Source organism: Bacteriovorax sp. Seq25_V (assembly GCF_000447795.1).
Lineage (GTDB): Bacteria > Bdellovibrionota > Bacteriovoracia > Bacteriovoracales > Bacteriovoracaceae > Halobacteriovorax_A.
Map to the genome: position 1 here is coordinate 1 of NZ_AUNI01000019.1, position 57,671 is coordinate 57,671.

General features: G+C 37.0%; 53 protein-coding genes (1 of these 53 running past the window's edge). 32 read left to right on the forward strand and 21 right to left on the reverse strand.

The window, feature by feature from the left end:
• Window positions 1-381 precede the first annotated feature (381 nt).
• Window positions 382-831 carry a cache domain-containing protein gene (locus tag M900_RS11425; protein WP_021275255.1) on the reverse strand — a complete coding sequence of 150 codons (450 nt, stop codon included), beginning with the start codon at window positions 829-831 and terminating at the stop codon, window positions 382-384.
• A 139-nt stretch (window positions 832-970) separates the two neighbouring features.
• Window positions 971-2,068: a porin gene (locus M900_RS11430; RefSeq protein WP_021275137.1), complete on the reverse strand. Its 1,098-nt coding sequence runs from the start codon at window positions 2,066-2,068 to the stop codon at window positions 971-973.
• Window positions 2,069-2,189: 121 nt separating this feature from the next.
• On the opposite strand from M900_RS11430, the gene rimM reads away from it, so the two are divergent.
• The 7 genes from rimM (at window position 2,190) to M900_RS11465 (ending at window position 5,995) form a co-directional block, all read left to right on the forward strand.
• The gene (gene rimM, locus M900_RS17245; protein WP_198296008.1) at window positions 2,190-2,717 is read left to right on the forward strand and encodes a ribosome maturation factor RimM; all 528 of its coding nucleotides are present in this window, start codon (window positions 2,190-2,192) and stop codon (window positions 2,715-2,717) included.
• The gene (gene trmD / locus M900_RS11440; protein WP_052600813.1) at window positions 2,718-3,452 is read left to right on the forward strand and encodes a tRNA (guanosine(37)-N1)-methyltransferase TrmD; all 735 of its coding nucleotides are present in this window, start codon (window positions 2,718-2,720) and stop codon (window positions 3,450-3,452) included.
• On the forward strand, window positions 3,452-4,033 hold the full coding sequence (locus M900_RS11445) for an RNA methyltransferase (protein ID WP_021275062.1): 582 nt from the start codon (window positions 3,452-3,454) through the stop codon (window positions 4,031-4,033). The genes trmD and M900_RS11445 overlap by 1 nt, the downstream gene beginning before the upstream one ends.
• A 65-nt stretch (window positions 4,034-4,098) precedes the next feature.
• A complete protein-coding gene (gene rplS / locus M900_RS11450) occupies window positions 4,099-4,461 on the forward strand; it encodes a 50S ribosomal protein L19 (RefSeq protein WP_021275173.1) in 363 nt (120 codons plus the stop codon).
• A 76-nt stretch (window positions 4,462-4,537) separates the two neighbouring features.
• Window positions 4,538-5,224 carry a ribonuclease HII gene (locus M900_RS11455; RefSeq protein WP_021275277.1) on the forward strand — a complete coding sequence of 229 codons (687 nt, stop codon included), beginning with the start codon at window positions 4,538-4,540 and terminating at the stop codon, window positions 5,222-5,224.
• A complete protein-coding gene (locus M900_RS11460) occupies window positions 5,205-5,513 on the forward strand; it encodes a hypothetical protein (protein ID WP_021275205.1) in 309 nt (102 codons plus the stop codon). The genes M900_RS11455 and M900_RS11460 overlap by 20 nt, the downstream gene beginning before the upstream one ends.
• A 35-nt stretch (window positions 5,514-5,548) precedes the next feature.
• Complete coding sequence (locus tag M900_RS11465) at window positions 5,549-5,995, forward strand: hypothetical protein (RefSeq protein WP_021275074.1); 447 nt, start codon at window positions 5,549-5,551, stop codon at window positions 5,993-5,995.
• Here the strand turns inward: M900_RS11465 and M900_RS11470 are convergent.
• Window positions 5,992-6,372: an STAS domain-containing protein gene (locus tag M900_RS11470; RefSeq protein ID WP_021275187.1), complete on the reverse strand. Its 381-nt coding sequence runs from the start codon at window positions 6,370-6,372 to the stop codon at window positions 5,992-5,994. The genes M900_RS11465 and M900_RS11470 overlap by 4 nt on opposite strands.
• 125 nt (window positions 6,373-6,497) lie before the next feature.
• On the opposite strand from M900_RS11470, the gene rsmI reads away from it, so the two are divergent.
• The 3 genes from rsmI to M900_RS11485 all read left to right on the forward strand — a co-directional run bounded on the left by rsmI (window position 6,498) and on the right by M900_RS11485 (window position 9,290).
• Window positions 6,498-7,301 (forward strand): 16S rRNA (cytidine(1402)-2'-O)-methyltransferase, encoded by an 804-nt coding sequence (rsmI, locus tag M900_RS11475; RefSeq protein ID WP_021275197.1) that lies wholly within the window; start codon window positions 6,498-6,500, stop codon window positions 7,299-7,301.
• A gap of 63 nt (window positions 7,302-7,364) precedes the next feature.
• Entirely contained in the window at window positions 7,365-8,492 is a 1,128-nt protein-coding gene (locus M900_RS11480; protein ID WP_052600814.1) for an HD domain-containing phosphohydrolase, read from the forward strand.
• 33 nt (window positions 8,493-8,525) lie between these two features.
• A complete protein-coding gene (locus tag M900_RS11485) occupies window positions 8,526-9,290 on the forward strand; it encodes an MBL fold metallo-hydrolase (RefSeq protein ID WP_021275184.1) in 765 nt (254 codons plus the stop codon).
• Window positions 9,291-9,292: 2 nt separating this feature from the next.
• On the opposite strand, the gene M900_RS11490 is transcribed toward M900_RS11485, so the two are convergent.
• Both M900_RS11490 and M900_RS11495 read right to left on the reverse strand, forming a co-directional pair.
• Window positions 9,293-12,646, reverse strand: coding sequence for a hypothetical protein (locus tag M900_RS11490; RefSeq protein WP_021275145.1), 3,354 nt, complete (start codon window positions 12,644-12,646; stop codon window positions 9,293-9,295).
• Complete coding sequence (locus M900_RS11495; RefSeq protein WP_021275177.1) at window positions 12,646-13,176, reverse strand: hypothetical protein; 531 nt, start codon at window positions 13,174-13,176, stop codon at window positions 12,646-12,648. Before M900_RS11495 ends, M900_RS11490 begins: the two co-directional genes overlap by 1 nt.
• Before the next feature lie 158 nt (window positions 13,177-13,334).
• On the opposite strand from M900_RS11495, the gene M900_RS11500 reads away from it, so the two are divergent.
• Genes M900_RS11500 through M900_RS17250 form a run of 6 tightly spaced genes read left to right on the forward strand, consistent with a single transcriptional unit; the run spans window position 13,335 to window position 19,541 of the window.
• On the forward strand, window positions 13,335-14,561 hold the full coding sequence (locus tag M900_RS11500) for a hypothetical protein (RefSeq protein ID WP_021275050.1): 1,227 nt from the start codon (window positions 13,335-13,337) through the stop codon (window positions 14,559-14,561).
• Entirely contained in the window at window positions 14,476-16,884 is a 2,409-nt protein-coding gene (locus M900_RS11505) for an LPS-assembly protein LptD (protein WP_034732552.1), read from the forward strand. The genes M900_RS11500 and M900_RS11505 overlap by 86 nt, the downstream gene beginning before the upstream one ends.
• Window positions 16,884-17,459, forward strand: a complete 576-nt coding sequence (locus M900_RS11510; protein ID WP_021275042.1) for an aminodeoxychorismate/anthranilate synthase component II — start codon at window positions 16,884-16,886, stop codon at window positions 17,457-17,459. Before M900_RS11505 ends, M900_RS11510 begins: the two co-directional genes overlap by 1 nt.
• Entirely contained in the window at window positions 17,425-18,063 is a 639-nt protein-coding gene (locus M900_RS11515) for a hypothetical protein (RefSeq protein ID WP_021275196.1), read from the forward strand. Before M900_RS11510 ends, M900_RS11515 begins: the two co-directional genes overlap by 35 nt.
• Window positions 18,064-18,090: 27 nt before the next feature.
• A complete protein-coding gene (gene surE, locus M900_RS11520; protein ID WP_021275094.1) occupies window positions 18,091-18,840 on the forward strand; it encodes a 5'/3'-nucleotidase SurE in 750 nt (249 codons plus the stop codon).
• Window positions 18,841-18,878: 38 nt separating this feature from the next.
• The gene (locus tag M900_RS17250; protein WP_021275097.1) at window positions 18,879-19,541 is read left to right on the forward strand and encodes a M23 family metallopeptidase; all 663 of its coding nucleotides are present in this window, start codon (window positions 18,879-18,881) and stop codon (window positions 19,539-19,541) included.
• On the opposite strand, the gene M900_RS11530 is transcribed toward M900_RS17250, so the two are convergent.
• The 11 genes from M900_RS11530 to thrS form a co-directional block, all read right to left on the reverse strand.
• Window positions 19,538-20,128 carry an exonuclease domain-containing protein gene (locus tag M900_RS11530; RefSeq protein WP_021275081.1) on the reverse strand — a complete coding sequence of 197 codons (591 nt, stop codon included), beginning with the start codon at window positions 20,126-20,128 and terminating at the stop codon, window positions 19,538-19,540. The two genes, M900_RS17250 and M900_RS11530, sit on opposite strands and share 4 nt — an antisense overlap.
• A gap of 10 nt (window positions 20,129-20,138) precedes the next feature.
• Window positions 20,139-20,384, reverse strand: coding sequence for a hypothetical protein (locus tag M900_RS11535; protein WP_021275180.1), 246 nt, complete (start codon window positions 20,382-20,384; stop codon window positions 20,139-20,141).
• Window positions 20,375-21,562 carry a hypothetical protein gene (locus M900_RS11540; RefSeq protein ID WP_021275092.1) on the reverse strand — a complete coding sequence of 396 codons (1,188 nt, stop codon included), beginning with the start codon at window positions 21,560-21,562 and terminating at the stop codon, window positions 20,375-20,377. Before M900_RS11540 ends, M900_RS11535 begins: the two co-directional genes overlap by 10 nt.
• Window position 21,563: 1 nt before the next feature.
• Window positions 21,564-21,890: a hypothetical protein gene (locus M900_RS11545; RefSeq protein ID WP_021275182.1), complete on the reverse strand. Its 327-nt coding sequence runs from the start codon at window positions 21,888-21,890 to the stop codon at window positions 21,564-21,566.
• Between the two features lie 177 nt (window positions 21,891-22,067).
• Window positions 22,068-22,691, reverse strand: coding sequence for a 3-oxoacid CoA-transferase subunit B (locus M900_RS11550; RefSeq protein ID WP_021275144.1), 624 nt, complete (start codon window positions 22,689-22,691; stop codon window positions 22,068-22,070).
• 9 nt (window positions 22,692-22,700) lie between these two features.
• A complete protein-coding gene (locus M900_RS11555; RefSeq protein WP_034732554.1) occupies window positions 22,701-23,396 on the reverse strand; it encodes a CoA transferase subunit A in 696 nt (231 codons plus the stop codon).
• A gap of 4 nt (window positions 23,397-23,400) precedes the next feature.
• Window positions 23,401-24,579, reverse strand: coding sequence for an aspartate aminotransferase family protein (locus tag M900_RS11560; protein WP_021275186.1), 1,179 nt, complete (start codon window positions 24,577-24,579; stop codon window positions 23,401-23,403).
• Window positions 24,576-25,637: an acyl-CoA--6-aminopenicillanic acid acyltransferase gene (locus M900_RS11565; protein WP_021275054.1), complete on the reverse strand. Its 1,062-nt coding sequence runs from the start codon at window positions 25,635-25,637 to the stop codon at window positions 24,576-24,578. Before M900_RS11565 ends, M900_RS11560 begins: the two co-directional genes overlap by 4 nt.
• Window positions 25,638-25,643: 6 nt before the next feature.
• Window positions 25,644-28,598, reverse strand: coding sequence for an aminotransferase class III-fold pyridoxal phosphate-dependent enzyme (locus M900_RS11570; RefSeq protein ID WP_021275161.1), 2,955 nt, complete (start codon window positions 28,596-28,598; stop codon window positions 25,644-25,646).
• Between the two features lie 9 nt (window positions 28,599-28,607).
• A complete protein-coding gene (locus M900_RS11575) occupies window positions 28,608-29,597 on the reverse strand; it encodes a D-alanine--D-alanine ligase (RefSeq protein WP_021275262.1) in 990 nt (329 codons plus the stop codon).
• 65 nt (window positions 29,598-29,662) lie between these two features.
• Window positions 29,663-31,408: a threonine--tRNA ligase gene (thrS, locus tag M900_RS11580; RefSeq protein ID WP_021275208.1), complete on the reverse strand. Its 1,746-nt coding sequence runs from the start codon at window positions 31,406-31,408 to the stop codon at window positions 29,663-29,665.
• Between the two features lie 151 nt (window positions 31,409-31,559).
• On the opposite strand from thrS, the gene M900_RS11585 reads away from it, so the two are divergent.
• From M900_RS11585 to M900_RS11635, 11 genes are all read left to right on the forward strand, one after another.
• The gene (locus tag M900_RS11585) at window positions 31,560-32,009 is read left to right on the forward strand and encodes a hypothetical protein (protein WP_021275112.1); all 450 of its coding nucleotides are present in this window, start codon (window positions 31,560-31,562) and stop codon (window positions 32,007-32,009) included.
• On the forward strand, window positions 31,991-32,740 hold the full coding sequence (locus M900_RS11590) for a hypothetical protein (RefSeq protein ID WP_034732555.1): 750 nt from the start codon (window positions 31,991-31,993) through the stop codon (window positions 32,738-32,740). The genes M900_RS11585 and M900_RS11590 overlap by 19 nt, the downstream gene beginning before the upstream one ends.
• 183 nt (window positions 32,741-32,923) lie before the next feature.
• Window positions 32,924-34,198 carry a winged helix-turn-helix domain-containing protein gene (locus M900_RS17255; protein WP_021275273.1) on the forward strand — a complete coding sequence of 425 codons (1,275 nt, stop codon included), beginning with the start codon at window positions 32,924-32,926 and terminating at the stop codon, window positions 34,196-34,198.
• 12 nt (window positions 34,199-34,210) lie between these two features.
• Window positions 34,211-34,711 carry a hypothetical protein gene (locus M900_RS11600; RefSeq protein WP_021275153.1) on the forward strand — a complete coding sequence of 167 codons (501 nt, stop codon included), beginning with the start codon at window positions 34,211-34,213 and terminating at the stop codon, window positions 34,709-34,711.
• The gene (locus tag M900_RS17260) at window positions 34,711-35,172 is read left to right on the forward strand and encodes an N-acetyltransferase (protein ID WP_021275158.1); all 462 of its coding nucleotides are present in this window, start codon (window positions 34,711-34,713) and stop codon (window positions 35,170-35,172) included. The genes M900_RS11600 and M900_RS17260 overlap by 1 nt, the downstream gene beginning before the upstream one ends.
• Before the next feature lie 182 nt (window positions 35,173-35,354).
• The gene (gene rimP / locus M900_RS11610) at window positions 35,355-35,867 is read left to right on the forward strand and encodes a ribosome maturation factor RimP (protein WP_021275148.1); all 513 of its coding nucleotides are present in this window, start codon (window positions 35,355-35,357) and stop codon (window positions 35,865-35,867) included.
• Between the two features lie 18 nt (window positions 35,868-35,885).
• The gene (gene nusA, locus M900_RS11615; protein WP_021275261.1) at window positions 35,886-37,298 is read left to right on the forward strand and encodes a transcription termination factor NusA; all 1,413 of its coding nucleotides are present in this window, start codon (window positions 35,886-35,888) and stop codon (window positions 37,296-37,298) included.
• Window positions 37,299-37,337: 39 nt separating this feature from the next.
• On the forward strand, window positions 37,338-40,121 hold the full coding sequence (infB, locus tag M900_RS11620) for a translation initiation factor IF-2 (protein WP_021275181.1): 2,784 nt from the start codon (window positions 37,338-37,340) through the stop codon (window positions 40,119-40,121).
• Between the two features lie 12 nt (window positions 40,122-40,133).
• Window positions 40,134-40,490: a 30S ribosome-binding factor RbfA gene (gene rbfA, locus M900_RS11625; RefSeq protein WP_021275083.1), complete on the forward strand. Its 357-nt coding sequence runs from the start codon at window positions 40,134-40,136 to the stop codon at window positions 40,488-40,490.
• A gap of 44 nt (window positions 40,491-40,534) precedes the next feature.
• Complete coding sequence (gene truB, locus M900_RS11630; RefSeq protein ID WP_198296009.1) at window positions 40,535-41,476, forward strand: tRNA pseudouridine(55) synthase TruB; 942 nt, start codon at window positions 40,535-40,537, stop codon at window positions 41,474-41,476.
• Window positions 41,477-41,527: 51 nt separating this feature from the next.
• Window positions 41,528-42,373: a ferredoxin gene (locus tag M900_RS11635; RefSeq protein WP_021275155.1), complete on the forward strand. Its 846-nt coding sequence runs from the start codon at window positions 41,528-41,530 to the stop codon at window positions 42,371-42,373.
• Window positions 42,374-42,609: 236 nt separating this feature from the next.
• Here M900_RS11635 and M900_RS17745 read toward each other — a convergent pair whose 3' ends face one another.
• From M900_RS17745 to M900_RS11650, 4 genes are all read right to left on the reverse strand, one after another.
• A complete protein-coding gene (locus tag M900_RS17745; protein ID WP_157680646.1) occupies window positions 42,610-42,774 on the reverse strand; it encodes a hypothetical protein in 165 nt (54 codons plus the stop codon).
• A 322-nt stretch (window positions 42,775-43,096) separates the two neighbouring features.
• Window positions 43,097-47,047 (reverse strand): zinc-dependent metalloprotease, encoded by a 3,951-nt coding sequence (locus tag M900_RS11640; RefSeq protein WP_021275221.1) that lies wholly within the window; start codon window positions 47,045-47,047, stop codon window positions 43,097-43,099.
• Window positions 47,048-47,069: 22 nt separating this feature from the next.
• The gene (locus M900_RS11645) at window positions 47,070-47,897 is read right to left on the reverse strand and encodes a hypothetical protein (RefSeq protein ID WP_034732559.1); all 828 of its coding nucleotides are present in this window, start codon (window positions 47,895-47,897) and stop codon (window positions 47,070-47,072) included.
• A gap of 172 nt (window positions 47,898-48,069) precedes the next feature.
• Window positions 48,070-48,750, reverse strand: coding sequence for a M14 family zinc carboxypeptidase (locus M900_RS11650; protein WP_021275185.1), 681 nt, complete (start codon window positions 48,748-48,750; stop codon window positions 48,070-48,072).
• Between the two features lie 276 nt (window positions 48,751-49,026).
• On the opposite strand from M900_RS11650, the gene M900_RS11655 reads away from it, so the two are divergent.
• The 3 genes from M900_RS11655 to M900_RS11665 all read left to right on the forward strand — a co-directional run bounded on the left by M900_RS11655 (window position 49,027) and on the right by M900_RS11665 (window position 51,833).
• Complete coding sequence (locus M900_RS11655) at window positions 49,027-49,527, forward strand: ribonuclease H (RefSeq protein ID WP_034732651.1); 501 nt, start codon at window positions 49,027-49,029, stop codon at window positions 49,525-49,527.
• A 100-nt stretch (window positions 49,528-49,627) separates the two neighbouring features.
• The gene (locus M900_RS11660; RefSeq protein WP_021275212.1) at window positions 49,628-50,302 is read left to right on the forward strand and encodes an FKBP-type peptidyl-prolyl cis-trans isomerase; all 675 of its coding nucleotides are present in this window, start codon (window positions 49,628-49,630) and stop codon (window positions 50,300-50,302) included.
• Between the two features lie 115 nt (window positions 50,303-50,417).
• The gene (locus M900_RS11665) at window positions 50,418-51,833 is read left to right on the forward strand and encodes a L,D-transpeptidase (protein ID WP_021275265.1); all 1,416 of its coding nucleotides are present in this window, start codon (window positions 50,418-50,420) and stop codon (window positions 51,831-51,833) included.
• Window positions 51,834-51,869: 36 nt separating this feature from the next.
• On the opposite strand, the gene M900_RS11670 is transcribed toward M900_RS11665, so the two are convergent.
• Window positions 51,870-52,799 carry an outer membrane protein beta-barrel domain protein gene (locus M900_RS11670; RefSeq protein WP_021275275.1) on the reverse strand — a complete coding sequence of 310 codons (930 nt, stop codon included), beginning with the start codon at window positions 52,797-52,799 and terminating at the stop codon, window positions 51,870-51,872.
• Between the two features lie 127 nt (window positions 52,800-52,926).
• On the opposite strand from M900_RS11670, the gene M900_RS11675 reads away from it, so the two are divergent.
• Together M900_RS11675 and M900_RS11680 are read left to right on the forward strand one after the other, a co-directional pair.
• Window positions 52,927-55,236 (forward strand): tail fiber domain-containing protein, encoded by a 2,310-nt coding sequence (locus M900_RS11675; protein ID WP_021275110.1) that lies wholly within the window; start codon window positions 52,927-52,929, stop codon window positions 55,234-55,236.
• 166 nt (window positions 55,237-55,402) lie between these two features.
• On the forward strand, window positions 55,403-57,671 hold the beginning of the coding sequence (locus tag M900_RS11680; protein ID WP_034732564.1) for a hypothetical protein. The gene runs 2,729 nt beyond the window's last position; 2,269 of the gene's 4,998 nt are visible here — the first part of the coding sequence; its start codon is at window positions 55,403-55,405; the stop codon falls past the right edge of the window.

The following is a 57,671-nucleotide window of genomic DNA, read 5'->3' on the forward strand; positions in this document are numbered from 1 at the left end:
TTTTTCGAAAATAATGATCTTTTAAGCCGTTACATTTAAATTGGGATAGGGGTCATAATTACTTTATAGTTGTATCGCGATGGATAAAATTGTTTCTGGCGGCTTGAATATTAAGACAATAAATATTTAATATGGCAGAGAAGTTTTTAAGGTTGTGCCCATTTAAATGGAGCAGTTTATACTCATTTTACAGATTCCTTTTTGTGCAGGCTGGGTTCTTTTCGGTCTTGAGTAAGAGGCACTGTTCTCAAGTCAAATTACTAAAGTGAGTACGATTTAATTTTCTGTATATAAGGAGAATGATCGAAAATGTTTTAATTTATACGATTGCGGAAAGGGTTACTAGGTGGAGTACCCTTGAGGCTAAGGGTACTTTTAATTTTATTCTTTTTCTTCGAAGTAGATTCCTGAACCGATCCAATATTCTTCATTGATCTTTTCAGCATAACCAAGTTTTCTTTTTACTGTTTTTGTTTCGGGGTGGTCCCAGTAGTATTTTACGAAGCCATTACCTTCTTTTATTTCACGAATAAAGTCCTTTATTAGTTCAGTTCCTTTAACATCTTTAAAATTGAGTAGATCTTTTCCTATGAGTGCTTTTTTTGCTCCATGGCATAAAACAACACCTTTATAGTTGTATGCAAAAATGTAAAATTCTCCTCTTTTAAACTTTGATCCATCGTTAAATTCATCACAAGCTTTTTTAAATCCATTGCTCTTAGCGAAAGCTGCAGCCTCTTTGACAAAACTTACAAGTTCGAGTTTTTTTGCTCTTTGAGCTAGAATAGGTGTTGCCGTCATTATTAGTAAAATACATAATATTTTTTTCATTGTGTCCCACTGTTTTTTAGTTGATAGTTATCAATTTTTAAAAGTTTTTATCTATGCATGTTGTTTCCGTATGTGGAAATTTATTGAAAAAAAACCCTCTATTTCTAGAGGGTCTTTTTTTATTAAGAAAAAATCAAAACTAGAACTTTAACTGAATACCCGCTGCAATCAAAGTTGCATCGTTACCATTGTTCTTCTTGTCATCAGAAGTTGCTCCAGTTGTTTCGTTTTCAATCTCAAGTTTAGCATATGTTAGGTTAAGATCGATATTTTTTGTACACTGGTGCTTGTAACCAACAGCCATTTGAGTTGTTTTGTATTTGCTGTCTTTAGTGTTATCAAAGTTTTTGTCTTCTCTTGTTTGGTATGTAAGAGCAATATTGTGCTTGTCCATTGAATAACTAGCTGCTACGAAAGTTCTTTCGATTTCATAAGAGAATGTGTTACCAACGTTTTTTGTTTCAGAGCTTGAAAGAGCTGCATTGAACTTGAAAGCGTTTTTTGTTAGACCAAGACCATAAAGCATTTCTTTGTTGTCTTTAGTTCCTGTTTGTGACCATGAACCCATACCAGCATAAAGATTTAAGTCAAGTCCAGAGATAGCTCTTTTGTATGAAAGTAAATGTTCTGTGTGGTTCTCTGTGTTTGTTTCTCTTTCGTTTTTTCCGTCTTTGTCTTGAGAGATCGTGTAAGTGAATCCCATCAACTCAGGAGTCGTGTAAGTTGCACCATCAACTCTTCCTCTGTAAGTAAAGCCAATACCTTGAGTACCAAGGTTTGTTTTAAGAGAGCTTGCTTGAGCAACATACTGAGCCATGTCTGCCCCTTGGTGACCTGCAATGTTTGATGCCATTGGGTCAGCTCCTAGGCCTACTACTGAGAATGGGTTGTAAGTTTGTCCGATTAGTAGGGTTCCGTAGCTGTGTTTTAAAGATACTTCTGCGTTTCTTAGGGCTACAGAATCATTTGTAGAGTCTAGTCCAAGTTCTAGTTTGTAAGATGCTGTGATTCCACCATCTACAGATTCTGAGCCTTTAACTCCAACTCTAGAAACAGAGTTTAGTACTTCAACAATTCCTGCGTTAGACTTGTCATTTCTAGTCTTTGCAACGTTTTGTTCTTGGTCAACGTTTACGTAAGCTTTGTTAATTTTCCCGTAAACAGTTGGCATTTTCATTTCCATAGCAGATGCTAGTGGAGTAGCTAATACTGCTAAAACAGCAATTTGCTTTTTCATCAAATCCTTCCTTGTTTTTGTTGATAAAAATATTTTGATTAATTATCTCCTAAGAATTTTAAATATGGCAAATATTTTTTTTGCTCTTGACACTATCCTAAATATTCGAAATAAATGGCCAATGAGAAAATCAAATTTAGTGCAACTTGGATTTTGCACGAAACCGCATGGAATAAAGGGTGGAGTGACACTGCACCTCGAAAATAGTGAAGATTCAATTCTTGAAAATGGAATGGAGGTTATGCTCTTTCCGAGAAGTCCAGAGAGTAAAATTTCTGAACAGGGTCAAGTTTTCAAAATTAAAACTATTAATTTTGGTAACAAACCAATTTGTTACTTTGAAAATTTGACAGATAGGAATGTAACCGAATCCTTGATTCCTTTTGATATTTTTGTTGATAGGGATAGCTTTCCTGAGCTTGAAGAAGGTGAGTTTTATATTTCGGATCTTATTGGTCTTGATGTGATTGATTTCGAAACTCGTGAGAAGCTTGGTCGGGTGACAAAGTATTTTGATAATACTGCACAGATTGTTCTAACGATGAAAATAAATAACGAGTTTATTGATTTGCCATTTGTTGATCAGTTTTTTCCTGAAGTTGATGTTGAAGCCGGGTTTATTGCGATTGTTAAACCTGAGGTAATCTAGTTGAAAAAAAAGATTTGGATTATTACCTTATTTCCGCAGATGTTTGAAAGTTTCATAGATGTTGGTGTCGTTGGACGCTATTTTGATGGAGTGAATGCGGAGATAGAGTGTTTGTATCTTGGAGACTTTTCGCCAAAGAGTTTTAAAGGTGCGGATGGGGCTCCTTATGGTGGTGGTCCAGGGATGGTGATGCGCGCGGATGTTCTTGAGGGCGCGATCAAGAAAGTATTTTCTAATTATTCAGATCCTTCAAATTTGGAGGTTATCTATACGGCACCGAGAGGTGAGGAGCTAACAAATAAGATGTCGCGAAAGCTAGCGAGTGATTTTACAGCAGCTAAGGGCAAGGATTTTGTCTTTATCTGTGGACGCTATGAAGGCATTGATGAGCGTTTCATTGAGCAGTATGTGACAAGAATCATTTCTATTGGAGACTTTGTTCTTTCCGGAGGAGAGCTAGCTGTCATGACGATCATTGATTCGTTTTCGAGGTTTATTGATGGTGTTCTTGGAAATAGTGAAAGTTTTGAGGATGACTCATTTGAAGAGGGCTTGATTGAGGGGCCCTCTTATACGAGACCCGAGATTTTTAATGGAGTGAAGGTTCCTGATGTGTTATTAAGTGGGAATCATAAGTTAATAAATGAATATCGAGTAAAGAAGAAGTTAGAGTTTACTAAAAAGCTTAGACCAGATCTATATGCTTTGTATGAAAATAATAGGGGAAAGAAATAGTGAAAAATGATATTTATTTGGGGTTAGTTCACCACCCGATTACAAATAAAATGGGTGAGGTTGTTACAACTTCTGTGACTAATTTAGATATTCACGATATTTCGAGAAGCTGTCGTACATTTGGAATTAGGAACTACTTTCTTGTGACGCCACTTAAGCCTCAACACGATTTAGTTAATAAAATTTTAGGGCATTGGGAAGAAGATAAGGCCGCGGCGTATAACCCGGATCGACAAGATGCGTTGTCTGTGGCGAGACTTGTGGACTCGGTAGAGATGGGTATTGAGAGAATTAAGGAAATACACGGGGTTGAGCCACTGGTAACGGTTACTGGGGCTAATTTTAAGACTTGCACGGGGCGTGAAAAAGATTTACTATCTAAAGCCTCGGTTGACAAACGTCCGATTTTTCTGTTATTTGGTACAGGATGGGGTCTTCACGCACGAGTTCTCGAACGGGCCGAATTTGCACTTGAACCAATTTTTGGAGCAAGTGAAGATGGGTACAATCATTTGTCTGTTCGATCAGCTGTCGCCATTTATTTGGATCGACTAGCGCGCGCCTCTGAGACCATGAAATAAAACTTGCTTAAGAACGGCATGGTGCCGGTCCTCTGAGAAGTTTGTAGTTTTTTTAGGAGTTATAGATGAACTTAATTGACATCGTAAACGCGGATCACATGAATCCAAAAGCTGCAGAAATCCCACATTTCATTACTGGGGATACTGTTGCAGTTCACGCAAAAATCACTGAAGCGGGTAAGACTCGTATTCAGATTTTCCAAGGTGTAGTTATTGCACTTAAGGAAAGAGGAAAGCTAACTGGTCACTTCAGAGTTAGAAAAATCTCTTCTGGAATGGGTGTTGAAAGGGTATTTCCTTTCCATTCTCCAAACGTAGAGAAAGTAGAAGTTGTTCAAAGAGGTAAGTCTCGTAGAGCAAAACTATACTACCTAAGAGAAAGATCAGGTAAGTCTGCAAGAATTGCAATCGATTACGACAGAAAGTAATCTTAAGATTCAAGTTAAGATGGGCCCACGAATGTGGGCCTTTTTTATTTGAAGTTAAATTTAAAGGTTTGTTGTAGTGTCATTTTTTGAAAAAGAATATATTAAAAAATATCATCGCTTTATTGCGGCAACGGATGAAGTTGGGCGAGGCCCACTTGCTGGGCCCGTTGTTGCGACTTCAGTTTGTTTTGATGGTGATTTGAAAAAAATTAAAAATATCGTTTCAAGACTTGAAGGCTTTGGTGTTACTGATTCGAAGAAACTTACAGATAATAAAAGAAGAAAAATTCTTCAAGAGTTGAATATTGATTATTCAAAAGAGTTTGGAGAGTTTGATATTGATGGGCAGTTACTAAAATACAGAACTGTTGAAAAATGTAATCAGTATATAGAAGAACATAATATTTTGAAATCATCACTGGATGCAATGAAAGAAGCTGTCGCAAGTTTTGGCCTAAGAGAAGGTGTTGTGCTGATTGATGGAAATAAGAAATTTGATTTTCCTGAGGCTGATCTCTATCCGATTGTTAAAGGTGATTCGAAGTCAGTTTTAATTGGTCTCAGTTCAATTATTGCAAAAATTTATCGTGATGATTTAATGATTAAATTTTCGAGAGATTTTCCACATTACGGTTTTGAAAAAAATGCAGGTTATCCGACTGCTGTTCATCGCGCAGGTATCTCTGAGCATGGTATTACTCCTATTCACCGAAAAACATTTAAAGGTGTAAAGGAGTTTGTTAATGGGAGAGAAGTTCTCTAAAGGTGAGGAGTTCGAAATTCGTTGTTCGCTAGAATTGTCGAAAAAAAGTAACCTCATGGCCTATGTGCTTATATCACCAAAGTATTTAAGAAAATTAGGTGCGGGGCAAGTTGATCTATGTGTTATCGAAAAAGATAAAATTTTTGGTTGTGAGCTTCGGATTTATGAAGTTAAGAGTTTTGCATTTCTCTCATTTTCACAGCGGAATCGTCTTAATCGAAGTGCAACTTTACTTAGCTCGATTTTTAATCTTCCTGTAAGAATCAGTATGATGTTTCATGATTTTTAGTTGCCTTTCTATTTTCGAAACCTTATCCTTTTCTTATGAAAAAATTTATTACACTAGCTACAATTATATTAGTATTTACAACTCAGAGTGTTAGAGCAGAAATGGATCCGAAGATAAAGGCGATTGGGACAATGGCCCTTTATGGTACTGTTGGTGGAACTTTGCTTGGGACTGCATCTTTAGCATTTGGGGCTAAGGGAAGATCTGTTGCAATCGGTGCATCTCTTGGTTTATATGCAGGTTTATTATTTGGTGGTTATGTTGTCGGAACTCACGCACTAAAGTCTCGTGGGTATCAAAAAGCCGATCCTGAAAATTATTATCCAGATACAGAGAGTAGTCCTTATGAGACTCCTGGCCCTGGCTCAAATAATGAGTATATGAATCCAGATAATTATGAAGGAAGTCTTGACCTTGCTCCGCTTAAAAAGCAGGAACAAGGCCCAGTTTATTTTGTACAGTTATTAGATTATAGATTCTAGTTTTGAAACGTTCTTTTTTGACCAAAGAATTTAGAAAATTCAGTGTCGTCAGTGTCAAATTCATCGTGAATGAGTGACATTGCATCGAAGTTATAAAGCTTAAAAACTTTCATAAATTCAGAACTAACATTTGAGAGTCTGATTTGATCTTTCTTGTTGTTCAGAAACTTTACAGTATCAACAAAAATATTGATCCCAGATGATCCTACAAAATCAAGCGAAGTAAGGTCAATCGTGATAAGCGATGTTGGGTGATTCTTAGTAAGCGTGCTTAGTTCTTGTTGTAGAGGAACGATATTTTCAAAATCCATTCCACCTTCCATATGGACAGTGATGTTCCCTGTTGCATCTGTTCTAACTCTTGCTCTCATTGACATTTACTTATCTCCTTCTTGCATAATGACAATTAATCATAGCAAGTTACGACGCGGTGCAACAGTGGGAATGTTTTTCATTTTTAGATGTTTCTGCTAAAAGTATAGTTAACTAAAAGGGTAGAGTAATGATTTTGACACTAGTTTCAACACCAATTGGAAATCTCGAAGATATAACACTGCGTGCATTAAACGCACTTAAAAACTCAGCGATTGTTCTAGCTGAAGATACGCGAGTAACAAAGAAATTATTTGAGGCCCTAGAGATTGATTATAGTGATAAAAAAATTATGTCATTCAATGATCATGACCAGGCAAAGATTCCTGCTATTTATCGCTCTCTCGAAGGAAAAGAAGTGACACTTGTTTCCGATGCTGGAAGTCCTGTTGTTAGTGATCCTGCTTATCCATTGATTAGATACCTGCTTGAAGCTGGTGGAACCTTGGCCACTGTACCAGGTGTAAGCGCTCCAACATGTGCGCTGGAGCTCTCTGGTCTGCCATCGCTGCCAAATACATTTCATGGTTTTATTGGAAGAAAAAAAGGTGAAATACTCACTAAATTTGAGGAGTGTCAGTCAATTGGTGGTCTACATATATTTTTTGAAAGTCCTCATCGAATTTTAGATACGATTGAAATTTTAGCTGAGTTTAGTCCAGAGTCACAAGTTAGTGTTAGTCGTGAGATTACGAAGAAGTTTGAAACTACTCATCGATTCCTTGCGAAAGATTTTAAGACACAGGAAATTCTTGATAAAGGTGAGTTTGTATTCTGTGTATGGTTTGAAAAGAGTAGTGCTAAAATTGCAGGTGGTCTGGATAAATTAGCTCAAGCTTATCTTGATAAAAAAACTCCGAAAAATTTAGCTAAATTGATAGCTCCAATTTTGAATTTATCTACTAATGAAGTTTATCAGAAAATAACAGAGTAAATCACTTTTTATATATACTTTCGTAAATATCTCACTAATTTTGTCGAAAAGTTAGTGAGGTTTATGATGACAAAAAAACAATTATCAAAAAAAATTGAACGTTATGAAGAATTGATTAAACTTGGTCAATTAACTTCGTCATCTCTTGATTATAAGAACATCCAAAAAAAGTCAGAAGGAAAAATTAAGACGCTTTTAAATTGTGAACGAGTGATGATTTTTCGCTATGACAATAAGAAGAATATTTTATTTCGTGAATTCCAACTCGATAATAAAACCGAAGTAGTTAAAGTTGAAGTTAATGAGTATACGCTGATGGGCTCTAGTGCGCTATATAGTGCGATATTATCGTTTGATGAACTTCAAAAAGATCTTCGCTATAAGAAATCTCCAAAATACTTGCGCGATATTAGTCCATCAAGTGTTCTCTATGTGCCTCTGTTGTCAAAGGGAGAGCTTCTTGGAGTAATCGAAGCAATTAATTCGAATGCTGGTAAGTTTGATGAAGAAGATATTCATTTTGCCCAAGCGATCGCTAACCAAATGACGATGTCGGTTGAGAATTACCTTCTATTTGAAAAGCTTCAGGCTCAATTCATTCAGGTTGTAGAGGCCCTGGCCGATACGATTGGGAAGAAAGATGCCTATACTGGCGGTCATACGAAGAGGGTAAGGCACTTTGCTGAGATGATTGCCTGTGAGTTGGATCTTCCATTTGAAGATATGAACAACGTGAAGCTTGCGGCTGTTTTACATGATATCGGAAAAATTGGTATTGAAGATAGTATTCTAAAAAAACGCTCACCTTTAACGGCAGATGAATTTGAGATAATGAAAAAGCATCCAATGCTTGGATATGAAATTCTTGGCCATATTGAGTCTCTTTCTGCAGTAGTTGATGGAATGAGATTTCATCACGAAAGACCTGATGGGCGAGGTTATCCATTTGGTTTAAAGGGTGATGAGATTCCACTTATTGCTATGATTATTTCGGTTGCTGATACTTTTGATGCAATGATCTCGACAAGGCCTTATAGGAAAGGATTGCCTCCTATGTTAGCGTGGCAAGAGATTGTTGATAATCGTGGAACTCAGTTCTCAGAGAGAGTTGTTGACGCATTTGACAGTGCATTTCGCAAAACAAAAATGTTTAAACCTTCTCAGTTGGATAAATATAAAAAAGCGAGTTAAAATAAATATAGTATAGTGAGAGAAGGATTTTTCATGATTGTAAAAGTGATAGGTGGTCACGGAGGGGTGTCTCCTGGATATAGGGCAACCTCATACCTTATCGACAATAAAATTTTAATAGATGCTGGTTCTGTCGCTAGCGGTATTCCAATTGTTGAACAAGCACAAATTGATCACATTTTAATATCACATTCACATCTTGATCATATTTCTGATTTAGCATTTCTTGCAGATAATTGTTTTGGAATGAAAGGGAAGCCTTTCATGATTTATACAAATAAAGAAGTTGAGACTAATGTTATGTCACATCTCTTAAACGATGCGATATGGCCAGATTTCACAAAGCTTCCATCTGCAAAAGAGCCGACTTTAAAATTTAATAATTTTGAAGCAGGGCAAACGATTACTCTTGGAGAGTATAAGGTGACGGCAGTTGCTGTAAATCACTTTGCGGGATCGCTTGGTTTTATTATTGAAAAAGATGGTGCTAGTATTGTCTTTACTCAAGATACGGGACCAACTGATGAGATTTGGAAAGTTGCTAGTGGAGTTAGAAATCTTAAAGGGATCTTTTCTGAAGTAAGTTTTCCTAATTCTTTAATGCAAATTGCGATTGATAGTCGACATCATACTCCTTCAACAATGAAAGAAGAGATTAAAAAGATGCCAAAAGATGTTCCTATTTTCTTGGGCCATCTAAAGCCAAATTTTCAGGAACAGCTCTATCAAGAGATCGGATCATTAAATGAACCAAGAATAACTATTCTTGGTTCAGATAATTCAAATTTTGTTTTTTGATTCTAATACTCAATTAATGCAGGGGCTGAAACAGGTGTTATTTGTGGCGCCTGGTCCATCTTCATTTGAGGTGGCATTACCATTGGGCCTTGCATTTGGTTATCATTTGGTTTTGAGCATACTGCTAAGCTACTTTTCTGATGAATAAGAAGTTTGATTTCTTTTCCTTCATTATCTTTTGCTGCTTCCCAGGGTGCGTTATATAAATCATCGAATACTTTCTTGTCCTTGTTTTTCTCAAGGGCATCTTTATTTGAAACACATCTTAGAAATACAAAGAAGTCTTTCTTATCACTCTTTTTAATAATAATTTTACCGTCTTTATCTTCTTTCCCTATTTGAATGAATTCATCTTTAGTGCCTTCTTTTTCTTTGTCTCGCATTGCAAGGACACACTTGTTTTTAGAGTCTTTGTCTCTTTTTAGTTTTATCTCGTACTTGCAGTCATCTGATTTAGCTGAAATAGAGGTATCTACGAGAACTTTATCTTCCGGAGGTGGAGTTTTTTCTTTTTCTTGTTGTGTTTCTTCTTTTTCAGTCTCTTCATTATTACTCTCAGTGCTGGAATCATCATCATTTTCTGTGCTTTGTGTCGCTGGTGTTCTTTCATCATTTTCTTGGGCGTGAGTTGCTGCGGCCACGGCAAGAACTGTTCCTCTTGTCACACGTGCTCTATTGCGAACCGTTTGTAATGCTGCTGTTGCATCATCTACTTTTGCTGTTAGTGATACCGGTGCTACATTATCAATGCTTGAAATAGGTGCAAGTTCATCTGCTTGTTTCGCTGCAACGGCCTGAGCATTTTTCGCATTTTTTAGTATTCTATTAGCTTCAGCTTTTTCAGCTTTTATCAGTGGTTTTGCTTCTTCTTTTGCTTTGATTGCAAGCCTAAGGTCACTCTCGATCTTAGCCTGTTTTGACTTTGCTTCATCTAGTAGGGGATCAATCTTATACTCAGGACGAACAGGTGTATCTATCTTGTCGGCCATTGCATCTTGAGCAAATTTTTGTTGATTGAGGTCTTTAATATTATCAAGATTCCTTTCTTTCTGTGCTAATAAATCACTTATCTTTTTATCATAGTTTACTTCTTTCGCGATAATAGCTGCTTTTGCATCCTGTGCTTTTTTTACAGATGTGTTAGCTCTTTCAAGGGCCCTTCTACTACTTGCAGCTGCTTCGTCACGACGGAGAACAAATTGGAAGTTATCCATATTTGAATTTGATGACTTTAAAGCGATTACATCTGTATCTTTCAACTCATCTAATACTTTTGCCCTTCTGTCTGCAAGGGTTTTTGCTCTTTCTTCGAGCTTTGCCTTTTGCACTCGTGCCGCTTTAACATTTTCGGCGAGAGAAGCTTCTGGACGAATAGGGGTATCAATCTTATCCGCCATCTTTTGTTGATAGTTAAAGTCATTTTCAAGAAGCTTGAGTCTTTCTTCTGAGCGTTTTAAGGCCTGATTATTTAATTTGATGTCAACGTCAACTTTAAGGCGTTCATTCATTTTTTCAGCGAGACGTTGACGTGATAATTTTTCGCTCTTTTCTGTATAGCTTTGTGCTGTTGAAATATTCTGTCTTGCTGTCGCATTATTTTTAACTACAATATTTTGTCTTGTTTGTGGTCTATTGCCGGCCGCTTTTGGTATTTTGTTATTATTTGCGGCCACTAGCGGAGTCGGTGGGTTTGCAATGGCCTTCTCGGCTCTGAGCTGTGCATCTAATTTTGTGAGATCATTTGATAGCTTATTAAACTGTGCAACTTTCTTGTCTGGAATTGCTTGCCCAGCATTTTTCATTTCTTGCATTTCTTCTTGTAGTTTTAGAAACTCACGTGCTTTAGGTTCGGCAACTTCATTAAGACGTGCGAAACGTAGGGCATGTACGGCTTCTTTTCCTGCATATCCTCTTACGAAGGCTTCATCAAGTTTACGAAGGTACCATTGAACAGGGGTAGTTACTGTATCAACAATTTTGTAAGCACCTTTTCCGACAGCTGCTACACCTTTACCGACAGCTGCGGCACTTTTTCCTCCAATATCAACAGTCTTTCCAAGAATCGAATTTAATTTATCTGGAGAGATTTCTTTAAAACCATTTCCAAGCTTGATAACAACTGTCTTTCCATTTCTTAGAATTGTTGCACCTGTGCGCCCAATTCTTCCTACTGTAACAAGGTCTCCGATTTTGGTTCCAAGCCAGCGGCTAGCAGCTGCACCAGCTTTTGCACCACCAGTTAAAACTTTATTTAGTCCGATTGCTTTTCCGGCCTTACCTATATAATTTGCAGCTCCTCCTGTAAGTAGGGCCATAATTACTTCACCACCAAGGAAGCCACCGACACCACAAATCATATTCATTTTCTGTTCACATGTGGCGCAACCAAAGCTGATTACTGGTTCAAGACACTTTGGCTTTTCTCCAAGTGGATTGTATCTATTTCCTTCATCTGCCCATTTGGCACAACCAAAGTTTTCATATGTTCCTTGTTCTATGAGATCTCCAATCCCTTTCCAGAGATTGCCTAAACTCTCTTTAAGAACTCCAAATTTATCATCTGAATTCATTAATTTTTTAAAGAAACCATCTGGTTGTGCTGAGGCAACAATCATTGTTTCTGATGTCGCATTTTCTATAGAATTTACTGTAAGAACTTTTTCATCTTCTTCGTCACTACTTCCCCAAATTGAGCTTCCAATCCATTTCGTAATTTCCCAGATGCCTTCAATATTGCTTGTTAGGTTTTTGAAAATCCCATAGAAAATTTCGCCAAGGCATCCTGAGTCAGTCTTCATATCTTTGCAAAATGCTTTGTCGCCGGTGATTACTTTTGAAAGATAATTTGCAACCTTTACATTACCTGACATGAGGCTACAGGCAACACCTTCGATACATTTTAAGGTTGTTTGCTCTGACTTTTCACACTCTTTTTTAAATGTTTTTTGTAAATCAAGATCAAGAATTCTTGCGAGACTTAGCTGATCTTCAAGGGCCCAGTTGTCTGTCGCACATGAGAAGTAATTTTCTTTATCAAAAGTAAAACTTGGATCATTTGCTTGTTGTGCGTCGAGAAGTTCCATGTAAAGACCAAAAACTTCATCACAATTAATACTTTCTTTTTCTGATACTTTTATAAGTCCTTTTCTGAAGCGACCTTTGTCATCTTTACAAACATTGATTTGAAATGTGACGGTTTCTACAATATTCTCTTCGATATCTGAGTTAATTTCTTCTGGAGGAAGAGGTTGTGGTGTTGTCACTTGCGGTACTGAAGTAACTTCTTGTGGCTCAACTGCAATTGAGTTTAAAGCGAATAGCGTACAAATTATATAGGTCGTAATTTTCTTAAACATCATCTCTTCTCACAAACCATAGAGTTTAATACATTCATCGCTCGTTCTATTGACTCATTATCATTTAACTGTGACATAACTTTGAGATGAATTAGTTCTTGATTACATTTTGCAAAAATTGTAATTTCTTCTTTTGCAGTATCTCCAAGCGAATACTGATATCCATATTGGTGAGACTCTTGAAATCCCTTTAAGGTATTTTTCTTATAAGAACTAAATTTTAAGGCCTTTCCCTTGTATTGCTTCAACCACTTTAATCTACCTTTTTCATAGTTAGCCTGGTCTGCTTTGAAATCAATATTTTCTAGTTCTGAAAATTTTCGGTTTGTAGGAATTATAGAAATAATAGTTCTCTTCTTTTCATCTTCACTATCCCCAATTACAGAGTGTGGAATTCCGTATAGATCAGTAATGTAGTTCCATTTATTTGGAACTTCGAATGTTAGCTTCGACATTTTACTTCTGATCTGCTCACTTTTAGCAAATGTAGAAATCGTTAGTAGTGAAAGTATTAAGAGTTTATATTTCATTGGAAACCTATCGTAATAAACATTAATTTACTTTAACTGATTAATAAGTTCGGTTATTTAGAAAAGGTAATCTTGACTAGATATTAATACTTTAGGTAAAGTTCCATCGAATCGAGCCTGCAAATTTATGTTGGCACGTGGCCATCAGATAGGAAACTATGAATACAAATTTTGTCCTTCTAAATAATATTAATGCTGGTTTTGACCAAGTACGTGACACTGAATTTCTTAACCATGTCACTAAACTTTGTGGCCAAGAAAACTTTAGGCCAAAACTAGATCATATCAAGGAAAGACTTACTAAAGATGTCGCAGAGATTGAAAGCTTTGCTAAAGTAGTTGTTATAGGTGGAACAAATGGCAAAGGCGAGACATCTCACTGTCTACGCCAACTTCTGACTGAAGATGGCTTTTCGGTTCTTATGTGGACTTCTCCTCATGTTTTAAGCATACGTGAACGATTTGTTATAAATGACAGCGTGGCCTCGTATGATGAGCTAAGTCAGGTCGCTTCGATATCAGAAAAAAGATTTGCAGATGAAGGCCTTTCTTTCTACGAATTTCTCTTTGTAAGCTTTATAGAACTTGTAAGAATTAAAAGACCTGACTACGTGATTTTGGAAGTAGGACTGGGGGGACGCTTTGATGCTGTAAATATCTTTACGGAACCACTAACTCTTCTGACGTCGATATCACGTGACCATACAAAAATACTTGGACATAAATTAAAAGATATTCTTTTTGAAAAGTATGGAATCACTAGAAATGGTACTAAATTGATTTCTGGTATTGATCAAAGTTTTCTAAAAGACACACTGACTTCTTGGTGTGCGAGAGATCAAATCGAATTGATTCAGATAACTGGGGATTCTTATATTGAGAGAAATCGCAAGATGGCGCTTGAAGCATTCTCGATATTAACAGGAAAGACCAGAGCACTTTTAAGTGTTTCTTGGCAGTGCACAAAAGGCCGATTTGAGACTATTCGTGTTGCTGAGAGAGATTTTATATTTGTTGGGGCCCATAATATTGATGGTCATCGAAAATTATTGGAATTATTGAATTTTTCAAGGCAAAATAATTGTAGCACAAATGTAAGTGATACAGTCATGCTGCTTAGCTTCTCAACCGGTCGTGAAGATCAGGTTGAGGATATTCTCTCATTGTATAAGAGCTACCCATGTCTTTTTGAAAGTGTCTTCGTGACAAGTTTTTCTGGGGATCGTTCAATGGAGAAAGAAATAATTGAGAAGTTAAACTCTTTGTTTGATTTTGAAAGTAACTGGAATAATTTTTTTGATGATAAATATAAGAATAAAACAATTTATATCTCTGGCTCATATTATTTTATCGCTGCTTTTCAGCTTTTTATTCTTAGCCGGTGAATCCTACGCCAAAGAAGTTCTCTCTTTTGGTGATCAAAATAAGTTACAAATCCTTTCTGATAAAGCTTACCGCAAGACCACTGAAAATTCTTATGAGGCCCAGGGAAATGTTATTATTAAACTTGGGGCTAACTCAATCTATGGTGAAAAGGCCTCTTTATCATTTGCAACTAATGAAAGTAAAATCCTTGGCAATGTTCGTTATGTTGGGCCAGCTTTTACCCTTTACGGAACTGAGCTTTCCTACAATCTAAAAACACAGACACTACAGGCGATGAATGCCAAGCTCGTCGATGAGAATTTTGTTATCCTTGGAAAGTCTATAAGACGTGACAATACAGGAAACTTTATTGCAAAGGATGCCGAGTACACTACTTGCCGCGACTGCCCGGAGTCGTGGAGTATTCAGGGAAGTGACGTCAAAGTTGTTCCAAATGAGTATATCTATTTAAAGCATACTTTTGTTAAAGTTAAAGGGGTTGTCGTTCTCTATATTCCTTATCTTGTTCTTCCGATTAAAAAAGACAGAGAGAGTGGTCTTTTATTTCCAAAATTTGGCTTTGATCTTGATAAAGGTTTCTACTTCCAACAGCCTTATTTCCAGGTAATAAATAAGTCATCTGATTTAACTCTATCTCCAACTTCTTATGGAAGAAGGGCCATCGGTGGAGAGTTTGAATATCGAAAAGTTATTAATTCAGAATCTAATTTTGATTTCTTTGGAATGGAGGCGTCTGATAAAATTTGGAGGGCCGAAAAAACAACTTCAGAACTTGAGGGCTCACGTAACTTAAGACAATTCTACGACACAAACGTTTATTACAAGCCAAATCATAAATTTAGTATTTTTGGTGATGTGGCATTCCTTTCAGATCTTGATATACAGGCGGATTACGATATTTACCTCAATGAAAGATTGATTGATAATGAGCATGGATTGAATTTTGGGACAGAGTTAAATCTGGACTCTTTTTCAATCACTGGTTATGGCTCATTTAAGAATAATAGCTTCTTTAATAATGCTAAGGGATTTGATCATTCCTATGTTCAGAATATAGGGACTGTTGAAATTGCGCACACTCCGTATGCAATACTAGAAAATTTAGGTTTTTTAAATCGTCTTTCTTTTTCAGAATCAATAGTATTTAGTAAGTTCAAACAAAATCATAGAAAGAGTGAAACAACTCAGTTGAACCTTTCGAGAATTGATTACACGCCTAAGCTTTCATTAGATGTTACTCTTTTTAATTTTTTAAACTTTGAATCTTCTTTGCAGTTTGATGGGCAATATTATTATCTTGATGATAAGAACCTTGCTCAAACAGCTAGGAAGTACGGGAAACATTTTAAAAATTCTCTTTGGCTTGAACTAGAAAAAAGTTATGGACAGGCCTATGTCGAAAAAGTTGAAGTTCAGCAGGTTAGTACTGAGATGAAAGATAGCTCTCTTATAACCAATGTTCCGCAACTTGATAAGCAAAAGCGAGAAAAGAGTATTCTTCATAGTTCTTATAAACATCTTTTAAAGTTTGAGTTAGCCCATTCTTATTACAAAAAGCAGAAATACTCAGGTAATACTTCGCTTATTGAAAGTTTTGAAGACGAGTCTCAAGGAACACGTTTTGATGAAAGAGATATTATACGCGGTTCTGATAGTGTTTTATTTGACTCATCGACTAGAACGGACTTACCTGAATCAAATACGATTGAGTTTTCATTTTTTAATTCCTTACTTAGAAAAACTCCAAGATCAAATTATTCACCATTTGAGAGTTTTAAATACAACTATAATAACTTCGATGTGACGAAAGTCTTTTACTTCAATATATCACAAGGTCTACTTGTCGGTCCAAATTATGAAGACTTTGATGATCGCCTTGCTCGTCTTGCGACAAGCTTTGGTATTAATATTGGAAAATTTAATCTGTCTGGTAGTGAGTATTACTTTCATCAAAATCAAAAACACATTACTTCAATTGGGGTCGATCATACGGTTGATTATTTCAAGTATCGCCTTTCTTATAGCTATGACTCATTCTCCGAGCAAAGAAGATACCTCGAGTCGAACTTTACTCTTTCTCTATCAGATATGATTGAACTTAGAACTGGTCATTACTATGATTTCGAGCTTCAGCGTGTTTATGAATCTTATGTTGGGGCGCTATATTCCCCTGATAATAATTGTTGGAAATTTGATCTTGAGTATCGTCAGAAAGATAAAATTTTGGATAATGTGAAAACTCAAGATCGAATCATTTCATTTAATTTCCTTTTAAACTATAGTTCAAAAGGTTTTAACTCACTTCTTGGACTACGAATTTAATGAAAATTTTGTTTGTAAGTTTTGAAGATAGCTTTGAAAGAAATATTATTTCTTACCTTTCAAAATTTTCTGAAGTACAGGTTTCCCACTTCAAAGACGTTATGCAATTTGTGGGGATACCTTTTAATGCCGTCGTGTTTGGGCCAGGCCCAGGTCATGTCGAAGAATATTTAGTTGCAGTAGATTTTATAGAAGTACTTTATAAAAAAAAGGTTCCACTTATTGGCATTTGCCTTGGGCATCAATTAATCTTGCATACCTTATTTAACGGTGCGGTCGTTAAATCTGATACTCCGGCACATGGAAAGAGGGTGAAGCTCATTGACCAGTACGGTTCATTGGTTCAGCGTTATAACTCTTGGACCGTGAAGCTTAATGAGTCAGACGATTCTTCTCTGGTATATGATGAGAACGGAGAATTGGCCATTTATGTATCCTCAAGAGTGTTGACGATGCAATTTCATCCTGAATCAGTCGGTACAAATTGCCCAAATCAATATTTTCAAAAAATTCATTCTTTTATAGTGCATAATGATAATGATGAAATTGAAAGTAAGTGGACTCTACAATCATAGAATAATAAAGCAGCTAAACGAATTAGGTATTGCTTCTTATGAGTTTGATTTTAGGCCTCGTAGTTTTAATTTTATCCAGAAATACGTTCTTGAGGAAATCATCAAGGAAATTAATCTTTCAGAAAGACTCTTTCTTCACTTTGCGAATGAGCCAGACTTTATGATTCAGGATACACTATCTGTATTCAAAGATAGTGAGCATCAGGTTTCGTTAATGTTTTCTGACGATCAAGATGTTTCTTTTTATGAGCAATTTGATACTCCATTTTTCTGGCACTATCGCCCTGAAGCCCTATCGAAGAATATTTTAAAGTCTCGGAATTTAGCTGGTGTCGTTTTTGATATTGAATTTTTGAATGACGTGTTAAATAAAGGTAATTTACTTAATTTCTACTCTAATTTTTTACAAATGACTCGTGGAAGAGATTTGAGTATTGTCATCAATATAGATTGGGATGGCGCTGTTTCTAGCGAAATTCTCGAACTCTTCTCACCTGATTTTCTTGATGTTGCAATTGGTCCTAAAGTTGAAATTTGCTACCGCAATGTCGATTCTAAGAAAATTGAGAATTCCATCAAGTTTCTAAAAAATCATACTTGCTAAAATCAGTCTTAATTTATACAAAGAATTATGAAAATTCTTATAAGTAATGATGATGGGGTTCATGCCCAAGGTATAAATATTCTCTTCAAAACTTTACGTGAGATCGCTGATGTAACAATTGTTGCTCCAAGCATGGAAAGAAGTGCAACAGGACAAACGTTGACTCTAGATCAGCCTCTTCGTATCGATAAGCTAGAAGAGGGAATTTATCAAACCTCTGGTTTTCCAGCTGACTGTACTCTTATGGGAATCAATCACATATTAAATGAGCGCCCAGATCTCGTAATTTCGGGTATCAATCACGGTGCAAATCTAGGACAAGATATTTACTATTCTGGAACAGTCGCAGCTGCGAGACAGGCCGTTTTTCAAGGAATCCCTGCCATTGCGGTAAGCACAGTTATTGATTCTCGAGCGGATCAACTTCATCTGCAGACCGCTGCAAACTTTGTAAGAAAGCTTGTTGAGCACGGCTCATACAAATGGGTTGGCAAAGATGAGATGATTAACATAAATGTTCCAAATTTATCAGAAAGCGATATCGCAGGAGTTGAACTTACGAAGCTCGGTAAGCGCATTTATAGTGAGGAAATAGAACACCGTTTAGATAGTCGTGGAAAAGAGTACTTCTGGATAGGTGGAAAACTTCTTGGCAACTCTGGTGGCCCTGGAACAGATGGCCATGCTATTGAAAACAGTAAGATTTCAATCAATATATTAAACCTTTTTGCTCAAGTATCCGATATTTCAAATAAGTGGAGTGAGATAGTCGGATAATCCAAGTTTCTCACTTCATTCATTTGAATGGGTGAGCGATGAAATATTTAAACAACTTAGTTCTTATTCCTATACTTATCTTGAGCCTTTTTGGTTGTGGCACAATGAATAGTGGAAAGTACATAACACTTAAAGAAAGTACAACTGCTGATAAGTTATCTGAACTATTTCACGTGCCTTCTTGGAAAATTAAAGAGTTTAATCAAGGTAAGAAATTTAAGGCCGGTGAATCTTTATTTATTCCAATGCGTGGTGGAATTATCACAAATAATTCTCGTTCACGTTCTATTGCTAGTGTTGATTATTCAAAAATGAGAGCGTCTTCTCGTTTTCTTTGGCCTGTTCCTTCCAGTGGAACTATCTCATCGACCTTTGGGCATCGTTGGGGAAGAAATCACGAAGGGATAGATATTGCTGCCAGAAAGGGAGCTTATATTCTAGCTGCAGATAGCGGGGTAGTGGTTTATTCGGGTAAAGAACTTGGCGGTTACGGAAATATTACAGTTGTTTCACATAAAGATGGATTCTTTACCGTATATGCACATGCGTCTAAAAACTATACTTCCAAGGGTGATAAGGTTCATCGCGGGCAGGTTATCGCAGCCGTTGGAAGTACAGGAAGGTCAACTGGAAATCATCTTCATTTTGAAATTAGAAGAGATTCAAAAGCTTTTGATCCAGAAAAGTTTTTTAAACTTTAGGATTGTCCTTTCACAATTTCCATTAATTTTAAATACATCTTTGCTGTATTAACGGCGTCTTCAAGCGCTGTGTGAGCAACTTCACCCATATTCAGAAAGCTCATTAATTTTGAACCTGATTCACACTCGGCAGGGATTTTATCCATGTCAACAAGAGCGTAGGCAACACAAGAAAGATCAAGTTGACGATGATTGAAGTACTTTCTCATGAAATCCCAGCCAAGATCACGATTTAAAAATGGGAGGTCGATTGCACTCATTGATTTTCCAAAAAGTGTGATTTTCTTCCCTTCAAAGTATTCTTTAACTTCATCTGATTCGAAATAATTAATAAGTTCTTGCTTGAAAGCAGCTATTTCAATCCCACTGGAATGGGCTTTTTCAATTAATTCTTTATTATGATCAATTACCCACTGGTTGAGTTTAGGCCTTAAAGACTCAAAGCTTGGACATTTAATATAGAAATGCTTTTTTAGATTATAGTTAATTTGCTTTTCTTTGGCACAGAATGGGACCATTGCAAATTCAATAATTAGATCATGTTCTTCAAGCCCTGTGGCCTCGATGTCGAAAGATAAGTACTTCATCAATTTTCCTTTATAAGTAAGAGACTGTTACAACTTCACCATGTTTGGATATGAATTCCCCCACGGTATAAGTACATGAGATAAGCTCTCCATTTATTTTACATTTTTTACAAACATTTTCTCCACTACAACTTGAGGCTATAGGGATTGATCTAGCAGATAAAAAGAGCAAGAGATTAAGACTTGCTTCTGCTTCGCTTACTGGAATTACTTTAATTATTTTTCCACTTGCTAAGCCTTTTATTGTTAGTTGCATATCGGTCCAAAACCACGTGGGTCTTCATAAAGTGTCGCAAAGTTATCGATTTGTAAAATATCTATTGAGCCAAGACGTGGGACAAAGAAGACATCCTCTTCTGTAACTCTATTTACCTCTTCAGATGATGTACCAAAAATCTCATAGACTGTGCGATCAGGATAGAGTAGGTGCAGGCTTCTCTGCTTTAAAAGAAGAGTGCGTACTTGAGGTGTTATTACCCCCTCTGTCATAGTCGATATAGTGTTTAGTAAAATTTGCTCCGCGTGGGGAGAGCTTTTTGAAATTAGATACTCGTTATTTTTAGAAAAACATATGGCCGTATTAAAACTATCTATTGGCCTTGACTGGAGTAGAAAGCTTAGATCTTTATTTTCTTTTAAAATAGGAGAGGAACTTGTCAAAGTAATAACATAGTTGTCTTTATCTTTAATAACTGCGAAGAGGTTAGAGTAGATAGTCTGACTCTTTCTTTGTAGTAGAGGTGTCTCTCCAAATAAGCGATAATCAAAATTACAAGTTAGTCCTTTGGGACCTTTGAATGTTGTGTCGAGAATGATTGGACGCTTTTTTGTCTGGCTAAGTCGTATATCTGAAATATTTGGACGGCGTATTGATTCCCCATATTTTAAAAGTTGATTTCCACGAAAAGTGATTTCACGCATAGAGCTTGCGTTATAGAACTTTTTGTTTACCTCCAGATAATTTTGAAACTCTTTAGAGATTGGGACTTGTCTTGGGTAAGTTCTATCAAATTTATTAAAGAAGTTTTGCTTTTCTCTATCTGAGATGAGGAGTTCTTTGGAAAGAAGGTCGAGATATTCCTTATAGGTGTTCGCAAAATCTAGAGCTGTGATACTAAATGATTTGAGCTTCCCTTTACTCTTTATCATCGTAAATATTTTTGCGTTCAATGTTGAAGCATTAGGATAGGAGATTGGTTGAAGAATAGAAAATAGTAGTGCCTGTTTCGAAAAATTTAACTGGTTGACGACAGAATATTCTTCAAATTGCTCATTAAGAAGCTGATTGGTAGAAATAATGTTAGTTTGCTTTTCTGGTATTTTACATTCACTTATCTGAATGCGTTGCCCTTCAACACTTTCTGGATTTTCTTGAAAATTTGAAAAACTACATGCCACAAGGAATAATAAAATAGGATACAAATATAATTTCAATTTACTCTCTTTCTATTATAAATGGTTCATCTCCATGATCAAAACTTTCTGGATCAATATCGATTTTAAAATCGTTAAGCCTTGGATCATTAAAAGCGTAATCAATTTTTTGTTTATCTCCGAAGATCTTAATTATAATCCAAAATCCATTTGTGTGGCCAATTGTATCCAAGATTTTGTAGTCGAGATCGTATTTATTTAGAGTCTTACAGATTGTATCAAAGTCCTTTTCTCTATATCCTGTCGGTCTTACAGGTGGAGCAGGTATAAAATAAGTAAAAACCTCAAAGTGTTTTACTCGGTCTTTTTTGTTCTTTTTAAAAAACATCAACTACTTTCCTTTGCTTATCTCTTCTTTGTCATTGTTTATGGAAAAGTTTACCCATAATTTATTTTTGTGCAATATTTAAAAATTTTAGCTATACTATTCTTGTAGCGACAGGAAGTCGTCACAGATAGGCAGGAAGCCGAAAAATGGGGGATCAGTTGCAGGGGTCCCCTTTTTTTATTCTACAAACAGTTCGTTACTTCCCAAATCATTTAAAGTTACTCCATTTACCAATTTAAGCACTTTAAACTTTTCATTTTCAAAGCTAAAAACACCAAGATCAGTAACAACAGTATTAACTACGGCCTTACCTGTTAGAGGTAGTGTACACTTTTTTACAAGCTTAATTGTGTCGTCTTTATTTTTATGAGTCATCATTACAATGACATTCTTCGCTCCATTTACGAGATCCATTGCTCCACCCATTCCAGTTATTTTCTTACCCGGGATCATCCAGTTGGCTAGGCTTCTTTCGCTGTCTACTTCCATTCCGCCAAGAATACAATAGTCAATGTGTCCACCGCGAATCATTCCAAAGCTTGTAGAACTATCAAAGAAACTTGCTCCTGGGATAACTGAGATTGTCTCTTTTCCAGCATTGATTAGAGTAGGGCTTACTTCATTCTTACTTGGACGTTGGCCCACTCCTAATACACCATTCTCAGAATGGATAATGTAATCATGCTCTTTTGGTAAGATTTCACTTATTAGTGTTGGAAGACCAATTCCAAGATTGATACTTGAACCTTTCGGGATGAGGTTTAGTGCTTCTTTTGCCATTTCAATTTTTGACCAGCTCATATCTTTTCCTTATTCTTCGTTTACTTTTAGAAATTCAATTGCATTTTCATAATTAGAACCTTGAAAAATTCTTTGTACGAAAATACCACTGAGGTGAACATCTTCTGGCCTGATATCTCCAAGCTCAACAAGCTCCTCAACTTCGACAATTGTTGTTGTTGCTGCCATGGCCATAAGAGGAGAGAAGTTTCTGGCGGCTTCTTTAAACCAGAGGTTTCCAAAGCTATCACCTTTTTGCGCCTTAATAATTGCAAAGTCTGCACCAAGGGAAGTCTCAAGAATACATGGGCGGTCAAATTCTTTTACTTCTTTGCCTTCTCCAATTAAAGTCCCATACCCAGTAGGGGTGTAGAAGGCCCTGATTCCCATGCCATGGGCCCTGATTCTCTCACTAAATGTTCCTTGAGGAATTAGTTCAAGATCAATTGTATTGGCCAAGATTTTTTCCTCAAGGTCTGGGTTACCACCGACATAAGAGCAATAAGCTTTTTTTATCATATCTTTTTTTAGAAGCTTCACTAGTCCTCTTCCAGAGTTTCCAATATTATTTGAAATAACAGAGAGGTTATTGATAGACATCTGTGATAATGCCTCGATACAGTTTTCTGGAATACCACAAAGACCGAAACCACCGCTCATAATCGATGATCCTGACTTAACATCAAAGAGTGCATCTTGTGCATTTTTAAAGATTTTACTTTTCATATCTCTACGCCTTATTTAATAAGTTTTTTACTTTGTTTAAAGCATCTTCAAGCTTTTTAAGATCGGTAGTCATAATAGGGCAGATAATAATATTTTGACCTGTGACATTAATGTACAATCCATTTTCTTTAAATACTTTCCAGCTGAAGTGTTGCTCAATAACTTCAATGGCCATGAGGGCACCAATATGACGAACTTCTTTTATATTAGGAAAACTCTGAACGTTTTCTTTGAAATCTGAAAGCAGCTTTTCAACTTGATCGAGGTTATCTTGAAACGACTGGTCTTCAATAAGATTTAAAACTTCGTCACATAGTTTTAGTCCAATTGGATGAGCATAGTTAGTAAGACCGGCGCTTAAAACATTTTTGTCATAGTGCTTACTAATCTCACTGTTAAAGTAAACGGCACCAAATGGAAAGAATCCCCCCGAAATTGCCTTTGCAAGACAAATAATATCGGGAGAAAGTTTGAAGTTTTGAAATCCGAAATCTTTGCCTGTTCGAGAGAAACCACAAACAACTTCATCAAGAATTAAGAGGATGTCGTACTTTTTACAAAGACACTGAATTCCATCCCACCATTCCTGAGTAGGGATGTAAACGCCATTTCCTCCTGTAATTGTCTCAAGGATGAAGGCACTGATATTATCCGCACCAACGGCGTTGATTATCTCTTCAGTTCTTTCTAGTGCATCTTTTTCGTAGGGCTCAGGGATGTAATGTGTATTTTGAGACAACGTTAAATGCCCGTCACTTCTCCAATCTCCTGTTGCCGATAATGCGCCAATCGTTGCTCCATGGTAGGAGACTTTGCGTGCCAATATATCTGTTTTGCCACTATAGTTTCTGGCTATCTTGAGAGCATTCTCAACAGACTCCGCGCCAGATGTTGTGTAAAATAATTTTCCCTCAAGCCCTAGCTTTGAGAGTAATCGCTTGGTGACCTGATCCTTTAGAGGGAAGACGGTTTTTGGACCAGCGACTGGTAAGCTTGTAACCTGGTCGATGATGGCAGTTTCAAGATTTTTATTTCTAAGACCAAAGCCTAGATGGTAACTGCAACTACTGAGATCATAAACGGTACTTCCATCTTTTAAAATATAGTCAGTTTCACTAGTTCCAGTAATCTCGAGTTGATTTGGGTTTTCTTGGGCAGACCAAGTTTGGAAGTACAGGCTCATAATTCACCTAGGTTATAAGTTCTATCTTTATAATTACTGTCAAACTCTTCACAGCCCTTCCATAATTTCAACTTCATTGTGGCCGAGTCAAATACTGCTCCACCACATGTCATGGAAGGATCTTGCACTCCTGAATTATAATGAGAACAAATTGATTTTGGATGGTTTTCATGGGACTTTAAAAAGGCTTCCATTGATGTAACATCATTTATTTGATTTTCATACTTATTACAGATTTCAAAACGAGCATGGGTCGTTGAACTAATTGATGCACTATCTTCAATAGCAATAACATCTTTGTTTAAACAGTGATTGGTATGAAAGATTGTTTTCTTATCATTTAGAGATGCTTTCGAGACAAGACCTTTCACTGAAGGAGTAATTTCCCAGTGCTCACCTTGGGATTTGTCTGAGATAAGATAATTATGTCCAGATGTGACTTCAGCACGTGTAATTAAACTTCTCATCGAATCGAGTGAGTTTACTTGAAGCGCATGGCGCACAAGAGCTGGCCACACAATTCCGACTTTCGCATCTGTGGTGTTAATATTATTTACACCAATGAAGAGGCCATGCTTATTGACTCCCATGAGACCTAGGCAACCAACAAGTGAGAAAACAACTTTATCTTCTTCTTTGATAACACAAAGAAAGTTCTTAGCACTCTCGTGCATATCCCATGTCTGCCCAGAGACGGAGCTGCCAGAAAGACTAGAGTAGATACTCGTACACCCTTCGTCTGGGAGAGTGATATCTCTAAAGTCAGTGTAGTTATTAAGAATAATAATATCTTCAATGGAGAGGTTTGCACCTTTTGCAATCCCTTCTAATTCAAGGGCCGAATCAGGACAAAAGGCCTTGGTGGCGAGAAGCTGTTCTTTTGCAAGGGGAGAGATCGAAGTTTTAAGAGCAGGATTCTTTCGTAACATCAGGTCTCGCCTAATATTTGCCAAATCTCTTATTGCGTCTTTATATTGTTCACCATGACTTAATCCATTTTCGAAAGCCGATTTGTCTTTTGAATAGACTAACTCTGGTAAATCTAGATCCTCTAACATATGAACCTATACCTTGTTGAAGTTGCCGTTTAAAATATAGGGGCCATCGTGATTTGAAAGACCCTGGTGCTTATACGAGAAAGAACTTGTTTTTGAAAATTTTCCTAGTGCAATTTCTTTTACAGAAAATGTTTTTTCAACCTTGAGTGCATCTATTGTTTCAAAATTTTTCTTCGCTTGCACAAACTGGGCAAGAGAGTGCGAATCGCCGTCCCAAGTGCTTATTAGCATTAGAGGGGCATCAACATAGCACTCATTCGACATATAACAAACTCCCATCTGACCTCCGAGGTAAGCCATCATTGCATCTGGTTGAGATTCCATTGTTAAGAAATCTGTCGAAAGTATTTGTGAACTAATATTGTAGACAATTTTAACACCATTTTTCATCGAAAGTTTTTTTAAGCCGACTAGAAATTTTGTACTAACATCTGCGTTATTTAGCTTTTGTGGGCAAGGTTCGATAAAGATAGCGAGAATTTTTTCCGCTTTAACTGTCTTTTCTATTTCTTTTAAAAGACTATCTTCGTTTGAGGCCGTTGGATGATCAAAATAGCTTACTGGGAAGTAAGCCCCTGCCTCATCTGAAAGTGATCTGGCCATAAAGCTTCCGCTTCCAAAGTAGTGACCTCTAAAAGAGATAACTTTTTGGCGAGTCTTATCTTCTTCCTTGTAAAGGACAGCTTTGTAAATTTTATCGACACATTCAGCTTGTCCACTTGTTGTATAAATGTGACGAAGTGTTTGTGGGACGAGGGTAGAAAGATATTGAAGGTTATCAAGAAAAGTCTGACTGACAAAATTTGAAAGACAAATTTTATTAATAAGTTCCCCTATGTTTTGAGAAATAAATTCCTCTGTGATTTCTCCAAAGAGATTAGGGCGTGCGACAGTGTTTGAAAGTTTAATATTATCTTTTTCCCAAACTAAAGGAGAGCGGTAGATATAAACATCCCTGTATTCTTCATCATCAGGGTAATCCTCTTTGAGATAGATCTCTGCAATGGCCCCAAGAGAGAGATTGATTTGAAGCATGTTTGCGGCCAATTGATCTCTGTTTCGACCGTAGATGTAGTTTAGCTTTTTTGAACAGCCAATTAACTCGACGGCATACTTTAAAAATCTACCAATCATCTTGCCCTGATAGTCTGGAATAGTAGTTGTATCCAGCATGTAGAGTGTTCTGCTGTCATTGAAATACTTAACTTGACGAAGACCTCGCTCGTGGGGAAAGAGCCCAATTGCGCCCGCAAAAGAAATTGCGACAAGTTTGCCATCATTTAATAGACCAAGACTGATATTTGGTTCATGGGAAACAACTTTCTCAAATTTTTCAATTTCTGTTTGTCTCGCTGGTTCGTAAACAATTTTTTGAATGTCTTCGATTTGTTTCTTATATGTTTTGAAATTGTCTTTGGTTATATTTACAAGCTCAAGAGAATAGTTCTGTGCAAAGAATTTTGTGATAAATTCAAGGGCCTGCTCAACCTTTCCGGGTATTATTCTTTCTTTGAGTATTTTTTCATGCCAAAGATAGTTGAACTCTGGCGAGGCCTGAGGTGTTTTAATATCACTTGGGATTTTAAGCTCAGCACCATGGTAAATATGGGCATAGATATTTTCAATTTCAGCAAAGAGATAATCAATATCTTCTTTCTTATAGGCCGTGTTAAGGCGAAATCTTAGAGTATGAGAGCCTGCATTGTAATAGAGCAGACCTACTTTAAAACGGGCTTCAATGAATTTGTTGATATCTTTGTCATCAGCAAGGTCAAAAGCGAATGCAAGTCCACAAGCTCGAGGCGAGCTGAGTTGATCTCTTTCTTTTATCAATTCAATAAGCTTTTTCTTACAATATTTTTCAATTTCTTCAATACGGTTACGTGATTGATCAATGGCGATTGCATGATAATAACCACGAGCAAGAGAAGCAAATTGAAATTCTTCGTTATCAATATATTCGCCATTCGTTGTGAGAAGGATTCCGGTTTGTGCCTTTTTTGCACAACTTACATATTCTGGGAAGATTGGTGTGCCACTTGAATCTTGAAGATTAAATGACTGGTGCCAGAAAAAATCTCTTCCAAGATAAAAACCTGTTTGAACTTCATCCATAATCACTTCTGTCTGATAAGACTTACACAGAAGAACTAAGGCATTAAAAAAACGATTTGTTCCATAACGGTCACCACCCTCACATTGCATCGGCTCAACGATGACAGCAAAGTGCTCCTCTGTCTCAAGTTGTGCCTTGAGGCTTAGTAGACTACTAACTTCATCTCTTGTCTCTTCATTGCTTAAGTATGGGGTAAGCTTTTCATTGAATTTATCGCAGAAAGGATTTTCCCAAAGTTCTAACCACTTTTTATCTATCTTCAAATTGTAGTTAGAGTGTTTAATTTCAGGGAATGGGATAAATGATGTTTCATAGCCCTTGATTTGGAATGGTTCTCTCTTTGATTTATTCCAAGTTGAAAAAAGAGAAATAAGAAAACGTCCATGAAATGAACCTTCAAAGGCGATAACTTTCTTAGCATTTTTAGATTTTCTTCTTTTGAAGGCCAACCCAAGTGCAACTTCATTCGATTCTGCTCCAGAGTTGGTAAAGATGACTTCTGTTTTTCTATTATTCATTTTTGATTTTAGAAAACCTTTAAATGATTTGATTATATCCTGTGCATTCTCTGTGTATATGTCATTGGTCCATGCTTCTTTAAGGTGAGCAACTCCAAAGAAAGGAAGAGAGTTAAAACCAAGTCCTAGTGTCGCAATCTGGCTTGCAGCATCTTGGATAAATCCTGTTGTATCACCACTGATTGCCATATATGGACCTGTTGATTCCTTGTGGCTTACAAGATATGGTTTTTTTTCGGCCGGTATTGCTATTGAATCATAATACTTTTTTAAAACTTCTTGGCTTGTTTTTAAATTCTGTTCATCAATTGGCTTTATCGTTTTCATGTTGAGTTCCTATTTTAAACAACTATCGATATTATCTCTTAAGTATTCGTCAAACTTCAATCCTGTTCCTTCTAGCATTTGCGGGAACATTGAAATTGGTGTCATTCCAGGAAATGTATTGATCTCGTTGAGATAGTACTTGTCTCCTGTATAGAAGAAATCAACGCGAGAAAGATGCTTCAAATTAAATGCCTTGAAAGCTTTGATTGCAGCTTCTTGCATTTGTTTTGAAATTTCAGGGGATACATTTTTGGCGCGCACATCTGTCTTGGTATGTGAAGTTTTTGAGTATTTTTCTTCATATGAGTAGAAGCCGTCTGGACAAATGATTTCACCTGGCTCAGTCGCAATTACCTTTCCTTGATATTCAAAAACTGCAATTTCTAGTTCGCGAGCTTTTATACTTTTTTCAATGATTACATTTTGAGAAAATTTAAAGGCCTCTGTAATCGTTGATTTTAGAAAATCTTCTTTAGTGACATGATAACAACCAACAGAACTACCTTGGTTTGAAGCTTTAATAAATACATCGTTATTAGATTTTGCAAAAAAAGCTTTTACTTTATCTGTATCTATTTCTTCATTGATATTCTGGCTCATCCAAGGTGAGTTTGAAATGCCAAGCATATCAAGCCAAAGTTTAGTTGTTACTTTGTTAAAGCAGTGGATACTTCCCTCTGAACTTGGACCAAAATAGGGAAGACCAATTGTTTGGAAGAAGCCTTGAATTTCTCCAGTCTCTCCTGGATGGCCATGAATACATGGGATAGCATAATCAATATATGGTTGTTCAGTAGGTGTTTTAAGAATACGGCCATTAAGGGAACACTTTCTTCCGGCCTGTTCCCAGTGTCCTTCCTTTGTAATTTCAACAAGGATGGGATTAAAGTGTTTTGTTTTTGAAATACATTCAAAGATATAAGCAGATGATACTTTAGAGACTTCGTGTTCAGAACCTCCACCGCCATAAACGATGAGGATATTCTTTACTGTAGACATATTCTTCCCTTTTTCGTGCGACCATTTCCTTGGTCGATGTCTTTAAATAAAAAAAGACCCAAGTATTAAACTTGGGCCGGATATTTTACGCTATCTAGTTTTGTAAATTCTGTAATCAACTGGTCTATTGTCCAAGTCTCAGACTTCATTTCACCATGGCGTCTAATTGAAACAGAATTTGATTCCATTTCCTTATCGCCAATAACCATCATAAATGGTGTCTTTGCTTTTTGAATTTGTCTTGTCTTGTATCCCATTGATTCATTTCTATCATCAACTTTAATCCTGAAGCCAAGAGCATTAAGTTTCTTAGAAAGCTCTTTTGAGAATTCAAGATGGAACTCATTATTTACAGGAACAATAGTTGCTTGCTCTGGTGCTAACCAGAATGGGAAGATCCCTGCAACGTGCTCAAGATAAACTCCAAAGAACCTTTCAAGTGAGCCAAGAAGTGCTCTGTGGACAACAACTGGGCGTTCTTCTCCACCGTCTTTAGTTGTGAATTTGAGATCAAAACGATCAGGAAGTTGGAAATCTAGTTGGATAGTTCCCAGCTGGTGGAATCTTCCAAGTGCATCGGCAACTTCTATATCAATTTTTGGGCCGTAGAAAGCACCGTCACCTTCTTTGATGTGGAATTCGTGTCCTGAAGCGCTTAATGCATCACGAAGTGCATTCTCTGCAATATCCCATGTTTCATCACTACCTGCTTTTTTCTCCGGTCTTGTTGAAAGGTTAACTTTCACATTTTTAAAGTCAAACATTTCGTATGCAGTGAAAATCATCTTCATTGTTCTTTGAACTTCTTCTTGTACTTGTTCAAGAGCTAAGAAGATGTGGGCATCATCTTGGCAAAAAGATCTTACTCTCGTAAGTCCCGCAAGTGCTCCCGAGCTTTCGTAACGGTGTAGTCTACCAAAGTCAGCATATCTCATTGGAAGATCACGGTAGCTATACTTGTAGTGCTTAAACATGAGCATGTGGCAAGGACAGTTCATCGGCTTCACTGCATATTCTCTGTCATCAAATTTTGAGAAGAACATATTCTCTTTATAGTGCTCATAGTGACCACTTGTATGCCATAGTTCTGTATCGAGAATTTGTGGAGTAATAACTTCATCGTATTCATAAATACGGTAGAGTCTTCTGATGTACTCAACGAGCTGATTGTAAACGAAGGCACCTTTTGGCATGAAGAATGGAGCTCCTGGAGCTACTTGTTCAAAGTGGAATAACTCCAATTCTTTTCCAAGTTTTCTGTGGTCTCTTTTCTTCGCTTCTTCAATTCGAGCTAGGTGTTCTTTTAGTTCTTCTTTTGTTTCAAAGCACACAGCATAAATTCTTTGAAGCATTTGACGTTTCTCATCTCCACGCCAGTAAGCACCTGCAATACTTGTAAGTTTGAATCCAAAAGGGATGTCTGAAGTTTTCTCAACGTGTGGTCCACGACAAAGATCGATAAACTCACCTTGAGCGTAACAAGAAATTTCTTCTCCTTGAGGAATTGCAGAAATTAATTCTACTTTTAATTCTTGTCCCTGATCTGCAAAAAACTTGATGGCCTCATCACGAGAAAAAACTTTTCTTTCGATTGGAAGCTTTTCCTTGATGATTTTCTTCATCATATTTTCGATATCTTTTAAGTTTTCTTCGGTTATAGAGGTCGCCATTTGTACGTCATAGTAAAACCCATTCTCAATAACTGGACCAACACCAAATTGAACGTTCTCATTTGGGTACAGTCTTGAGATTGCTTGGGCCATCAAGTGCGCAGACGAGTGTCTGATTGTGTCGATGTCAAATTTGGCCATTTTTTCTCTCCGATTTTGTTTTTATATTTGAGGTATAAAGATATCAAATTCTTATAGGGTTCATCAATTTTTTTATGACCTATCTCTGTGAAATTCTAGCTTTTTGACTTATTTGCTCAAGTACTGCTGTGCACATACCGACAAGTTAGTGATGAAAAAAATCTATTTAATTACATTCCTCACTCTTTTACTGGCCAAATACTGTTATGCGGAGGGAAGTGCTCCAAATCATCTCTTTTTTGAGGCGAAGCAGGATCAGTTAACTTCTAAACCCCAATGTCCAGAGGGTCATGTGATGGAAAAAGACGGGATGCTTCTATTTGGCAATTCCGAACAATTCTACTTCAGCCCAAGGCCTCCTGCTAAAGAAATTGAAGAGGTTTGTACATATACAACTTCATATAGTTCCTCAACAACGAAAATGGATAAGAGTTTTGTTTTAAGAAAGAAAGTGAAGCGCACAAATTGTGAGGATAAGTCCTTTAATGGAATAGTTAGCCATTCTTTAACTCGTGCTGGCAACAAGCTGATCTACGAAAATAAGTTTACCGACGAAAATTCAAAAGTCGTAAGTGAGTTTACATGCAATTATGTAAAGTAGCATTCACGATATTGATCCTTGCTGCGTTTTCGGCAGTTGCAAAGGGCAAGACGACTAAAACTGACGTAAATAGTATCAACGCTATGGTTTTAGATATTTTAAATATCGATAAACGTCTCGCAGCTTCTTGTGCTGACTGTGTGACACATTCTCCGGCAATTAGTCTTTCTGATAGTTTTTTTAAAGATGGTGCTGACTGTCGCCATTTTATCGAAGATAATGGAGAATATGGTGCTTGGGGAAAAACTATCGAAAACTATATTTTAACCGAACCTGACGGAGATGTCCTTTTAAGAGATAATCTTGCAGGAATGGAGTCCGGCAGTGGTGGTATATGCCCTCGTTGGAAGAGTCTAAATAGAGATGACAAAATCAGATTTTGGGTATGGTCAATGGCGGCCATAGCCTGGCGCGAGTCAACCTGTGTACCTACTAAGAAAAATAGAAACGCTACAAATGGCGTTGGGGTCGGCCTATTTCAACTTGATGAACGCTATTCAAATCGTCAGTGGCGCGGTAGACATTGTAAGGATAAGACGGTTTCTGCCGCAAAAGACAATGTTGAGTGCGCGATGGACATCATGAGTGAATTAATGAAGGGGAAGTCCGGGATGTATAAAACAAAAGGCATTTTATACGGATATAAATCAGGTTCCTACTGGGAACATCTCAAGCATAGTGATGGTGGGGATATCGGCTCACGCATTAGGGAATTTCCTCTTTGTCAATAAGATTTCAGTAATTTAGGGCATTGTCCTATGTCAAATTATCTATTTATCTTAACTATGTAATTTTTGTTCATTAACTAACTTTCTTTGACTTACTGCAAGGTGACATGATATGTCTCCTTCGTGGTAAGATTCCGCGACATTCTTGCACGAGAGATTTTGGGAAATTTAAGGAGAGAAATAAAGATGGAGACAACACAACAAGGTATTGACCAGAGACCCAAAGCAGATAGACAGACTTTTGCTTTTATTGGTTCTGGTGAGGGACTTATTCCATCAGTTGATCGTTTAACAAAATTAGAAGTTGGTAAGGCCTATTATCAACTGGGAAAGGTTTATTATGATAAGGCCGATCTTGATATGGCCGAGGTTAACTTTATAAAGTCACTAGAGTGTGCAGAGTTACCGAAAGATAATTTCTCAGTATTAAAGATTCTTGGTTTCCTAATTAGAATTGCTGCTGAAAAATTAGAAAATGAAAAAGCATCTAAGTATATCTCAATGTCAGAAAGTATTGTTGAAGACCTTGCAGCAAACTTAGGAAGTTTAAACGGTGAGTACTTCTATTATGCTGGTCTTGTTAAGAGTTATAAAGGTGATTTTGATGGAGCATCTCTTGATCTTAATATGGCACATAAAACATCTCGTGAAGAAAATGATCCTGACTTACTTGCAAAGTGTTTATTGGCCCTCGCAAATAATTCTCTCAATACGCTTGATTGTCATCAGGCACTTGATTACTTAAATCAACTTGATAATCTTTTAAAAATTATCAACAAGGAATATCTTGGTGGATCAATGCACATGAGTTATGGGAAAGTTTACCTGACTCTTGGTGATCACCAAAAATCACTTGAACACTTCAAAATTGCTAACGAAACACTTCAAAATAAAAAATGCTGGAATCTCTATGGATACGTTCTATTAGGGAAAGGGCAAGTTTATAAGCTTGCAGGTGATTTTGACCGTTCTGTTGTTTATTACAATATGGCATCAGAGGCGATTGACCTAAATAGATTTAAGAGACTTTCAAATCTTGTAAAAGCAGAAATTCAGGAAGTAAACGATTCAAGTGTTGATATTTATCTTGATAGAACTAACAGAAAAGTAAAAGAGAAAACTCTTGGAGTTATCGATTTCAAGCACCGTTTTGTTCTTCTCGAAATTCTTTTCTTGTTAGCAAAGAACACGGGAGAGTACTTCGATAAGGAAGTTCTTGCGAAGATGATTTGGAAGGATGAGTATAATCCACTTATTCACGACAAGTTAATCTATACGAGTGTTTCACGCTTAAGAAAACTTATCGAGCCAAAGAATGTTACTGAATCAAAGAGAAAGTATATTATTCGCGGAAAAGACGGTTATACTTTTAATCCAAACGTGAAGATTAGATTCCAAATGGAGACTCGTCTTTCTCCAGGTAGAGCGATCGCAAACGTTGATATTAGTTCGCCAGTGTAATACAATGGGCTTATGAAAAAAGCCCTAATTCTATTTTTTATATCGATGAATATTTGGGCCCTGCAAGATAGGGCCCTTTTTTCTATTGGAGAAACTATTATCTTTGCTCGCAAAGGTAATCTCTATCTCGATGTTCTTTCTAAAGCTCGTTGCTCTAACCGTGTAGGTCTTGTCTCAGAGTTAAGCAGCATCAAAGATGGTGATAAGCAGCTGGTTGTAGAGCAGCCAATTTCAACAATTGAGCAAAAAGCGACTGTAAATAAAATGATCCTTCTTTTTAAAGTTATTAAATCTGCGACGGCCCAAAGAGAAAAGCTAAATATGAGAGAGATTGCGAAGGAATGTCGTATTAAAGGTAATGAGGAGATCTCGGTACTATATGAATTAGTTAGTACTAATGATTATATTAAGCAGAGAATTGTTACTTCTAATGGTCCAGATAACCTTGAAAATAATCTGACTCTATTTAGACAGACTTTTGTCGATCCAATAGATCACCGTCCGTATTACTAATGAATATAGAAATAAAGACCGCTGCTGAAATTATCTTAGAGCCCCAGTTAATAGAAGAAATTTTTGATTTCGATAAACTTTATTTTAACTGGCCCTGGACAAAACAAAATTGGTTGGACTTTTTTAGAACAAGAACTGAATCGTTTATTGTCCTTATAAATGTTGAAGATACATTATCTGGATTCTGTTTAATCGAAAATAATGACGATATCTCATATCTCCATAAAATATGTGTTGCTAAGAATGCTGAGGGTCATGGGCACGGACAGGCCCTCATGACGAGTGCTCTATCTCAACTCGACGATTTAAAGGTAAATGCCTTATCTTTAGAAGTTGATGTTTCTAATTTCAGAGCGATTAGCTTCTACGAGAAACTTGGCTTTAAGCAACTGGGGCGACGCAAGAAATTTTATAGTGATGGCTCCGATGCCTTTGTCTATGAGTTAAGCCTGACATCATAGTAGTTGCACACTGTGTCAAATATGTTTTTTGTGTTATTATCGTGATATAAGTTGACAACTTTGTTTAATTTTCGATAATTTACATACAACAGCATTTTATGTTGTTCGAAATTGACGATTTAGCATTTTGCTTTTTCGGGAAGACTTAGGCTCTTCCCTTTTTTTTTACTTGAGACCAGAAATTGAATAATACAGAATTAGAAAAAAAATTTCATGAAAAGCTATTAGAAGTTACTAAAGAGCTAGGCTATATTTTATACGACCTTCAATACATACCAGGTAGTAAAACTCTTCGTGTCTTTATAATGGATGAGAAGACGATGACTGCAGTGATTGATGACTGTGTAAAAGTTGATAAGGCCCTTTCTCCATTCATGGAAGAGAATGCGTGGATTCCTGATGAGATTATCCTCGAAGTTTCTTCGCCAGGACTTTATCGCCATTTAAAAACTCTACAACACTATCAATGGGCAAAAGGAACACCTGTTACTTTAGCTCTTAGAAAGTCTCTGGATGAGCTTTATCCTGGAGAGTTTAGTAAGAAAGACGGTAAGAGTAAAAAACTTACGGGGATGCTTCTAGACTGTGATGAAGACGGTGTTTTGATTAATTATAATGAAGATGTTGATTTAAAGATAAATTATATAGAAATAAAAAAGGCGAACCTCGAACCTGAAGTTGAGCGTCGTCCATAAGTTAATGGGAAGGTAAAGATGAATTTTTCAGAGCTTGGAAGAGTAATTGAAACACTTGGTAAAGATCGTGGGATCAATAGAGATATTATCATTAAGGCGATTGAACAGGCTTTTCTTGTAACAGCAAGAAAGAAGTTTGGAATCCAAGGTGAGTATGAAACTCGTTATAATGAAGCTGATGATGATGTAGAGATCTTTCAATATAAGAACGTTGTTAACGATGTTAGAGATTCTATTGTTGAAATCAGCCTTTCTGATGCAAAAGAACTCGATGAAGAAGTTGAAGTTGGCGATCAATTAGGTATTAAAATTGAGAACCCTAACTTTACAAGAGTTGATGTACAAACAGCACGTCAGATTATTTTCCAAAAAGTAAGAGACGCTGAAAGAGAAATTCTATTCTCTGAATTTAAGCACAGACAAGGTGACCTTGTTACTGGTATTGCTAGAAGATACGAAAGAGGAAATATTATCGTTGACCTTGGAAAAGCTGATGCAGTTCTTTCTAGAAGAGAAATTATTCCAAACGAAGCTTTCAAACCAGGTGATAGAATCCAAGCATATTTAACTGAAGTAGTAATGACGAACAGAGGGCCAGAAATTAGACTTTCTAGAACTTCTCCAATGTTCCTTGTTAAACTATTTGAAGTTGAAGTACCTGAAATTCAGGATGGAACAATTGAAATTAAGTCTGCAGCAAGAGAGCCAGGACAAAGAGCTAAAATTGCAGTGAGATCAGTTGATAAAGATATCGATCCAGTTGGTGCATGTGTTGGTATGAAAGGTTCACGTGTTCAAAACGTTGTTAACGAACTTCAAGGTGAAAAAATTGATATCGTGAAGTGGTCTGAAGATTTCCAAACTTTTGCAACAGCTGCTCTTGCTCCTGCAGAAATTGACAGTATTCAAACTAACTATGATGAAAACTCAATGGACGTGGTTGTTGAAGAAGATCAACTATCTCTAGCGATCGGTCGTCGTGGACAAAACGTAAGACTTGCAGCAATGCTTACAGGATTTAAAATTAACATTATTTCTAAAGCAAAGCTTCAAGATAGAATTTCTAAAGCGGCTCAAGTCCTTGTTCAAATATCTTCTGTTACAGAGACAATGGCACAGGTTCTTGTTCAACACGGTGTAATGGCAATTGGTGATCTTGTTTCTGCAAGTGCTGATGAGCTTGCAAGTGTTCTAGAAATTGAAGAGTCAGCAGCTCAGGCGATTATTGATGAGACATTAAAAATGATCGACGCTGGTACAATCTCATATGGTGACGATGCTGAAGAAGAATTAGTTTCTGCTTCTGCTGTTCCAGCATATAGAGGACTTCTTGATTCAAGTGAAGAAGAAACTGATGAAGATGCGAAGAGCAAGTTCAGTGAAGCTGAAAGAAGACTACGTGAAGAGCTAGCAGCTTTTAAAATTAAATAAGTAAAAGAGTAAGAAAGTAACAAATAAAGTGGAGTTATAATGCCTAAAAAGATTTTTGAACTGGCAAATGAGATAGGAAAGGGTGCACTTGATCTTGTCGAAGAGCTAAAAAGTCACGGTTTCAATGTAAGAAACCACATGACTGTCTTAGATGACGAAGAAGTGAAGAAAGCTATTGCGCTTTGTTCTGGAGCCCCAGAAGAATCTGATAGCAAGAAGTCTAAAGTCACAAAGAAGAAAGTAGCAAAGAAGAAGGTTACAAAGAAAAAAGTAATCAAGAAAGTTGCTGACTCTGTTGACCCAGACTCTGGTGATGTTGCCATAACGGAGACGATTGTTTCGACAACTGTTGATCCGGATTCAGAAGATGCTTCTAAAACTAAAATTGTTAGAAGAAAAAAGGCCGTTGTTAGAAAGAAAGCTCCAGCTAAGTCTGATGAAGAAGTTTCTGAAGAGGAGGCGGTAGAAGTAGAAGCATCGGCTGAAGTAGATGTTGATATAGATACTGATTCTGATGTTGATACAGGTTCGACTGACGCTGATACTGAAACAGAAGAAATCGTTGCAGCAGCTGATGATTCAGAAGACGAAGTGAAAGAAGAAAAGAAAGCTAATTCAGGACAGAGTCCAGAACAACTTTTAAATACAAAACAATTTGGACTACGAATTGTTAAGCAAGCTCCAGTTAAGCCTAAAGTTGAAGCTCGCGATGAAGATGAAGATGATAGACCACGCAAGAAAATCATAACAAAACCAGTCGCAGATGAGGATATTGTTGATGATGATGAAGTTGCGAGAGGAAAGGATGGAGCTACTAGTAAGAAGCGTCTTTCTGGTCTAGCTTCAATGATGTCTGGTAAGAAGGCCATCGTTAATCGTTCTCAGACTCTGAATGAAGAGAGAGCTACTTCTGAACTTAAGTCATATGGTGTCCTAAGTGGTGGACGTCCAATGTATACAATGATTAAGAGAAAGAAATCTTATTCAGGACCAGCAAAAACTACAGCAATAACTGAAGTGAAGGATTCTAAGAGAGTGGTAAAATTACATGGTGGAGCTCTTGTAGAAGAACTTGCTAAAAAACTATCTGTAAAACTAAAAGACATGATTGATCAGTGTCTTGACCTTAACCTGCTAATTAAAGCAGGTGATTATGTCGGTATGAAGTTAGCAACTGATATTGCAGCTCTTTATGATTACAGAGTTGAAAACGTTGCTTTTGATGAAGACAAAATTATTGGGAAAGATAAGAAGGAAGACAGAAGTCATCTTCCTCTAAGGTCTCCAATTATTACAATCATGGGTCACGTTGACCATGGTAAGACAACTCTTCTTGATTATATTAGAAATGAGAAAGTTGCTTCTGGTGAAGCCGGAGGTATCACTCAACATATTGGAGCTTATTCAGTAGATGTTAAAGGTTCAAGCCTTACATTCCTAGATACTCCTGGTCACGCGGCTTTCGCGGCCATGAGACAACGTGGAGCTGATGTTACAGATATTGTTGTTCTAATCGTTGCTGCTGATGATGGTGTTATGCCTCAAACGCGTGAATCAATTAAGTTTATCCAAAATGCTGGGAAACCACTTATCGTCGCAGTTAACAAGATGGATAAGGAAGGTGCTAACCCAGATAGAGTTAAGCAAGAGCTTACTGAGTTTAATATTACTCCAGAAGAATGGGGTGGGGACACTCAATTCTGTCCAGTGTCGGCACTAAAGGGTGACGGTGTTGATGATCTTCTCGAAGCTATTGCTCTTCAAGCTGAAATTATGGACCTTAGAGAAGATCCAAATGGAAGCGCTGAAGGTATTGTTATCGAATCTAAGATTGAGCAAGGACGTGGACCAGTTGCAACAATTCTGGTTCAAAGTGGAACTCTTAAGAAAGGTGATGCGATTGTTGTCGGTGAAACTTACGGACGTGCAAGAAGCTTAACGAACTATAGAGGGACACTTCTAGATAGTGCTGGACCTTCTATTCCTGTTCAGGTTCTAGGATTAACAGAGGCACCATCTCCTGGAGATACACTAAACGTAGTTAAAAATGAAAGAGAAGCGAAGAAAATTGCTGAGAATAGAATTGATGAAAGAAAGAAACTTGATTCTGTTGGTGCAACAGCTCCAAAAGTTTCACTTGAGGATTTCTTTGCTGCTGCTAAGGATGAAGGTCCAGAACAAAAAGAGCTTGCTCTTATTATTCGTTCAGATGTTCAAGGTTCTTTTGAAGCAATCAAGAACGCTGTTGAAGGTCTATCAAACCCAGAAGTTAACGTACGTGTTATCGCTGGTGGTGTTGGTCCAATCAGTGATTCTGACGTTGCTATGGCAGAGACATCTGGTGGATTCTTATTAGGGTTCAACATGAGACCTTCTACTTCAGCTAGAAAGATGGCAGAAGTTAAAGGTATTGATGTAAAAACATATTCAATCATCTATGAACTAATCAATGATGTTAAGTTAGCGATTGAAGGACTTCTTGTTCCTGAGACTGTTGAAGAATTCATTGGTAGAGCAGAAGTTAGAGATACTTTCTCTGTTCCAAAAATTGGAACTATTGCTGGTTCTTATGTTATCGACGGTTCGATTCAGTCAGGATGTAATGTTAGATTACTTCGTGACGGGAAAATCGTATTTGACGGAAAAATGTCATCTCTTAAGAGATTTAAAGATGATGTTAAAGAAGTTAAGAATGGTTACGAGTGTGGTATCGCTCTTGAGCAATACACGGACATCAAAGTTGGTGACTTATTTGAAGCTTACCGCTTGATCGAAAAGAAGAGAACGCTAAGTGATGTTGAAACTCAAGGTACTATTTTATAAGAAGGTTTGATTTTGGCAAAGTTTAGTAAAAAAGAACAATATGAGAATCAGATTAGGGATGAACTTAATCTGCTTCTAAGAACTGGGCTTAACAATTCAGCGTTAAGTTTTGTTTCTATTACAAGAGTTGAGGTTGCTCCAGATTATTCTGTGGCAACTATTTACTGGGATACTTTTGATCCTTCACGTCGTGGTTCAATTAAAGAAGCGATGGATGCGACAGCTGGGAAGATGCGTTCTCACTTAGCAAAGACCGTAAAGGTAAGACACACTCCTGCTCTTGTAATTAAGTATGATTCATCTTTTGAAGATGAGGCCTCAATTGATTCTCTTTTAAGAGAAGAGAAGAAAAAGGGTAAGTCTTTCTAATGAAAAAAAATTCCACAAAATATAAAGGCCCTTATTATGGGCCTTTGTTTTTTCTAGTAAACAAACCCGTTGGTGTTTCATCGTTTGATGTGATTAGAAAATTTAAAAGAGCTTTGTCTAAAAAAATTGGTAAAATCGGTCACTTTGGTACACTTGATCCTTTTGCCGATGGCCTGATGATTGTCGGTATTGGTGGGGCAACACGACTTAATGATTACACTCAAAAGCTTCCTAAAGAATATATCGCGAAAGGAGTTCTTGGGATTAAGAGTGAGACTGGTGACTTTACGGCAGGGGAAGACCAGTATTACAAAGATGATAATTATAGTTCTTTGAAATATTCAAATGAACTAATCGACGAAACTTTAAAGTCGTTTCTGGGTGAGTATGATCAGGTTCCACATAAGTATTCTGCAACAAAGTTTGAGGGTAAAAATCTCTATGAGTGGGCCCGTGAAGGTGTGGAGATAAAAAAAGACCCCGTTCGTCGTCATATTTACGAGATTGAGCTTCTGGCCGTTGAAGGTGATGAAGTTACTTTTAGGGTAAGCTGTTCGAGTGGAACATATATTCGAGTTCTTTTTGAAGATCTTGCATTGAAGCTTGGAACTTTTGGGGCCTTAAAAGAGCTTAGAAGATCTAAGATTGGTCCACACTTCATTGAGAACTCTTTTGAGTTGGGTGTATTAGAAAAAGAAGACTTCGATGAGGAGTTCTTTCTTTCACAATATGCACAGAATATTGAGTCATTGGTGGACTTTCCACGTATTGATTTTACAGATACTGAACACTTTAAGTTTAGTAATGGGCAAAAGTTTACCGTGGATAGGGAAGATGCCCATTACTGGGTATACTTCGCACAGGAGCTACTGGGGCTTGTTGAGGTCTGTCAAGGTAATGTAACATATTGCATTAGCTATAGTGGTCAGGAAACATTAAAAATAAACAACTTAACTACTCGTAATTCTTTGGACGATCGAAGTTAAGTTATGGTAGAATATTAGAGATTTGACAATTTTAGTTTTCAAGGAGTTAGGGTGAATACAACGCTATTAGCAATGGGGATTGCGTTCTTAGTAGTATTAGGATTAGTTGTTAATTTAGGAGTATTAAGTTTACTTTCGGGTGCTTTACACTTCTTATTTGCAAGACCTTCATTAGAAATTTTGAAGTCTGAAAATGGTGAGAGTGGTTTTGCATTTGGTTTCCGTTGGAATAATGCAAGAGAGCCAGCTTCTTTTGACCAAGTAAAACTAAGACTTTTTAATCCATTCGCAAAACCAACTCAAGTTGATGTATCTGCAGACTTTGCAGGTCAGACATCTGATTTTGGTGTTGATGTTAATTTAGGGCCAGCATTTACTGAGATTCTAAATTCTACGGGATTAGATAATTCAACTCTTCAAATTGAAGTTGTTTCTAAGAAAGATGGAATCACTCACTACTTTAATTATAAGACAAGAAAGTTCCTAGAGAACTTTAGAGCGGCTAATAAGTCTGTTGCTTCTTTTAATGAGAAATATGGTTATGTAAAAACTAAGCCAGTTTATCATCAAACAACAAGAAGCTTTATTGCAGATCCACTTCCACAAACGGCTGAGAAGATCTTAAAGATTCAATCTAACCCAGCTTTCGCAGGTGCTTTTACAGCTGCTGCTGATTCAGCGGCTCCGGCACAAGAGAATTTTACTGTTGCTAAGGTTTGGATTGAAGATGGATGTATCGTTTGTAATGCTTGTGAAGGTATTTACCCAGAGGTATTTGAAGTTACTGATACGACTTGTTTAATTCGTCCAGATGCACCACTTAACGATGGTCTTAAAATTCTTGAATCTGCGGAAGCTTGTCCAGTTGAAGTTATCAAGTTTACAAAAGCTTCATAAATTAAAAACTAAAATTTAGTATTATATAAGGGGAGACTTGAGTCTCCCTTTTTTATGTCCAGGATGGACGGTATGTCGACGGGAGGCAGGAGCCGGAGTCGACGATGTCAGGATGGACGGTATGTCGACGATGTCCAGTGGACTGTTATCTGCAGCAAAATGCGTGAGTATTTTGCCATTGAGCATGTGCGGATTGTCCTTGTTTGACGTCGACATTGAGTGGGTGAGGGTTTTCTTTAAGCACTTAAGGTAGCAACAATAATTGATACCTTATCGAGTCTAAAAAGTTTCCATTCGTACGATTCTGGATGAAAGCAGTGCTTATACTCAATACCTAACTCATCCCAATGATCCATGAACCCCTTCCATTTTTTTACACCATTATCAGCGTAGCCTATCATATATTTTACGCTTGTGTGGTTAAGTGTGCAGAAGGAGTGAGCCGCTCATTCTTCGCGTTTTTTTGACATTGGCACAACGGTAAAGCTCTGACATCAAAATGCTCCCGCATTTTGCTGCAGGCAAGAGGTTGGACGTCATCAATTATCATTCTGATAATTGCTTTCTACAGTCGACTCCGGCTCCTACCTCTCGTCGACATACCGTCCATCCTGGACATCGTCGACTTCGGCTCCTGCCTCTCGTCGACATACCGTCCATCCTGGACATAAAAAAGGCCCTGCGTTTAGCAGGGCCCAGTTTATTTTTGAATGTGATTGATTCTTATAGTCCGAATAATCCAGCTTTAAGCTTTTTCTTCGCTTCTACTTTATCTTCTGTCGACATAAGAGCATACTTAAGGTCATTCATTGAGAAATTCTCAAATAGCTCACTTTCTTCCTTAGACATCTCTCCATACACTCTAGAAAATACATCGTATGCATACTGGAATCTTACGAGACCCACTTTGTCGATATATTTGCCTACTGCTTCGTTGATATCTTGACCACTCATCTGCGCCTCAAGAAATACATTGAATAGTGTATCAACGTCAGTCTTAGCTGTTGCATATACTGTTTTAAGGTCGATAACTTTTTCAATCAATTCTTTTCCAGCAGTTGGTTCTGCTTGTGGCCCAGTTTGAGTTGGTTCTTCTGAAGCAACATCAGTTGAGTCATCAGCTGAAGCTGCGTCGTCAGTTGCTACATCATCTTCAGATGGAGCTGGAACTGGAGCTGGTTGAACTGAAGCATCATCAACAGTTTTCTTAATCGCTGAAATCTGAGTAGCGATTTCATCTTGTAGACCGTTAAGTCTATCAATTAGTTCTTTCGCAATTGTATTTCTCTTCGCTGCTCCGTACTCGAAAGTAGAGTCTTTAGTCTTAGATACAATTACATCTCCAAACTCATCACTGTCTTGGTTAAGAGCATTCTTGTAAACAGTTAAACTATCTGCGAATGCATTTCTTGCTCTGTACTCTTCTTCAGTTTCCGCATCTGATATACTTGAACGAGCATTCGTTCTTGCAACTTGCGCTAGAACTGGTCCAAACTTAAAGTTTTCTTTGTCTAAGATTGGAATAAAGTTCTTAATCGTCCATTTTAAAGATGGTACTTTTGTTTTGATACTTAGGTCTAGTTCAAATGGTGCAGGGTACTTCATACCGTTTGCAGCTGTAAATCTCATTGGATCATGTAGTTCTTCACCATAAACTAAGTGTCTAACTAAGTTATCAATTTCTGCATCGTATCCTGGTACATCAACAAATGAGATGTGGTTACTTGCACCAGCAGTCGTTAGAAGTTCTTTATTTGTTAAGAATTCCATTGCGAATGCTTTATCAATCCAGTTACCTCTAATTTCGATATCAGAAGAGTCATGGTCTTCGTTTGTTCTGTCAGCAGCGTCTACGTCATTGTGCAACTTACCAACTTCACCTTCAACTTTAGCAGAGATCTGTAGTTGACTCTGGCATACAGCTACGTTGTTACCAGTTGCTTGAAGACACATATTCATAAGAGTTTGTGAGTATGCTTCTACGACTGCTCCTGGGATATTCTTGTCAAAACATGTCCATGGCTTGTAAGAACCTTTGTCATTTGGAAGATCAAATGTAAGTTCAGACATAGACTCACTCATTACAAATGGTACTCTTGCATCAGTAATCCATTCTTGGCCACCGATTGTTGCAGTTAAACTTGCATCACAAGTTAGATCAGGCGTCTTGATAATATCAAGAAAGAATCTTCCTGCTGCATCGTTTGCATCCTTTGTTTCTTGTACGTAATCACAGAAGTCACCAATTGAAGCTCTTTGCTCAGCTGAACATCCAGTCACTGCTAGTTGCTCAAACCCTTGGAATTGTCCTAGGTAAGTGTGTAGTGATTGCCACTGCTCGTGAATTTGTCTAACGTCAAGCATTGTATAGTAAGTCGATACAATATAGTTCCACGCACCACTTCTGTCGTTGAAGTTCTTTCTACGATTCTTTAAGTTTCTCCAGTAGTAGTTTTCCTGGTACTTATCAGCTAAGTGGTTCATAATTTCTTTAACGTTTGAACCTTCGTCAAATCTGTTACAAGTAAGCATTGAACCAGCATCTTCATCAGTACAGAAACCATATTTTTTAAGGTTAGGTACTTTGTTTAGAAGAGTAGATTTTCCAAGCTTAACAAAGCTTCCATTAGTTAATTGTACTTCTCTGTTATAAGCAAATTTTAATGCTGCAGTATCATACTTACCGAATGTTGATAATTCGTTAAGTGACGAGTAAGCATAATCCATAATCGATGAGTATACTGATCCGCCATCAATACCTAGCTCTTTTCTCTCTTTTTCAGAGTAGAAGTTATCCTTGTCAACACTTCCGTAGAAGTTGTGTCTAAGACCTAGATTATGTCCAATTTCGTGAACAAGAGTTGGAACATATGCATGTTTCGCTAGGATTTTAGTTAACTGAAATTTTTGATCAGAAGTTAATTCAATCCAATCTTTTAGTGCACCTTTTTCATCTCTAATACCTTTAACAGTATTGATTTCTTTTACAGATACTTTTCCAAGAGATTGAAAGTTTAACATGTCAGATGTAAAACCTGAGTTTCTGTTAAGAATTTCTTTTGCTTTCGCTTGTTTTGCATAACGACTTGTAAATTCAGGGTTCGCTTTTTCAAATCTCTTAATAAGCGCATCTTCATTTCTGAATTCAACTTTTCTATTAAGGAATTCTTTAATTGCACCCTTAGTAAGTCTCTTACCAAGCTGAACCTTACCTAGAGATTTATTTACTTTTTCATGCTTGTGGTTATGGCCATGAGCATCTTTTTCTCCAAGGTCAAGTTTTGCAATTAGGTTAAGTGCATTTTGAACAGCATTTGTTCTCTCTGCAGCTGTTGACTTCTTAAGAAGTGGTCCGGCCATTCCTAGAGCTTTTTCTGCATCTGCTGGAGGAAGTGGTCTTTCATTCTTTTCTCTTTCAAGTTCTCTTTCTAACCATACGATTGAATCATAAGTATATGGTGCAAATGACTCTAGTGAACCTTTGTACATATTAGTGTGACCTTTAACGATCTCACCTGTTCTTGGATTTGCTACTGTTGGTCCGTATCCTAATAGTCCAGAAGCGATATCTTCAATAAGAACAATCATCGTGTTTCTTAAGCTTCCTGGTGATTTTCCTGATGGCTCATGAAGTTTTAAGAAAAGGTTAACACCGTCTCTTGCCATCGCTTTATTCATTCTATCAAAAGCATAGTAAGTTGCTTCTTTTAAGTACTCATTTCCAAGAGTAACAATTTTACCATTTTCATCGTAAGTTGTTTTCTTGTTAAACTCATCACTTAGGTGATAATCGATAACTTTACGTTCTGGATTCCATCTGTTCATTACAAATGTATAATCTGTTCTCATGTCATCGTTTTTAATTTTTTCTTCAGTTGTAAAAAATCCAAATAGTTTATGATCATCAACAGGGTAGTTAACTTTCTCATAGTTTGGTGATGCAATAGAGTCTAGTTTTGCAAAAGAGTAGTGAACACGAACATTAATCGCACCAGCATTATCTTCTAGCTGTTGCTTATATTGTTGCCATGTCTCGACATTGTACATTAGGTTTTCGTAACATGAAGGTGTGTCGATAAATTTATAAGTCTTTTCAATTGTAAAGTTTAAGTCTGTCTTTGTAATTTCAAGAGTGTCTTTAAGTAGTCTGTCTCCAATTGGCATGAAACATGAGTCTCCAGAGCTTGGAAGCTCTAGACTATCAGCTTCAAGAAGTTGAGTTCCTGCAAAGTTTGCAACAAACTTATCTTTTTGGAACCACTCAAGTTCTGAGTTTTCTTCTTCCTCATTTGTACACTCGTCATTTGAGTTAAGTCTACAACGGTAAGCGTGATACGATACAGGAATCTTCAAGATTGGCTTATTGTTAAGCGTATTATCTGTAAACGAAGGATCCTTTTCCATTTGGTAAGCAACAATTGCATCCTCTTCAAACTTAAATTTGATGATTCGCTCTTTACCTTGAACAAATGGCGCCATCGCAGTTGTATATCTTGGTACACCTTGCGACGTTGGTACGTATAAGAATTCTGCTTCAGTGTCGATACTTGCTTTTGCTTGTAGACCACCGTTCTCAGAAGACTTAAATACTTCTTCAAACTCACGCTCTTTAGCACATCCTGTAATTAGACCTGCAAGAACAAGAGTACTTAATAGATAATTCTTTTTAGACATGTTCACTCCTGTAGCTTTAGACTTAATATCTAAATCCTAATGTAAAATAATATGTAGACTCATTTTTATCAAAAAGTTGTACGTTTGATTCTTTTCCGTTTACGGCCAGTGCTGAACCACCAATTGCGTGGCCAATCGTCGCTGATGCCCCAACTTCATGTGAGTAAGTGATTGACTGATCAAAAGAAAAGAAGTCGTTGTAGTTACCATCGTATGTAAAGTTGCGGTAGTAAGTATTACCAAGATAAATTCCAAAGCTATCGTTAAACGCGTAATCAAACATCAGAGAGTTTGATAATGTTCTTTGTGTATTAGATTTTCCACTTGTTGTTACTTTGTACTCGTGAAAGTTATTAATGATTGAAGGTGAATATCCAATCGTTAATCCCTTTGCGATATTTGAAGCGTCGTAAAGAAATGTAACCGATGCAGAAAGTGCTGTTTGAAGACCTGTTGTTTTTCTTGAAGCTTCTGATACTGGTATCTTTGTTGAAAGTTTCGCAGTTGAAGTCCAGTACTTTGCGAATACAGGTAGTGCACGTGATAAAGATAAACTCGGATCTCTAAGTTTTTGCTCTCTTTCACCTTCAAGATCTTTATCAAGGATTAAAGATAATCCCGCCTTAAATTCATTTGGCAATTTATAACCAAACCCAAGGGATGTCGTATTTGAATAAGACTTCTCGACATCACCAGTTGGTTTTGAATCCGTTTCTAGTGTCGAAGAGAGACTAATTGACCACAGTTTAGACGCTTTTTCAGGCGATTTAACACTTGTTTCACTTACGCCCTGTTGGGCCATAGCTTTTGAGGCCAATAAAATTAATAAGATAGACATTTTCTTTGTCATTATCATTCCCTGTGTAATTCCTATCACTAGTTATGTACGCAAGTATTTGCAAATACAGTGCCAGTAAAATCGGTGTCAGAAGGTGACTATTACACTCAAGAATATAATAAAAAGGCCCCGAAGTGGGGCCGAGTGTAAATTATTCATGCAGTTAATAAAAATATGAACAGTTTTAGAGGAAGCGAGAATAAATTTTATCGAGGAAAATACCTTTGAAGGCATCTTCATTTTCTAACCAAATTTCTTTGAGTCCTTTTTCGTCATTAAAGATAGGGCATTCAAATGTAAGAACTGGGCAATCAAGTTTTGCTGGCCCATAAGTTCCAAGTGAACCCGGAGTTGGGTAGCCAATATCCGCTACAACTTCATACCCATTTCTTTCTCCTAGGTAGTTTGCCACATCAAGACAATCACCATTGAAGTTTACAAGTGGCTTCCATGAGTGAATTGATAATATTAGTCCTGGAGGATATTTTTTAAATAGATTGATGAGGTATTGATTTTCAGGTTCGCTAAGTGGTTTATTACCTGGGTAGTATTTCTTTTCAGATACTTCACTAGTCCAGCAGTCAGTTGACAGGTTTCTATTGAGGTCTACTCCATTAGCATTCACACGTGTGTTTGCTCGGTAGCCGTCTACGTTAACGATTGGAACAACGACAAGCGGTATATGCATTTGATCTTGAGTCTTTAGCCAGTTAAAAAGTTGCTCAACAACGTAAACACCTTCGACTTCATCACCATGGACTCCTGCCATTAAATAAATGTATTTATCTCCATCGACATCCGTTCGATAAGATTTTATCTCCGTTCCTTCAACGCTGAAACCTGAATTTAATTCATGAAAATGCATATTCTATCCTTTTAAATTTCATCAAATATTTTATCAATATCAATACTCAAAGTCTTGAAAAAAACTCAATTCTTGGATTTGTGTAATATTCAAGTTATTATTTTATAAATAGGGGTCACCATGAAAAAGAAACAGGTTCTAGCAGTGCTAGAATATTTAGATAAATTAAGCCAAAACGATTATCAAATAAATGATGCAGTACAAGAGTTAGTTGATTTCGCCAATGAATACATCACAGATGATGAGACAGCTGTTTCAGCAATCAATACTGACTTTATTGTTCCAAGTGAGGCAAAAGACCTTAATGCTTATACTGTTTACTCTGACGGTGCCTGTCGTGGAAACCCTGGGCCTGGGTCATGGGGCGTGGTAGGTCAGGATGTGGATGGGACAGTACTCTTTGAGCAAAGCGAATTTCATCCTGAAACAACAAATAACCGTATGGAGCTTCTTGGAGCGACAAAGGCCCTTGAGTATATGATTAGACATCTCGCCGATCAAAAAAAACCGCAATCAACTGCAGTTATACTTTATAGTGATTCAAAATATGTCATCGATGGCCATGAGAAGTGGCTACCAAATTGGAAGGCGAGGGGCTGGAAGAAGGCAGATAAGAAAGAACCTGAAAATCTTGATCTGTGGCAGAAATTCGATTTTATTACGAGTAAATTTAAAAATCTCAAGTTTAGATGGGTAAAAGGACATAGTGGGCATCCTCAAAATGAGAGATGTGATCAATTGGCCAACCAGATTTTGGATGATAATCTAAATAATTAATGCATAATACTTGAATATTATTGTAACTAGGGATATCCTTTCTACATTAGTATTTACAAATAAATTTAAGGAAAAATTTATAATTTACAAAGGATGTTGCATGAAAAAAATTATTCCATTCCTAGTTCTAGGATCGATGGTGCTAGTTTCTTGTAATAAGAAAGAAGCAAAAATTGAATCAGATGACGACAAAACTTTCTACTCAGTAGGACATGTTTACGGAAAGAGATTCAAAGAATTCAAACTAAATGAAAGAGAAGTTGAAGCACTAATTGCTGGTGTTAGAGACGGTATGACCAAAGATCAAGCACAAGTTGATGATACGATGAAATATGCATATAAATTCAGAGATATCATCCAAACAAGACTTCAAGCAAATTCTGCTGGAGAGAAAGAAAATGGTGTAAAATTCCTTGAAGCATTCGTTAAGAATGAAGGTGGAACAAAAACAGCTTCTGGTCTAGCTTACAAAATTATCAACCCAGGTTCTGGAGAGAAACCAAAAGCTACTGATACAGTTGAAGTTCACTACAAAGGAACTTTAATTAACGGAACTGAATTTGATTCTTCTTATAAGAAGAATAAGCCAATTGAATTCCCACTAGATAAAGTAATTAAAGGATGGACAGAGGGTGTTCAACTAATCGGTAAGGGTGGAAAAATTAAATTAGTGATCCCATCTGAACTTGCTTACGGTGATCAAGGTGCACCTCCTTCAATTCCTGGTGGAGCAACTTTAGTATTCGAAGTTGAGCTTCTAAGTTTTAAAAAATAATTGAATTTATAATGAGGGGCCTAGTTTAGGCCCTTTTTTTTTGTAAAAATTTCACCCGAATGGAACACTACGTTATTTTCGTGTATAAAGCCCAAAACTAATTGGGGGAAAATATATGAAGATATTATCTAACGGACTAATTTGTTCGCTAATGCTACTTTCGACACCAGCATTTGCTGAGTGGGTTAAGAAAGGAACAAACTACTCTGATGTTAAAAATGTTAGAGTTTCAGATGTTGCAAGGTTTCGTGGAGAAATCGATTCTAAATTATCTCTATTTTCAAAATGGGCAGAAAAAAATACTGATGAATTATTTGTTGGGTTAAATGTTAAAGAAGTACACAATCTTTTTCTAACAGATTTCCCACAAAGAGATGGATCTAAGTTTAAGTATAAACTTGGTGCATTCATCGAATTAAAAGATAGCGAAGATCAGGCAGAGAAATTCTTCTTTGTTAATCTTGTTGCAACAGGTGACGAGCTTGAAGAGAGTGGAAGTAGAGTTAAAGGTGATGTTGAGATTTATCAAACATCTATTCGTGCACTAAAAGATACTTCGCTTTCTGTTGAAGTTGCTCTAGGAGCAAGAAAGGCAATCGTTAAAGACGATGCCCTTGGAATCAAAATGGTATTCCCACTTGGTGTCGGTGCGCTTGATGAGAACGTTTTAAATGAGGGTGTTTCTATTATTACACCAAGATTTAAAAATGGCGTACTTGATAAGCGTTATGCAATGTATGAAAGAAAAATGCCAAGATACTATATGGGTAAACCATTCATCCGTTTATTGTCTCAAGAAGATCCTAAAGAAGGTTTCACTGGGATTGGATTTCACGCACAACCAAATGGTGATGATTTCATCCGTGCTTTTGATAGTCATGGTTGTATGAGGATGCTTGATGCTGACCTTTATACAATGTATTGGTTAGTGACTGAGTCTGCTACTGGGAAAACTCCAATTGTTGTTAATTTTAATTTAGCAGATAAGTCAGAGCACCCATTTCCAAAGAGAGATAAGCCATATAAACGAGTTTTAAACACTGGTTCAGCTGCATCTCCTGACTTTGCTCTTGATATCGATGACCTAGTTCAACTTCAGTATAACTATAAAGCGGAAGCACCAATTTCTGAATTTAAAGACGATGTTGATGATGATGTTAATGTTCTTTTTGATTACGATATGTGGTGGAGAGTAAAAGAGAAGAGAGAAGGTAAGGTCGCTGCTTGTAAAGAGAGATTCAAGTTTGATGATAGCCAATTCAAAGTTGATTATACTCCATACAAGTTAAATATTAATGATTACGTTAATAACTGGATGACTGATAAAGAAAGAGCTAAGGCGATCAAAGAGTTTGAAAAAGATCAAAAGAAGAAAGATCGTGAGTATAAGCGTGAAGTAAAAGATATGGAAAAAAAATTAGCAAGAGCTAAGAAGCAAAATGCTGAAGATTATGATGACTGTATCAAGAATATTAGAAAGAAAAGATCACTGAAAGATAGATTATATCGTTGGTGGGTACACGGAAAGTAAGTTTGAAATTAAGGCCAGTTTAACTGGCCTTTTTTTTTAGTTAAATTCTATCCCAAGAGAAACAAGCGCCTGTGTAATATTTGTTCTTTGTTCCACACCGTCAGAAAATGTTTCCGTCGCAGAAATACTTTCAACTGTTCCTTCAATTAGAAAACTAAAACGTTTACTATATGGAATATCTACACCAAGAGTAAAGCTTGGAACTATTGAAGCAGTTCCTGTTTTTACTGATTCATTAAGTTGTGATTGCGTTTTTCCATAACCCAAAGAAAGGGAAGCGTATGGAGTTGCATCAAGTTCCCAAAAGTCATTAAAACGTGTTTGTAGGCCAACTGTTGCCATATATCTCTGCGAGCTAATTTCAAGATCAGGGCTACTTAAAGTTAGGACATCGTCGTCATAGCGAAATCCAACTTCATAGCGTAGAAAATCATTAAAAGCTTTTGTGTATTTAAATTTATAATTATTTCCAACGCGAGCACCATCGTTATTTTCTGACTCGGTTGTTGATTCACTTAGTCCTTGAGAAATACCACCAAGAATTTGAAATCTTCCTTCGTAGAGCTTTCCATACTTTTTAAGAAGTAGTTTTCGCTCTGTTTTTAGAATATTCTGGTACTCTTTGTCGCTGATCATGCGAGGAATTTCTGTCCATATTTTTTCGATAGAGTAGCTAACTGTTATTATGTCTCCACTTTCAAAAGAGACGGAAGCATTCTTATCTTCTAGTTCCCATTGTGAGAAGTCTCTAGAGACAGTGATGGCCTTCGCGACAACTGAGGTTGACTTATTACTAAAAAGAGAGCGTTGACCTTTGTATATTTGATCGGCCATTCCTTTTCTGATAACAAATGATTGAGCGCGGTTGTCGACTTTTTGAATGATGACAAGATTATTATTTTCAATTTCCTCAGCAAGAGTAACTTGAGATAATAAAAGAAGTGAAATCATCGTAAATATTTTCATCAATTCTATTTTATCTTTTGATCTATAAATTAACAAAAGGCAATTTTGTACTATTTTAATAAGTTGATAAATGCAGTCGGTTTAAAATAAATAAACTTTTATTTTTATAAGTCGAAATGTAGTTGATATGAAAACAATAGTACTTAATTCTTTATTACTTTCTACACTTATTTTCTCTTCGTGCGTAAAAGAGCCTAAAGGGAAAACCGCGACCGCTAAAGGACTTTTAGAAAAAGAAACAAATAGTCCTCCGGTCATTAGCACTGTAAGTGTGCCAACGAGTACTACCTTTCAAGTTACTGGAAAATATCTTGATGATTTAAGAAATGCGAAACTCGTACAGTCTGCAAATATATATGACTTACAAGTTGTTTCTAAAACTTCCACAACAGCGACTTTTTCAATATCTTCATCAGTAAGGCTTATCACTGATCTAATTTCGACTTTAGTTATATCTAATTCTTACGGCCAGGCGAGTACGCCAATTACTTTCATTATTAACGATGGAACTATAACGACAGCGAAGATCGCTGACGGCGCAGTTACTGCGGCTAAGCTAGATGATATGGGGGCGGTTGATGGTCAGGCCCTTATATATGATTCTGCTTCTTCAACATGGGCACCTGGAAATATTTCAGGATTGGACTTTCGTGGAACTTACCTTCCTCAAGCTGGGATCGAGCCAAATGTTTCCCCTAATAATGGTGATTTTTATGTTGTAACAACTTCAGTTTCAAATATAGATATTGATGGAGTGGGGACGAGAGCAATTGCTATTGACTATAACTCAGGAGATTGGATTGTTTATGATGGAATTAATGATAAATGGACTCGTCTAACTAATACGGCCAGTGGTAATTTCTTTCAAAGAAATGGAGTTGATCTCTTTTATACCGCAGGAGAAGTTGGAATAGGAACTGAAACACCTGTTAATTTGTTAACTCTTAGTGAGCCAACTCTTATGGGTAATAATAACGGAAAAGTTCTTAGCCTAACAGGTGGAACTGATACGGCGAATGCGAATTGGTCTCGTTCGATGACTTTTGGAATTAACGGCGTTGAACATGTTTATAGTGGTACTTATGGAAGTTCTGCTGGTGGAACTTCAACACTTTCATATTATTTCTTAAATGCTTCTAATCCAGGAAGTGCAACACCGTGGGCATCTCCTGATTTTGTTATCAGTAATATAGGTTATGTTGGTATTAATACTATTTCTCCTGGTTACGAACTTGATGTTAATGGTGTTGTAAATGCAACATCGTTCATTGGTGATGGTTCTCAATTAACAGGAATTACTTCTACAAATTCTCTAACAAATCCTGATACGACATTGATTTCTGCTGATAATAATGGTGATTCAACTGGAGAAATTTTATTTCAAACACAATCTTCAACAAAGGCTGTAATTACAAATGGTGGTAGTATGGGGATTGGAACAGCTACTCCAACTTCTCGTCTTGACGTTAGAAGTGTTGATGAAACTACGGCATCTATTTATTCTTATCAGACTAATGAAGCTGTTTTAAATCTTATTTCTAATTCTGGAGCTAATGAGGGAGCTGAAGCGCAAACGCTAGCTGGAAATGGATTAGGCTCAGTCAAATTCTCAGGTCATAATGGAACGAGTTTTCTTGAGGGGGCAAAGATCGCCTCGACGGCCACTGAAAATTGGACAGCAACCAATACAGGAACGAATCTATCATTTTATACAACAGCAACGGCAACAACAGGGGCCACTGAAAAAGTTAGAATTTCACACGATGGTAAAGTGGGTATTGGAATAACAGCCCCAACTGAAGCGCTCGATGTTGTTGGTAACTCGACATTCTCTGGTAATATTTCTGCCGGAGGTAGTGCAACTTTTGGTACAACTCTTTCTGTCTCTGGAGCAACTACTCTTGCAGGAGTAACTGCAACCGATATCGTGGTTGATACTAATCTTCTCTATACAGACTCAACTAATAATCGTGTTGGGATTGGAACGATTACACCTAATGCTTCGGTGATGATGCAAATTGCTGGTAGTTTAATGGTTGATGATTGTGTAGTTGATAGTGGAAGTTCGACAATTGCTGGTACTTGTTCTTCTGATGAGCGTTTTAAAAAAGATATTGAAGCTGTAGATGGGATCTGGTCTAAATTTAAGGAGCTTCGACTTGTTGAATACGGTTGGAGACAAGATGAGTTTCCGGAGAAACATTTCTCTGACCATCGTACAATGGGGGTTATAGCCCAGGAAGTACTAAGAGTTTTTCCTGATGCTGTTGTTACAGACGATGATGGCATGTATAAAGTTAATTACTCAAAACTTCAGATGTACTCGATGGGGGCTGTTGCAGAGCAGGCCCGTGAGATTTCTAAACTCAAAGAGGAAAATGAACAAATGAAAAGCTTCCTATGCCAAAAGTATACTGATGCTCCATTTTGCAATTAAATCTTTGCATTTTTATTCGAACAAATATTCCCTAGATTTTCTAAGTTGTTAATATCATGTGATTAATGATAAACGTCCATTTTTGTACGAAAATTAAGTGAGTTAGCTCAAGAATTATTTATCAAAGGCGATAAGTCACTTGGGTAAATGTATAAATGGGTAGTAAATGAAGAGTTTTGTTGGATTCATTTTATTTATAATTCTAATAGTTTCGTGTACGCCACAGGAAGTTAAAAAAAGTGCAACTTGTGGAGAGAATGAGCTATTTGATGAAGTGAAAAGAACTTGTGTTATTAATACAACACCTCGTCTTCCTGTTGCAACATCAACATCTCTGACAATTTTAGAAAACGCTGCAGAAGCTTCATATCCAATTTCATACACTGATAATGATGGAGACCTCGTAAATTCATGTACGATCTCCGAATCTTTCACTGGCCTTCGTGGTGTGATTAAGTCGCAAGGGATTATCTACCGCGGTAGTGTTACAAATGCTGCTCATCTTTATTATACTCTAAGCCTTGTTAATGATAATACTGTAGCCGTTGGAAGTGAGGTGGCATATCTCTCTGGTTCAACAGTTGTCGTTCGTATGAGAAGTGGTTCTTCGATTTCTGATCGCATAGTTGATGCGATCAATAATTCACCAACTCTAATTACTGCGGGTATTACTGCTGAGCTTGTCGAGTCTTTTAGATTTCAAACTGCGCAGGCATCAATTAATTTTCAAGGTGCATTTTGTGAATGTACTAATGGTGCGTGTAATGTAACATTGCAGCCTATCACATATACAGATGGCCTTTCGTACGTCAAATACTACGTAACTGATGCAGATGGAAATAGTGATATTAAAACACTCGAAGTTAATATTACAAATGTAGATAGAGCTCCAGAAACAAGAGATATCTCAGGACTTTCATTTAACGAAGATAGTTTTATTACTGTTTCATTGACTCCATACGCGTATGGAGGGACTCCTACAACACAGGCCTATGCAGATCCAGATGGAGACGTTGCTACTTCATGTACTATTTCTAATTTAAACTCAAACTTAACTCAGGTTTCTGCGTGTAGTTGTTCAAGTGGCACATGTTCTGTAACTGTTATGGGAGCCGCAAATTACTATGCAACCGGAATAGATTATTTTGATTACACTGTTTCGTCTAATGGTAGCACTTCGAATGTATCCACAGTAAGTGGTGACGTCGTAAGTGTTCCTGATGCTCCAGTAGTTTCGAACACAACTTGGAACTTTACGGAGAGTGGAACAAATGCTGGCGCTGCGGACAGTGCTACTTTTAGTCTTCCAATTCCTACAGATGTTGATACAGGTGAGACATATGAGTACTATGTTTTAACTGGTGCAATTCTCGATTCAAATGTTGGATTTACAACAGGATGTTTCGGTGATGATCGTTTGAGTACGACTTGTACTTTCACTTTAAATGAATCTGCACAAACATCTCAATCAACATCTTTCCAATACTATGTAAAAGACTCTAATGGTGCCTTCTCAAATAATGCAACAATCACCGTTAATATTACTGCGACTAATGACCCGCCAACATTTGCTTCTATGGCAGATGTGACCGAGTCTGGAAATGAAAGTAGTGACTGGAATCCAGTTTCTTTTCCTGTGAATCTAGTGGCCGGTCAAGATAATGAAAATGATATTTCTGGTGCAGCTTTAAATTACTATCTAACAGACAGTGCTGGTAATATTCTTTCAAGCGGTGCAGGAACATATGGAACACTAAGTGGTTGTATGAACCTTACAGGCACTAGTAGTTTTCAAGATCTTTCTTGCTCTTATCTTCCTTTAGACGGAAATACTTCAGGTGTAACGGATGAGTTCTACTATGTTGTTAATGATGGGCTTCTAAATTCTGCTCCGAGAAAAATAAATGTTACAATTGATCCTGTCTCTGATATTCCAACAATTTGTCAGTATTCAAAATACTCTCAAGTTAGTGGAAGAACGGAATGTGGTATTACCGGTTGTATTGGTGACGATGCACCAAAATTTCTTCCATCTTCACATACGAGCTCAAATCCTGTTGCATACTACGATAAGAAAAATGGTGGATGTTACTTAAGCTCAAGTATTACTTCTTGGGAGAGGGTAAGTAATTATATTCAAAAGGTCTCTGTTGGTGAGAAGCAGACAATTATCATTGATAATATTGTTGTAAACGAAGGTGGAGATAGTGCCGAGAATGGAGAAGATGTACAAATCTCTCAACCTAGTACTAACTTAACAGTATCAAATAGTATTCTGACTCCAAAAGCTAATATAAAGTTCTTCTACGACGGAGATAATGATGGCAAGTATGATAATGCTCTCGTCGATCATGCAACAGGATCGGGGATAACGGCATCAGCGATTACACTTAACCAGACGGCGAATGATGCTTCCGATGGACGTTTGAGAATTG

Bases quoted from the DNA above. Each gene is read 5' to 3' on its own strand.
- M900_RS11535 (WP_021275180.1), bottom strand. From the start codon at position 20,384: ATGCAACTAACAATAAAAGGCTTAGCAAGTGGAAAAATAATTAAAGTA.
- M900_RS11560 (WP_021275186.1), bottom strand. From the start codon at position 24,579: ATGAGCCTGTACTTCCAAACTTGGTCTGCCCAAGAAAACCCAAATCAA.
- M900_RS17255 (WP_021275273.1), top strand. From the start codon at position 32,924: ATGGAGACAACACAACAAGGTATTGACCAGAGACCCAAAGCAGATAGA.
- M900_RS11490 (WP_021275145.1), bottom strand. From the start codon at position 12,646: ATGTTTAAGAAAATTACGACCTATATAATTTGTACGCTATTCGCTTTA.
- M900_RS11650 (WP_021275185.1), bottom strand. From the start codon at position 48,750: ATGCATTTTCATGAATTAAATTCAGGTTTCAGCGTTGAAGGAACGGAG.
- M900_RS11550 (WP_021275144.1), bottom strand. From the start codon at position 22,691: ATGAGCTGGTCAAAAATTGAAATGGCAAAAGAAGCACTAAACCTCATC.
- M900_RS11505 (WP_034732552.1), top strand. From the start codon at position 14,476: ATGATAAATATAAGAATAAAACAATTTATATCTCTGGCTCATATTATT.
- M900_RS17745 (WP_157680646.1), bottom strand. From the start codon at position 42,774: ATGATAGGCTACGCTGATAATGGTGTAAAAAAATGGAAGGGGTTCATG.
- M900_RS11430 (WP_021275137.1), bottom strand. From the start codon at position 2,068: ATGAAAAAGCAAATTGCTGTTTTAGCAGTATTAGCTACTCCACTAGCA.
- M900_RS11640 (WP_021275221.1), bottom strand. From the start codon at position 47,047: ATGTCTAAAAAGAATTATCTATTAAGTACTCTTGTTCTTGCAGGTCTA.
- M900_RS11425 (WP_021275255.1), bottom strand. From the start codon at position 831: ATGAAAAAAATATTATGTATTTTACTAATAATGACGGCAACACCTATT.
- M900_RS11500 (WP_021275050.1), top strand. From the start codon at position 13,335: ATGAATACAAATTTTGTCCTTCTAAATAATATTAATGCTGGTTTTGAC.
- M900_RS11460 (WP_021275205.1), top strand. From the start codon at position 5,205: ATGGGAGAGAAGTTCTCTAAAGGTGAGGAGTTCGAAATTCGTTGTTCG.
- M900_RS11465 (WP_021275074.1), top strand. From the start codon at position 5,549: ATGAAAAAATTTATTACACTAGCTACAATTATATTAGTATTTACAACT.
- M900_RS11565 (WP_021275054.1), bottom strand. From the start codon at position 25,637: ATGTTAGAGGATCTAGATTTACCAGAGTTAGTCTATTCAAAAGACAAA.
- M900_RS11575 (WP_021275262.1), bottom strand. From the start codon at position 29,597: ATGTCTACAGTAAAGAATATCCTCATCGTTTATGGCGGTGGAGGTTCT.
- M900_RS11570 (WP_021275161.1), bottom strand. From the start codon at position 28,598: ATGAAAACGATAAAGCCAATTGATGAACAGAATTTAAAAACAAGCCAA.
- surE (WP_021275094.1), top strand. From the start codon at position 18,091: ATGAAAATTCTTATAAGTAATGATGATGGGGTTCATGCCCAAGGTATA.
- M900_RS11590 (WP_034732555.1), top strand. From the start codon at position 31,991: ATGCAATTATGTAAAGTAGCATTCACGATATTGATCCTTGCTGCGTTT.
- nusA (WP_021275261.1), top strand. From the start codon at position 35,886: ATGAATTTTTCAGAGCTTGGAAGAGTAATTGAAACACTTGGTAAAGAT.
- M900_RS11645 (WP_034732559.1), bottom strand. From the start codon at position 47,897: ATGACAAAGAAAATGTCTATCTTATTAATTTTATTGGCCTCAAAAGCT.
- M900_RS11675 (WP_021275110.1), top strand. From the start codon at position 52,927: ATGAAAACAATAGTACTTAATTCTTTATTACTTTCTACACTTATTTTC.
- M900_RS11585 (WP_021275112.1), top strand. From the start codon at position 31,560: ATGAAAAAAATCTATTTAATTACATTCCTCACTCTTTTACTGGCCAAA.
- M900_RS17250 (WP_021275097.1), top strand. From the start codon at position 18,879: ATGAAATATTTAAACAACTTAGTTCTTATTCCTATACTTATCTTGAGC.
- M900_RS11660 (WP_021275212.1), top strand. From the start codon at position 49,628: ATGAAAAAAATTATTCCATTCCTAGTTCTAGGATCGATGGTGCTAGTT.
- M900_RS11480 (WP_052600814.1), top strand. From the start codon at position 7,365: ATGATGACAAAAAAACAATTATCAAAAAAAATTGAACGTTATGAAGAA.
- rplS (WP_021275173.1), top strand. From the start codon at position 4,099: ATGAACTTAATTGACATCGTAAACGCGGATCACATGAATCCAAAAGCT.
- M900_RS11495 (WP_021275177.1), bottom strand. From the start codon at position 13,176: ATGAAATATAAACTCTTAATACTTTCACTACTAACGATTTCTACATTT.
- M900_RS11530 (WP_021275081.1), bottom strand. From the start codon at position 20,128: ATGAAGTACTTATCTTTCGACATCGAGGCCACAGGGCTTGAAGAACAT.
- infB (WP_021275181.1), top strand. From the start codon at position 37,338: ATGCCTAAAAAGATTTTTGAACTGGCAAATGAGATAGGAAAGGGTGCA.
- M900_RS11555 (WP_034732554.1), bottom strand. From the start codon at position 23,396: ATGAAAAGTAAAATCTTTAAAAATGCACAAGATGCACTCTTTGATGTT.
- M900_RS17260 (WP_021275158.1), top strand. From the start codon at position 34,711: ATGAATATAGAAATAAAGACCGCTGCTGAAATTATCTTAGAGCCCCAG.
- M900_RS11485 (WP_021275184.1), top strand. From the start codon at position 8,526: ATGATTGTAAAAGTGATAGGTGGTCACGGAGGGGTGTCTCCTGGATAT.
- thrS (WP_021275208.1), bottom strand. From the start codon at position 31,408: ATGGCCAAATTTGACATCGACACAATCAGACACTCGTCTGCGCACTTG.
- rimM (WP_198296008.1), top strand. From the start codon at position 2,190: ATGAGAAAATCAAATTTAGTGCAACTTGGATTTTGCACGAAACCGCAT.
- M900_RS11665 (WP_021275265.1), top strand. From the start codon at position 50,418: ATGAAGATATTATCTAACGGACTAATTTGTTCGCTAATGCTACTTTCG.
- M900_RS11515 (WP_021275196.1), top strand. From the start codon at position 17,425: ATGAAATTGAAAGTAAGTGGACTCTACAATCATAGAATAATAAAGCAG.
- M900_RS11470 (WP_021275187.1), bottom strand. From the start codon at position 6,372: ATGTCAATGAGAGCAAGAGTTAGAACAGATGCAACAGGGAACATCACT.
- M900_RS11670 (WP_021275275.1), bottom strand. From the start codon at position 52,799: ATGAAAATATTTACGATGATTTCACTTCTTTTATTATCTCAAGTTACT.
- M900_RS11600 (WP_021275153.1), top strand. From the start codon at position 34,211: ATGAAAAAAGCCCTAATTCTATTTTTTATATCGATGAATATTTGGGCC.
- M900_RS11545 (WP_021275182.1), bottom strand. From the start codon at position 21,890: ATGTTTTTTAAAAAGAACAAAAAAGACCGAGTAAAACACTTTGAGGTT.
- rsmI (WP_021275197.1), top strand. From the start codon at position 6,498: ATGATTTTGACACTAGTTTCAACACCAATTGGAAATCTCGAAGATATA.
- M900_RS11510 (WP_021275042.1), top strand. From the start codon at position 16,884: ATGAAAATTTTGTTTGTAAGTTTTGAAGATAGCTTTGAAAGAAATATT.